The organism is Flagellimonas hymeniacidonis (genome assembly GCF_008040165.1).
GTDB classification, from domain to species: domain Bacteria; phylum Bacteroidota; class Bacteroidia; order Flavobacteriales; family Flavobacteriaceae; genus Flagellimonas; species Flagellimonas hymeniacidonis.
Genome location: NZ_VRUR01000001.1, coordinates 932,035 through 989,522 on the forward strand (window position 1 = coordinate 932,035; position 57,488 = coordinate 989,522).

The 57,488-nt window shown below is 38.2% G+C and carries 59 protein-coding genes (1 of these 59 running past the window's edge); 30 read left to right on the top strand and 29 right to left on the bottom strand.

Annotated elements, in window-relative coordinates; genetic code table 11:
• The first annotated feature begins 27 nt into the window (after positions 1-27).
• The 9 genes from FVB32_RS04130 (at position 28) to FVB32_RS04170 (ending at position 7,256) form a co-directional block, all read left to right on the top strand.
• Positions 28-468, top strand: coding sequence for a YybH family protein (locus FVB32_RS04130; RefSeq protein WP_147741448.1), 441 nt, complete (start codon positions 28-30; stop codon positions 466-468).
• 100 nt (positions 469-568) lie between these two features.
• Complete coding sequence (locus FVB32_RS04135) at positions 569-1,684, top strand: SPFH domain-containing protein (protein WP_147741450.1); 1,116 nt, start codon at positions 569-571, stop codon at positions 1,682-1,684.
• A 111-nt stretch (positions 1,685-1,795) separates the two neighbouring features.
• Positions 1,796-2,893: a DNA helicase PriA gene (locus FVB32_RS04140; RefSeq protein WP_147741452.1), complete on the top strand. Its 1,098-nt coding sequence runs from the start codon at positions 1,796-1,798 to the stop codon at positions 2,891-2,893.
• 15 nt (positions 2,894-2,908) lie between these two features.
• Positions 2,909-3,415 (top strand): hypothetical protein, encoded by a 507-nt coding sequence (locus tag FVB32_RS04145; protein ID WP_147741454.1) that lies wholly within the window; start codon positions 2,909-2,911, stop codon positions 3,413-3,415.
• A 40-nt stretch (positions 3,416-3,455) separates the two neighbouring features.
• Positions 3,456-4,220 carry a LytR/AlgR family response regulator transcription factor gene (locus FVB32_RS04150; protein WP_147741456.1) on the top strand — a complete coding sequence of 255 codons (765 nt, stop codon included), beginning with the start codon at positions 3,456-3,458 and terminating at the stop codon, positions 4,218-4,220.
• 95 nt (positions 4,221-4,315) lie between these two features.
• Positions 4,316-4,780, top strand: coding sequence for a nuclear transport factor 2 family protein (locus tag FVB32_RS04155; protein WP_147741458.1), 465 nt, complete (start codon positions 4,316-4,318; stop codon positions 4,778-4,780).
• 134 nt (positions 4,781-4,914) lie between these two features.
• Entirely contained in the window at positions 4,915-5,862 is a 948-nt protein-coding gene (locus tag FVB32_RS04160) for an SMP-30/gluconolactonase/LRE family protein (protein ID WP_147741460.1), read from the top strand.
• A 16-nt stretch (positions 5,863-5,878) separates the two neighbouring features.
• The gene (locus tag FVB32_RS04165; RefSeq protein WP_147741462.1) at positions 5,879-6,298 is read left to right on the top strand and encodes a hypothetical protein; all 420 of its coding nucleotides are present in this window, start codon (positions 5,879-5,881) and stop codon (positions 6,296-6,298) included.
• A complete protein-coding gene (locus FVB32_RS04170; protein ID WP_187269492.1) occupies positions 6,291-7,256 on the top strand; it encodes a TolB-like translocation protein in 966 nt (321 codons plus the stop codon). Before FVB32_RS04165 ends, FVB32_RS04170 begins: the two co-directional genes overlap by 8 nt.
• A 2-nt stretch (positions 7,257-7,258) precedes the next feature.
• Here FVB32_RS04170 and FVB32_RS04175 read toward each other — a convergent pair whose 3' ends face one another.
• The gene (locus FVB32_RS04175) at positions 7,259-8,293 is read right to left on the bottom strand and encodes a lactonase family protein (RefSeq protein WP_246139825.1); all 1,035 of its coding nucleotides are present in this window, start codon (positions 8,291-8,293) and stop codon (positions 7,259-7,261) included.
• A gap of 148 nt (positions 8,294-8,441) precedes the next feature.
• On the opposite strand from FVB32_RS04175, the gene FVB32_RS04180 reads away from it, so the two are divergent.
• The 3 genes from FVB32_RS04180 to FVB32_RS04190 all read left to right on the top strand — a co-directional run bounded on the left by FVB32_RS04180 (position 8,442) and on the right by FVB32_RS04190 (position 11,134).
• Positions 8,442-9,455 (top strand): helix-turn-helix domain-containing protein, encoded by a 1,014-nt coding sequence (locus FVB32_RS04180; RefSeq protein WP_147741468.1) that lies wholly within the window; start codon positions 8,442-8,444, stop codon positions 9,453-9,455.
• A 77-nt stretch (positions 9,456-9,532) separates the two neighbouring features.
• Positions 9,533-10,681, top strand: coding sequence for a PQQ-dependent sugar dehydrogenase (locus FVB32_RS04185; RefSeq protein ID WP_147741470.1), 1,149 nt, complete (start codon positions 9,533-9,535; stop codon positions 10,679-10,681).
• 27 nt (positions 10,682-10,708) lie between these two features.
• Positions 10,709-11,134: a nuclear transport factor 2 family protein gene (locus FVB32_RS04190; protein WP_147741472.1), complete on the top strand. Its 426-nt coding sequence runs from the start codon at positions 10,709-10,711 to the stop codon at positions 11,132-11,134.
• Positions 11,135-11,140: 6 nt separating this feature from the next.
• Here the strand turns inward: FVB32_RS04190 and FVB32_RS04195 are convergent, their stop codons facing one another.
• Together FVB32_RS04195 and hemH are read right to left on the bottom strand one after the other, a co-directional pair.
• Positions 11,141-12,526, bottom strand: a complete 1,386-nt coding sequence (locus FVB32_RS04195) for an MATE family efflux transporter (protein WP_147741474.1) — start codon at positions 12,524-12,526, stop codon at positions 11,141-11,143.
• The gene (gene hemH, locus FVB32_RS04200; RefSeq protein WP_147741476.1) at positions 12,527-13,558 is read right to left on the bottom strand and encodes a ferrochelatase; all 1,032 of its coding nucleotides are present in this window, start codon (positions 13,556-13,558) and stop codon (positions 12,527-12,529) included. It abuts the gene before it with no gap.
• Between the two features lie 134 nt (positions 13,559-13,692).
• Here hemH and FVB32_RS04205 point away from each other — a divergent pair, with 134 nt between their 5' ends.
• Complete coding sequence (locus FVB32_RS04205) at positions 13,693-14,541, top strand: N-acetylmuramoyl-L-alanine amidase-like domain-containing protein (protein WP_147741478.1); 849 nt, start codon at positions 13,693-13,695, stop codon at positions 14,539-14,541.
• Here the strand turns inward: FVB32_RS04205 and FVB32_RS04210 are convergent.
• Both FVB32_RS04210 and FVB32_RS04215 read right to left on the bottom strand, forming a co-directional pair.
• Entirely contained in the window at positions 14,527-15,282 is a 756-nt protein-coding gene (locus tag FVB32_RS04210; protein WP_147741480.1) for a ThuA domain-containing protein, read from the bottom strand. The two genes, FVB32_RS04205 and FVB32_RS04210, sit on opposite strands and share 15 nt — an antisense overlap.
• Before the next feature lie 12 nt (positions 15,283-15,294).
• Positions 15,295-16,173 (bottom strand): helix-turn-helix transcriptional regulator, encoded by an 879-nt coding sequence (locus tag FVB32_RS04215; protein WP_147741482.1) that lies wholly within the window; start codon positions 16,171-16,173, stop codon positions 15,295-15,297.
• Between the two features lie 210 nt (positions 16,174-16,383).
• On the opposite strand from FVB32_RS04215, the gene hemA reads away from it, so the two are divergent.
• From hemA to FVB32_RS04280, 13 genes are read left to right on the top strand one after another with little or no spacing between them, the layout of a single operon-like run.
• The gene (hemA, locus tag FVB32_RS04220; RefSeq protein WP_147741484.1) at positions 16,384-17,640 is read left to right on the top strand and encodes a glutamyl-tRNA reductase; all 1,257 of its coding nucleotides are present in this window, start codon (positions 16,384-16,386) and stop codon (positions 17,638-17,640) included.
• On the top strand, positions 17,637-18,563 hold the full coding sequence (gene hemC / locus FVB32_RS04225) for a hydroxymethylbilane synthase (protein WP_147741486.1): 927 nt from the start codon (positions 17,637-17,639) through the stop codon (positions 18,561-18,563). The genes hemA and hemC overlap by 4 nt, the downstream gene beginning before the upstream one ends.
• Positions 18,541-19,206: a uroporphyrinogen-III synthase gene (locus tag FVB32_RS04230; protein WP_147741488.1), complete on the top strand. Its 666-nt coding sequence runs from the start codon at positions 18,541-18,543 to the stop codon at positions 19,204-19,206. Before hemC ends, FVB32_RS04230 begins: the two co-directional genes overlap by 23 nt.
• Positions 19,199-20,224: a uroporphyrinogen decarboxylase gene (gene hemE / locus FVB32_RS04235; RefSeq protein ID WP_147741490.1), complete on the top strand. Its 1,026-nt coding sequence runs from the start codon at positions 19,199-19,201 to the stop codon at positions 20,222-20,224. Before FVB32_RS04230 ends, hemE begins: the two co-directional genes overlap by 8 nt.
• An 18-nt stretch (positions 20,225-20,242) precedes the next feature.
• The gene (locus FVB32_RS04240; protein ID WP_147741492.1) at positions 20,243-20,785 is read left to right on the top strand and encodes a GNAT family N-acetyltransferase; all 543 of its coding nucleotides are present in this window, start codon (positions 20,243-20,245) and stop codon (positions 20,783-20,785) included.
• An 11-nt stretch (positions 20,786-20,796) separates the two neighbouring features.
• Positions 20,797-21,291 (top strand): DUF6973 domain-containing protein, encoded by a 495-nt coding sequence (locus FVB32_RS04245; protein WP_394348881.1) that lies wholly within the window; start codon positions 20,797-20,799, stop codon positions 21,289-21,291.
• Positions 21,288-22,190, top strand: a complete 903-nt coding sequence (hemF, locus tag FVB32_RS04250) for an oxygen-dependent coproporphyrinogen oxidase (protein WP_147741496.1) — start codon at positions 21,288-21,290, stop codon at positions 22,188-22,190. Before FVB32_RS04245 ends, hemF begins: the two co-directional genes overlap by 4 nt.
• 27 nt (positions 22,191-22,217) lie before the next feature.
• Complete coding sequence (locus FVB32_RS04255; RefSeq protein ID WP_147741498.1) at positions 22,218-23,006, top strand: PhzF family phenazine biosynthesis protein; 789 nt, start codon at positions 22,218-22,220, stop codon at positions 23,004-23,006.
• Between the two features lie 4 nt (positions 23,007-23,010).
• Positions 23,011-24,000, top strand: a complete 990-nt coding sequence (gene hemB, locus FVB32_RS04260; protein WP_147741500.1) for a porphobilinogen synthase — start codon at positions 23,011-23,013, stop codon at positions 23,998-24,000.
• A gap of 21 nt (positions 24,001-24,021) precedes the next feature.
• Entirely contained in the window at positions 24,022-25,326 is a 1,305-nt protein-coding gene (locus FVB32_RS04265) for a serine hydrolase domain-containing protein (protein ID WP_222707945.1), read from the top strand.
• A 53-nt stretch (positions 25,327-25,379) separates the two neighbouring features.
• Positions 25,380-26,501, top strand: a complete 1,122-nt coding sequence (locus FVB32_RS04270) for a CNNM domain-containing protein (RefSeq protein ID WP_147741502.1) — start codon at positions 25,380-25,382, stop codon at positions 26,499-26,501.
• Positions 26,501-26,971 (top strand): methylated-DNA--[protein]-cysteine S-methyltransferase, encoded by a 471-nt coding sequence (locus tag FVB32_RS04275; RefSeq protein WP_147741504.1) that lies wholly within the window; start codon positions 26,501-26,503, stop codon positions 26,969-26,971. Before FVB32_RS04270 ends, FVB32_RS04275 begins: the two co-directional genes overlap by 1 nt.
• Positions 26,972-26,980: 9 nt before the next feature.
• A complete protein-coding gene (locus FVB32_RS04280) occupies positions 26,981-27,694 on the top strand; it encodes a 3'-5' exonuclease (RefSeq protein WP_147741505.1) in 714 nt (237 codons plus the stop codon).
• A gap of 23 nt (positions 27,695-27,717) precedes the next feature.
• On the opposite strand, the gene FVB32_RS04285 is transcribed toward FVB32_RS04280, so the two are convergent.
• Together FVB32_RS04285 and FVB32_RS04290 are read right to left on the bottom strand one after the other, a co-directional pair.
• Complete coding sequence (locus FVB32_RS04285) at positions 27,718-29,910, bottom strand: S8 family serine peptidase (RefSeq protein ID WP_147741507.1); 2,193 nt, start codon at positions 29,908-29,910, stop codon at positions 27,718-27,720.
• A 158-nt stretch (positions 29,911-30,068) separates the two neighbouring features.
• Positions 30,069-31,016 carry an endonuclease/exonuclease/phosphatase family protein gene (locus tag FVB32_RS04290; protein ID WP_317132196.1) on the bottom strand — a complete coding sequence of 316 codons (948 nt, stop codon included), beginning with the start codon at positions 31,014-31,016 and terminating at the stop codon, positions 30,069-30,071.
• Positions 31,017-31,111: 95 nt separating this feature from the next.
• On the opposite strand from FVB32_RS04290, the gene hflX reads away from it, so the two are divergent.
• Positions 31,112-32,323 (top strand): GTPase HflX, encoded by a 1,212-nt coding sequence (gene hflX, locus FVB32_RS04295; protein ID WP_147741511.1) that lies wholly within the window; start codon positions 31,112-31,114, stop codon positions 32,321-32,323.
• A 5-nt stretch (positions 32,324-32,328) separates the two neighbouring features.
• On the opposite strand, the gene FVB32_RS04300 is transcribed toward hflX, so the two are convergent.
• The 3 genes from FVB32_RS04300 to FVB32_RS04310 all read right to left on the bottom strand — a co-directional run bounded on the left by FVB32_RS04300 (position 32,329) and on the right by FVB32_RS04310 (position 37,431).
• Complete coding sequence (locus tag FVB32_RS04300) at positions 32,329-32,856, bottom strand: hypothetical protein (protein ID WP_147741513.1); 528 nt, start codon at positions 32,854-32,856, stop codon at positions 32,329-32,331.
• A gap of 151 nt (positions 32,857-33,007) precedes the next feature.
• Complete coding sequence (locus FVB32_RS04305) at positions 33,008-35,944, bottom strand: hybrid sensor histidine kinase/response regulator transcription factor (RefSeq protein ID WP_147741515.1); 2,937 nt, start codon at positions 35,942-35,944, stop codon at positions 33,008-33,010.
• A gap of 554 nt (positions 35,945-36,498) precedes the next feature.
• Complete coding sequence (locus FVB32_RS04310) at positions 36,499-37,431, bottom strand: DUF3078 domain-containing protein (protein WP_147741517.1); 933 nt, start codon at positions 37,429-37,431, stop codon at positions 36,499-36,501.
• Between the two features lie 148 nt (positions 37,432-37,579).
• Here FVB32_RS04310 and FVB32_RS04315 point away from each other — a divergent pair, with 148 nt between their 5' ends.
• Entirely contained in the window at positions 37,580-39,088 is a 1,509-nt protein-coding gene (locus FVB32_RS04315) for an IPT/TIG domain-containing protein (protein WP_147741518.1), read from the top strand.
• A gap of 25 nt (positions 39,089-39,113) precedes the next feature.
• On the opposite strand, the gene FVB32_RS04320 is transcribed toward FVB32_RS04315, so the two are convergent.
• The 12 genes from FVB32_RS04320 to FVB32_RS04375 form a co-directional block, all read right to left on the bottom strand.
• On the bottom strand, positions 39,114-39,617 hold the full coding sequence (locus FVB32_RS04320; protein WP_147741520.1) for a DUF2480 family protein: 504 nt from the start codon (positions 39,615-39,617) through the stop codon (positions 39,114-39,116).
• A 72-nt stretch (positions 39,618-39,689) separates the two neighbouring features.
• Complete coding sequence (locus tag FVB32_RS04325; protein WP_147741522.1) at positions 39,690-40,052, bottom strand: four helix bundle protein; 363 nt, start codon at positions 40,050-40,052, stop codon at positions 39,690-39,692.
• A gap of 43 nt (positions 40,053-40,095) precedes the next feature.
• Complete coding sequence (locus tag FVB32_RS04330; RefSeq protein WP_147741524.1) at positions 40,096-40,425, bottom strand: SUF system Fe-S cluster assembly protein; 330 nt, start codon at positions 40,423-40,425, stop codon at positions 40,096-40,098.
• 5 nt (positions 40,426-40,430) lie between these two features.
• Positions 40,431-40,853 carry a SufE family protein gene (locus FVB32_RS04335; RefSeq protein ID WP_147741526.1) on the bottom strand — a complete coding sequence of 141 codons (423 nt, stop codon included), beginning with the start codon at positions 40,851-40,853 and terminating at the stop codon, positions 40,431-40,433.
• A gap of 72 nt (positions 40,854-40,925) precedes the next feature.
• On the bottom strand, positions 40,926-42,152 hold the full coding sequence (locus FVB32_RS04340; RefSeq protein WP_147741528.1) for an aminotransferase class V-fold PLP-dependent enzyme: 1,227 nt from the start codon (positions 42,150-42,152) through the stop codon (positions 40,926-40,928).
• A 37-nt stretch (positions 42,153-42,189) separates the two neighbouring features.
• A complete protein-coding gene (gene sufD, locus FVB32_RS04345; protein ID WP_147741530.1) occupies positions 42,190-43,506 on the bottom strand; it encodes a Fe-S cluster assembly protein SufD in 1,317 nt (438 codons plus the stop codon).
• A gap of 72 nt (positions 43,507-43,578) precedes the next feature.
• On the bottom strand, positions 43,579-44,331 hold the full coding sequence (gene sufC, locus FVB32_RS04350) for a Fe-S cluster assembly ATPase SufC (protein ID WP_055395521.1): 753 nt from the start codon (positions 44,329-44,331) through the stop codon (positions 43,579-43,581).
• A 17-nt stretch (positions 44,332-44,348) separates the two neighbouring features.
• Positions 44,349-45,224, bottom strand: a complete 876-nt coding sequence (locus FVB32_RS04355) for an N-acyl homoserine lactonase family protein (protein ID WP_147741532.1) — start codon at positions 45,222-45,224, stop codon at positions 44,349-44,351.
• 11 nt (positions 45,225-45,235) lie between these two features.
• Complete coding sequence (gene sufB / locus FVB32_RS04360; RefSeq protein ID WP_147741534.1) at positions 45,236-46,681, bottom strand: Fe-S cluster assembly protein SufB; 1,446 nt, start codon at positions 46,679-46,681, stop codon at positions 45,236-45,238.
• Between the two features lie 38 nt (positions 46,682-46,719).
• Complete coding sequence (locus tag FVB32_RS04365; RefSeq protein ID WP_147741536.1) at positions 46,720-47,049, bottom strand: HesB/IscA family protein; 330 nt, start codon at positions 47,047-47,049, stop codon at positions 46,720-46,722.
• Between the two features lie 119 nt (positions 47,050-47,168).
• Positions 47,169-48,518 carry a hypothetical protein gene (locus tag FVB32_RS04370; RefSeq protein ID WP_147741538.1) on the bottom strand — a complete coding sequence of 450 codons (1,350 nt, stop codon included), beginning with the start codon at positions 48,516-48,518 and terminating at the stop codon, positions 47,169-47,171.
• 1 nt (position 48,519) lies between these two features.
• Entirely contained in the window at positions 48,520-49,776 is a 1,257-nt protein-coding gene (locus tag FVB32_RS04375; protein WP_147741540.1) for a choice-of-anchor B family protein, read from the bottom strand.
• Positions 49,777-49,840: 64 nt separating this feature from the next.
• On the opposite strand from FVB32_RS04375, the gene thiL reads away from it, so the two are divergent.
• Positions 49,841-50,887 (top strand): thiamine-phosphate kinase, encoded by a 1,047-nt coding sequence (gene thiL / locus FVB32_RS04380; RefSeq protein WP_147741541.1) that lies wholly within the window; start codon positions 49,841-49,843, stop codon positions 50,885-50,887.
• A 126-nt stretch (positions 50,888-51,013) separates the two neighbouring features.
• On the opposite strand, the gene FVB32_RS04385 is transcribed toward thiL, so the two are convergent.
• The gene (locus FVB32_RS04385) at positions 51,014-51,268 is read right to left on the bottom strand and encodes a hypothetical protein (RefSeq protein WP_147741543.1); all 255 of its coding nucleotides are present in this window, start codon (positions 51,266-51,268) and stop codon (positions 51,014-51,016) included.
• Positions 51,269-51,544: 276 nt separating this feature from the next.
• On the opposite strand from FVB32_RS04385, the gene brnQ reads away from it, so the two are divergent.
• Positions 51,545-52,822: a branched-chain amino acid transport system II carrier protein gene (gene brnQ / locus FVB32_RS04390; protein ID WP_147741545.1), complete on the top strand. Its 1,278-nt coding sequence runs from the start codon at positions 51,545-51,547 to the stop codon at positions 52,820-52,822.
• Between the two features lie 206 nt (positions 52,823-53,028).
• Here the strand turns inward: brnQ and FVB32_RS04395 are convergent, their stop codons facing one another.
• From FVB32_RS04395 to FVB32_RS04420, 6 genes are all read right to left on the bottom strand, one after another.
• Entirely contained in the window at positions 53,029-53,379 is a 351-nt protein-coding gene (locus tag FVB32_RS04395; protein WP_147741547.1) for a DUF3784 domain-containing protein, read from the bottom strand.
• An 85-nt stretch (positions 53,380-53,464) separates the two neighbouring features.
• A complete protein-coding gene (locus FVB32_RS04400) occupies positions 53,465-53,995 on the bottom strand; it encodes a DUF5025 domain-containing protein (RefSeq protein ID WP_147741549.1) in 531 nt (176 codons plus the stop codon).
• Positions 53,996-54,664: 669 nt separating this feature from the next.
• Positions 54,665-54,967: an RDD family protein gene (locus FVB32_RS04405; protein ID WP_147741551.1), complete on the bottom strand. Its 303-nt coding sequence runs from the start codon at positions 54,965-54,967 to the stop codon at positions 54,665-54,667.
• A gap of 132 nt (positions 54,968-55,099) precedes the next feature.
• Positions 55,100-55,465, bottom strand: coding sequence for a hypothetical protein (locus FVB32_RS04410; RefSeq protein WP_147741553.1), 366 nt, complete (start codon positions 55,463-55,465; stop codon positions 55,100-55,102).
• Positions 55,466-55,634: 169 nt separating this feature from the next.
• Positions 55,635-57,353 (bottom strand): serine hydrolase domain-containing protein, encoded by a 1,719-nt coding sequence (locus FVB32_RS04415; protein WP_147741555.1) that lies wholly within the window; start codon positions 57,351-57,353, stop codon positions 55,635-55,637.
• 69 nt (positions 57,354-57,422) lie between these two features.
• On the bottom strand, positions 57,423-57,488 hold the 3' portion of the coding sequence (locus FVB32_RS04420) for a helix-turn-helix domain-containing protein (protein WP_147741557.1). 744 nt of this gene lie beyond the right edge of the window; only the last 66 of its 810 coding nucleotides appear in the window; the start codon falls outside the window, past its right edge; its stop codon occupies positions 57,423-57,425.

The window sequence follows — 57,488 nt, forward strand, 5'->3', positions numbered from 1 at the left end:
AGCTTTAGTGAATTAAACCACGTTATTATGAAAGGACTGTTCTACTTATTTTTTCTTGCCTCATTTTTCTCATTCTCGCAATCATCAACTACGGTTGATGATAAAGCTTCCATTCTTGAAGTATTGGCAATCCAAGAAAAAGCTTGGAACAATTTTGATATTGAACTTTTTATGGAGACTTATTGGAAATCTGATGACCTCATTTTTTATGGGAGCTCTGGTGTAACTAAAGGATGGCAAAATACTTTGGAGCGATATAAAAAAAGCTATCCGACTAAGGAACATTTTGGTCAACTCCGTTTGACTAGTAATGAAATTTCAAAAATTAATGCCGGGGTGTATTCCGTCTTTGGGGAATACCACCTTACCCGAACTGTAGGCGACACCCAAGGCATTTTCATGCTTGTACTTAAAAACATTGATGGGGCTTGGAAGATAATTGCCGATACCTCTTGTAAAACTGACTAGCGATACCCTTTGTAACATTCCACATAATTTTAATACCAATAAAGCGGTAAAGGAATCTTCCTTTTTATTAGTTTTAGAACATTAACAAAAACACATTACCATGGATATTTTTAGCAAAATCAAAGAAAAGCTCACCCATGAGTTTATTGATATTATTGAATGGCTTGACTTTACCGATGACACTATCGCACATCGGTTTGAGCGTTACCAAAATGAGATTAAAAATGGCGCCAAGCTCATTGTAAGAGAAGGACAAACCGCAGTCTTTGTAAATGAAGGCCAGTTGGCTGACGTCTTCACTCCAGGCACTTACGATTTAACTACACAAAACCTACCTATTCTTAGTACCCTAAAAGGTTGGAAATATGGGTTTAATTCTCCTTTTAAAGCTGAGGTATATTTTGTGAATACCTACCTCTTTACTGATGAGAAATGGGGAACAAAAAGCCCTATCACTTTAAGTGATGACCGTTTTGGACTGGTTGAAATTAGAGCCTTTGGCACTTACGCCTTTAAAATTTCCGATGCGGGTAAATTCATTGTTGACATTGTTGGGACAGATAACAACTTCACCAATTTTGAAATTAATGAACACTTAAAAAGCTTAATCGCAACTCGCTTTACCGATACCGTTGGTGAGGCAAATCTACCCATTGAACTTTACGCAGCAAATACCTCAGAACTTTCTGAAACCTGTCAAGAAGTGATGAAACCCGAATTTCTTTCGGTGGGGATTTCATTAGAGAAATTCTACATTGAAAATGTCTCCATGCCGGAAGATCTCAAAAAAGAAATCTTCGAATACAGCCGTATTGATAAATTGGATTTGGACAAGTTGACAAAATTCAAAACGGCAAAAGCCATTGAAGCCGCTGCCAAGAATGAAGGCGGAACCGCTGGAGCAGGCATGGGAATGGGAATGGGCTTTGTCCTCGCGCAACAAATGGGCGGAATGATGAGTCCGCAAATGCAACAAGCAGGTGCCGCAGTTCCTCCTCCAATGCCCGTGGCAGTGCAATATTTTTATGCCGTAAACGGAGCGCAACAAGGCCCAGTTTCTTTTGAGCAATTGCAAGCACTTTTTGCAGGACGTACCATAAACAGGGATAGCCTAGTTTGGAAACAAGGTATGGCTGCTTGGACAGCGTTAAAAGATGTGGAAGAATTGAAATCATTTTTAGGTGGAAATACCCCTCCTCCTTTACCAACAAATTAATATTATCTCATTGTCATTTCGAAATGAGAGTAAAACGATGATTGGGAAATCCCAAGAATGTAACAGCACTGAGATTTCTCACTTTACTCGAAATGACACTTTACTGGATTGATGCCTGTAGAACCTAATATCCAAAAAACAGAACTTAAAAAGCCCTGCGCCAATTGTGGCGCAGAGCTCAAATACAAACCTGGCACAACAAATATAAGTTGCGAGTATTGTGGGCATGAGGAATCCATCAATATAGATGAAAATGGCTTTACAGAGTTAGAGCTATATCCTTATCTCAAAGAAATGGGTGCCCAAAAGCACAGTGAGGAAATTTCAATGCTCCATTGCAAAAACTGTGGTGCAAATCAACATGTAGAAGAAAATTACAAATCATTGCACTGCGTTTATTGTAGTATGCCTTTGGTGATAGAAGATGCATACAAAGAGGATTGGATTCTTCCTGGTGCAGTGCTACCTTTTCAAATTGAAAAACAACAATCCTTTCTCATTTTTCAAAAATGGGTGAACAAGTTATGGTGGGCTCCCAACAAACTCAAAAAGGCATCTTTGGACCCTCAATTTACCAAGGGGTTATATTTGCCATATTGGACTTTTGATGCACTACTTTCTGCCTCCTATACTGGGCAACGTGGGGAATATTATTATGAAACACAGCGCTATAGGGACAGTAATGGTAAAACACAAACAAGGCGTGTTCGTAAAACGCGATGGTATCCAGCTTCTGGAAAGGTTTCGGGCTTTGTAGACGACACCTTAATCAAGGCTTCCAAACAACGTTCTGGGAGAATTCCAAGCCAGATTGCACACTGGAATTTGAAAAAACTTCAGCCTTTTGATAGCGGTTTTCTTTCAGGTTTTGTGACGGAAAAATATACCATCCCGCTACAACAAGGACATCTCTCTGCAAAAGGAGAGGCAAAACAAATTGCCGAGCGTTGGTGCAGACAAGATATTGGTGGCGACACACAACGCGTGAACAGCATGAATATGAGTTTAGCTGAAGAAACTTTTAAGCATATTCTACTTCCGGTTTATGTAAGTGCATATAGGTACAAAGGCAAAGAATATAATTTCTACATCAATGGGGAGAATGGTCAAATCTCTGGAACAAGGCCTTATAGTTTTTGGAAAATCTTCTTAACTATTGTTTTTGCGCTTATATTGATTTCTCTTTTTGTATATTTTGTCAAAGGTTAATCAAAATTCTTAGTCATGAAAAAAACACTTCTGCTTTTACTAATCATCGTTTTTACCTCATGTGTAAAACAACAACCTCCTTCAAATGATTGGCAAGTTGTTTTAAAAACAGATAGAGATGGTAGTATCCTTAAAGGATCAAAACAAGATTTAATGAATGCCATTAGAAATGGGCAGGATTTGAAAATTGGGTGGGGAAGCAAGAGAACGGATTTATCTATCGAGCATCTTTCCGTTCCAATCTGGTTAGCGATTCTAAGTGAAAAAGAAGTTATGGCCCATTTGGACCCTCAAGTATTATCAAATATTGATTGGGATAGCCTTAACGTGAATTATATGGACTCGGATAAATTGCAACAGGAATGGCGTGTGGTGCTAAGCACAAAAAGTAATTTTGACGCAGTCTGGTATGACAAAAAAGCGGATACCCTAATTAGAAGGTGGCCCCAAAAACACATTATGACCTGGTTTGTTAAAGGTCCCGTGGACAAAAACGCCCCTCCTTTGTTTAACAAATCTTAAAGTCTTGGTATCCTTCTATTAGAATTATTACTTTTAGAAGGTGTCAAAACGTATCTCATTAATATCTCTTTTTGTACTACTGAACATGGGCATTGGCCGTATGTTTCAGGAAAGTTTGGGCATGGCCTGTTTTTCGGAGCTTTCTATTCTTGCCATCACCAGCTTCATTTTTTGGAATACTTCTGTAAAACAAATAAAAAAATGGGGCAAAAAATGGGCAATATCCTCATCAGGGAATAATGTATTGATTCAAGGAGGGTTGGGTTTATCCGCCTCGGCTTTAAATATTATTGTTGGTCAGGTTCTCGTTGTGTTTTTAATGACCACGGTTTACCAATGTACTTCTCCTAGTTTTAATATGTTAAATGCAAGTCTTACCAACAACATAGCGGTAAACTTACTTTGTTATTTTTTAATACTTTTTTTCTTGGTCGACCCCAAAAAAGAGGAAGCTACCTCCCTTTCCCAAAATGAAGCTATTGAAAACGATTCCCGTGTTTCCGTTTCCAAAAAAGGATTTCAATTTTTGCTCAGCCCCAAAGAGATCATCTATGTGGAAACCAGCAATAATTGCATTGTCTTGCATACAGAAAAAGGGAAATTTGTAAAGTACCAAAGCCTAAAATCATTTTCTGAAGGACTCTGTCCAAAAACCTTTAAACGTGTTCACCGCTCCTATCTTGTGAATTCAGATTTAATAGCGCATATTCAAAAAAACCATAATGGAGATGGGGTGCTTCATTTAAAAACTGGAGATGGTATCAAGTTTAGCAGAACATACCTCAATACTATTGCCAATATATAAGAATCTTTTCGACTCACCCCCTTTTTACCGCGACTCACATAGTTATTTTATACTTTCTTCAAGCAAGTAACCATCTTTGCAAAAATCAATTAAAGATGAGAATATCCCTCCCTCTTTTTGTTTTGTTAATTGCCTTTGGCTGCCAAACAAATCCAAAAGAAGATACCACTGAAAGTATCATTACATCGAATGACCAAAAAATTCTAAGGAACCTAAAAGAAATTCAATGGCCCAAAGCATATCGAGAACAGGATACTGTTTTGCTTGATAATATTTTAGGGGATGATTTTCAAATGGTAGATGCCGATGGCAATTGGTCCAACAAAAACAAGGAGCTCGAGTGGATCAAAGAACATGCCATGCAACATGATTCTTTCTATTATGAAATTAAGCGTCTGGACATTTTGGATAATGGTACGGCTATGATTTGTGGTACTGGGCACATTTTAAACGATTCCACGGAGACTATATATCAGTCCAGCAACGTGCTGATCAAACGCAATGGAGCATGGAAAGCCATTGCCTCTCATGTATCAGGAATCAAGAAATTAGATGAGTAAGCTTTTATGAATATTTAGGCTGAAGAAAAGCATAAAGGAAACCATCAAAGGCACCAAAAGTGAAGCCTTGTTTTAACAAAAGTTTAAAATTTAAGCTTAAATTATATAGTAATTTGGGAGAAACAATCAATCAAATGAAAACAATCAAATGGGTTTTGTTTTTATTATCGTTTTCGCTTCTAGCCCAAGTTCCAGATAGTCCCGTAAAGCTCACTTTTGAAAAAGACCTTATTCCAGAGGGGATTGCTGTAGATCTGCGTTCAGGAAAACTCTTCATCAACAGCCTTAAACATAATAAAATCGTTCAAAGCAACATAGATGGCAGTAATGCAAAAGATTTTATTCAAAGTAATGAGCATGGTTATTTGGCTGGCTTTGGAATGACCATAAAAGGCAATATTTTATATGCCCTCGGCAACAGCCTTCCAAAAGAAAATAACAAGTCCATCCTTCTTTTATTGGATATCACTTCAGGAGATTTAATCAAATCTTATCCTTTGAACGATGCCGAATTTATCTATCTAAATGATATTGCCGTAGGTACTCAAGGGAAAGTATTTATAACAGATTCCGAGACCAACAATATTTATACGATTAATAAATCGATTGACAATTTAGAAGTGTTTTATTCAAACGATGAAATCAAACACTCCAATGGAATTGCCATATCAAATGACGATAGGTATCTCTATTTTGCTTCCTATACCAGTGGAATTCGCATATTGGATATTGCCGCCAAAAAGTTGGTCAATCAACCCAACAACCATAAGGGAATTGATGGGATGAAATTCCATGACAACAGTTTGATTACTATCGTCAACTCAAGAAGAGATGTGTCTGAAAATGGGGTTTATAAATTTCATTTAGACAAAAAAAAGACCAATATTGTTCAACAGCAAAAATTGATGGCCTTTAGGCGCCCTTCGGACATTCCCACCACTTTTGACTTAGTTAATAACAGCATCTATTTTATAGCCGATTCTCAAATGGATATGCTCAATCAGCAAACCAATGAGATTATTGATGTCTCAAATTTGGAAAATTACCAATTGATCATTCGAAAACTTGAATCAGCAGATTGAATTTAAATTCTTCTCCATGAAATCGAAAACCATTTTTTATAGCGTATTCCTTTTGATACTGTCCATACAATTTTCAATAGCACAAAACCAGAAAAAAAACACGGTCATATCAAAAAATTACTGTACTGAAATAGGGCGTTTTGATTTGCTTATTGATAATGACGAAGTGGCCGGGTCTTACCTATTGATTCATAAAAATGCGCTAGGAGGAGTATGGGGTAGATTAAAAGATAATGTTATGACTGGCAGATGGCATGATGCCGATGGAAAGGGAGATATCATCATCACTTTCAACAACAACTTTTCCTTTTTTACCGCAGATTACCGCAGCGATGATGTCCCAGAAAAATGGTACAAAGACTCCTGGCATGGGTCCTTGAGACCTAACGAAAATGCTTCTTTTGAATTCAACAATAAAACCTATACCTGTGAATAGTTTAAAAGTTATCTCGATTCTTTTCATCATTCTAATTTTAGGGTGCAAGAAGCAGGCAGAACCTGTGGAGAAAATGCAAAATCAGAAATACTCAGGTCCTTTTTTTGGTATTGAACCGACTACAACACCTCAACTTCTGGCACCAGAACTTTTGGCATCACCCTCAACAGAGTACAACGGCACCTTCTCGCCCGACGGAACTGAATTTTATTATACTACGGATATGCCCACCAATGCCTATATCACATTTACTAAAATGATGGAAGATAGCACTTGGAGTCAGCCAAGAATAGCATCTTTCTCTGGTGAATTTTCGGATTACGACCCACTTTTTTCTCCTGATGGAAATCGTATTTATTTTAGTTCAAGCAGACCTAAGGGGGACAATGAAAACAGCAAAATCTGGTATGTGAAACGGACAGATGCTGGGTGGGGCAATCCCATCCGTATAATCTTAACTGGTGAAGAGGATAATGAATATTATAGCTCGTTGACCCACTCTGGAACTTTATATTTTAATATTTGGTCCAAAGGGGATATTTACAAAGCCATTCCCAACAATACTGATTATACTGTTGAGGCTTTATCAGATGTCATCAACTCAGGAGAAAATAAGGGCGATCCTTTTATCGACCCCAATGAAGAATATTTAATTTTTAGAGGTTATGATGACAGCTTGGGCAGAGGGGATCTATATATCAGTTTCAATTTAGATGGCGAGTGGACTACACCCGAAAATTTGGGTGAGCCCATCAATTCGTCAGAACACGAGATGTGCCCTTGGGTAAGTCAAGATGGAAAACTATTTGTTTTTGCGAGCGGAAGATTAGAGGAACCCATTAATGTAAAAGCTTTGGACCCAGTTAAAAGAATAAATGGAACGCATAACAATGGGCAATTGAACTTATACTATATGTCAGCTGATTTTATTCAAAAAATGAAGGAAAAGCACCTTTAAAATCAATTCAAAAATTCCAAGCAAACCGGGCTTGGCAATGCTATTTCATTAAGAAATTCCAAAGTTCCTTGTTCAACATCCCGCTTAAAGACGGTAATGTTATCGCTTCTTTGGTTAGCGACCAATAAAAAATTTCCGGAAGGGTCCATACTAAAATTACGTGGCCAATTGCCTCGAACCCCTTCCCTTCCAACCAACATTAACTCACCTGTATTACGGTCCACAGTAAAAATTACAATAGTATTTTCTCCTCTATTTGATCCATATAAAAACCTTCCATCTTCAGACAGGTGGATGTCTGCACAGGCCCTTTCCCCTTCATAATCTGATGCTAAGGTTTCCACGGTTTGAATATCATGATACTCTCCTCTATAGTCTCGTTCAAGCACTGTAATAGTGGCATTCAATTCATTGATTACGTACAGCATTTTGTCCTCCTTACCAAAAACAAAATGACGCGGCCCTGAACCATTAGGTTGATCAATTGAAGCTTGCGGGGCAGGAACATATTCACCTCCCTGCAATTGATACCTTTTGATAGCGTCCAATCCCAAATCCGAGGTAAAAAGGCCTCCTCTTCTAAATTGGGCCATATGCGCATGGGCAGTTTTAGTGGTATCCAAAACCTTATGATCTAGTATTTGTCTGTTTGTCCCCAATTCCCCATCAGCACCCAAGCTAAATATAGCTAGATTTCCTCCTGTATAATTAGAAACGGCCAATTGCCCGTTATCTGATAAAGATACATGACATGGATGTGCGCCAGCGGTACCCATGCTGTTTTGTAATTCCAATAGTCCATCTTTTAGTTTAAAGGCGGTAACTCCTCCTCCCAAACTATCAAAATCAGCAGTCTCCTGTACTGCATAAATGTTGTTTTTGTCTTTAGAAATTTTTAGGAAAGAAGGGTTTGGCAATGCAGCAGCCAAAGCTTTATCCGTCAAGTTTCCTGTAGCAGCATCAAAGGTGAATTTATAAATGCCTTCGCTAGCACCATCTGTATATGTCCCAACAAATAGGGAATAGGTTTTTGCCATTTCTTTTTTTTCTGAACAACCTAATGTGCATACCAACACACTTAAAATCAAATATAAAAATCTCATTGTCTGGGTGGTCTTTTGCTAAAAATAACAACTTAATATGATATCTGAATTTACTTTCCCACTATCTTTTTAATTTTGAAACATGACAAAAGATTCCATCTTATTGGTTCTGAGTTGTTTGGGCATAGTTCAGGCGCTGTTTCTTGCTGTATATCTTTTTACTTTGAAAAGAGGAGAAAGAAAAGCCAACATTTTTTTGGCCTTTGTAATTTTAGGATTGACCATTAGGGTGGGAAAATCAGTACTCAATGTCTATCTGGATCTAGACCCTTGGCAACGTAATTTGGGGCTTTCTGGGATTTTGCTTACCGGACCTTTCTTATGGCTTTATGGAAGAGTACTGCTTGCAGAACGCAAAGAAATTCTACCCAAAAACTATTGGCATATACTTCCTTTTATATTGATGGCCATTGGCTGTTTTTTTATCCCCAACGATGGCAGCGTACTCGCTTATGGAATCTATATTTTGGTGTTTGTTCATTTAGCCATCTATATTGGTTTATCCTTCCGTATAATTTATATATATGGAGCAAAAGTGCATCCGCAGCGATTAAGTTGGTATAGAAATCTTTCTATAGGGGTGGCGTTAATATGGTCTTTTTACATGGGACATCTTGCGGGAATTTTTTCGTTTTATATTGGAGGTGCCGTTTTCTTTTCACTACTAATTTATATCTTTTCCTTCCTGTTTTTGAAGAAACATGCCTTCAGATTGGGGAAATACAACACTTCAACCCTAGATAAAAATATGTCTGGGCAGCTGATAGCAAGCATAAGAAATCTCTTCGCAAAGGAAGAAGTCTTTCTAGATCACTCCATTTCACTGGAAACTATTGCTGAAAGACTACAAGTTACACCTAGAAATTTGTCCCAGGCCATCAATGAAAATGAACAGAAGAATTTTTCGGATTTTGTAAATGGTTATCGCATTGAAAAAGCCAAGAAAATGCTGTCCAATAAGGAGCAAAGAAAAGAAAAAATAGTAGCCATTGCCTACGATTGTGGTTTTGGCAATGTCACTTCGTTTAATATTGCCTTTAAAGCAAAAACACAATTGACTCCTTCACAATACCGAAAAAAAACTAGTGCTATTTAGGTTTTTCGTTTTAAGAAACATGTTTTTTAAAGGTTTTGTTCTTGGGTTTTTCATCATTTGTTCTAAAGTTTCAAACGATGAAAAAAGTCACTCTTGGTTTATTGATCCTTTTTATAGGATGTGGGCAGCATAAAACCAATACCTCTGTAATCAATTTACCTAGTAAGCATGTTATAATGGATGGCTTAAACCATCCGTGGAGTATTTCATTCTTGTCCAATACTGAGGCCTTGGTCTCAGAAAAAGATGGTAATCTGCTGCGCATCAATCTAGATACTAAAGAAAAGTATATCATCAAGGGATTTCCATCTGATCTTACAGATAGTATTAGAGCTGTTCATTTTGGTGATAACTCTGGGATTTTTGAGGTCTTGATTGACCAAGATGAAAAGGAAAAACCATGGGTCTATCTTTCCTATGCTGCCAAAAAAGCGGGACTGGGCACCACCACAAAAGTTATACGGGCTAGGCTGGAAAATGATTCGCTTTACGATCATGAAACGCTTTTGGTTGCAGAGCCTTTTACTAAGGAATATTTTCATTATGGTGGAGGGATGACTTTTGGCCCAGACGGGAAACTGTATATTACCATAGGGGAACGCCTATTTTGGGAAAAAGATGAACCTGAGATTCCCATCGCTCAAGATGTATCTGATAAACGTGGGAAAATATATAGAATCAATCCCGATGGAACAATTCCTTTGGACAATCCTGATTTTGGAGTTGATGCAGTGCCTGGATTGTATGCTTTAGGCATCAGAGCCGCCCAAGGAATCACGGTGCAACCGGAAACGGGAAAAATATGGTTTAGTGAGCACGGAACCCTACAAGGTGATGAATTAAACATTTTAAAAGCAGGTGCAAATTACGGATGGCCCAATGTTACTTCTGGAAAACTTAGAAGCTCCGATTATACTCCGCCAAAAATTGATGGCGCAACCTTCACCCCTCCTACATGGTTTTGGCACCATACGGTAGCTCCCACTGGACTCACTTTTTATACAGGGGATGAATTCCCAGGGTGGAAAAACAATCTCCTTGTTCCCGGCTTATCTCGGGGAAGTCTTTGGCGGTTTCACATTGAAGTTGAAACCATAAAGAGTGCCGAAGAGCTTTTTTTGGATGACCGCGTACGCATCCGTAAAGTTAGACAAGGACCAAAGGGAAGGTTATTCATCCTTACGGATGAAGACAACGGAAAATTAATTCAAATCAAGAATCAATAACTCATCAATTTTAAAAATTCAACAAGCATGAAAAGACACTTCTCTACTTTCTTATTTTTGTTATGCACTCTTTTTATTACTGCACAAGAGGAAGAAGACGCCATCAGGAAAACGTTGCAGAATTATATAGATGGATCTTCCTATAACAACCCAGAACTTATACAGTCCGCTTTTTATGAAGAGGCTGATTTGTTTTTATCTAAAAAAGACCAAGAATTATGGATTTTATCACCGGAAGAATACGGTAAATTGTTTGAAAATAGAAAAAAAGGGGAGTTCAATGGCAGAATAGGTAACATCTTAATGATTGATTTTGAAAATAATATTGCTTGTGCCAAAGCGGAGATTCTTATCCCAAGTAGGGATTTGAAGTTTATAGATATCTTTCTTTTGAAAAAAATAGGGGATACATGGAAAATCATCAGTAAAGCTGCCACTGCAATATCAGATTAAATGATTCTACATGGCTTGGTTCAACCGTGTCTTTATTTCTTTTCTAAGGTAAAATCCAGTTACAATAGTAGCCAGGATATCCGCAATAGGAAATGAAAGCCAAACGCCAAGTTCTCCTAAAAAAGTAGGCAAAATCAAAACAAGTGGGATAAAGAAAAACCCTTGCCTTGTTAGTGTTAATAATAAAGCAGGGATTGCTTTTCCTACCGCCTGAAAATAAGCTGCACCAATTAATTGCAGCGCAATAATGGGTGTTGCTGCAAAAACCAATCGCATGGCCATGGGTGCATGATCTAGTACAAAAGCATTGGTGACCAGTTCCTCAGACGGTAAATCGGATCTATTACTTAAAAACAAGGAAGTTATGGCCTCGGGAAAAACCATTAATCCAATAAATACGATTGTGGCGACCAAGGCTGCATATTTAATGGCAGTGTAAATGGATGCCTTAACCCGATCATATTTAAGTGCTCCGTAGTTGAAGCCTGCAATGGGCAAAAATCCTTGGGTGACTCCAAAAACAGGGAAAAGTGCAAACATCAACATCCTACCGATGATGGCATATACGGCAACCATGGCCTCCCCTCCTAAATTGAATAAAATATTATTCATCAATAGATAAGTAATACTGGTTACGGCTTGTCTGGCCAAGGTTACAAATCCCAAGGAGCCAATTTCATTTAGGATTTCCCGATTCAGTGAAAAATCGGAAAGTCTGATTTTCAATTCTGAGTTTTTGGATAAAAAGAAGTAGAAAATATAACTGAAACATAAAAGATATCCTGCGGTTGTGGCCCAAGCTGCTCCATGCATCCCCCAATCAAACACATAAATAAAAAGGTAGTCCATTAAGAGGTTTCCAACGGAAGGGATTATCATAGCTATCATGGCAAATTTTGGCTTGCCTTCTGCTCTGATTACGGTATTGCCCATCATGCAAAGCGCCAAAAAAGGAACTCCATAAAGCACAATGGTATAGTAAATTTTAGCTGGAGTAAAGATGCTCCCTTTTCCTCCAAATGCCGGAATTAAATCGTTGACAAAATAAAGCCCCAAAGCCACCATGGATATGGTTACCAGTAGTGTAAGTGTAATTTGATTGCCAAATGTTTTAAGTGCCTTGTCTTTATCCCCTGAGCCCAATGCTCTAGAAATAATGCTAGACCCCCCAATACCAATTGCCATTCCAAGGGCAGCAATAAAAAAGGAAACGGGCAGCACTACGTTAATAGCGGCTATAGCGATAGATCCAATCCAATTTCCTACGAAAATGGAATCCACCAAAACATTCAGGGACATCACCAGAATACCAATGGATGCAGGTACGGCTTGTTTGATCAGCAATTTGCCAATAGGTTCTACGCCTAATTGTCCTGATGATACTTTTGCCATTTAGGTTGGCAAAATTTCCTTGGTTTGCCAATCATTGACCCATTTGCCCATAAGCTCAACCCAGGCATCGTCGTCATTTAAGCAGGGGACATGAATGTAAGATTCTCCACCAGCTTCCATAAATTGATGTTTTCCTTCCATCGCTATTTCTTCCAAAGTCTCTAAACAATCTGAAACAAATGCAGGCGTAATTACCGCTAATTTTGTTTTTCCCTCTTTGGCCAATCGTTCAAATTCGAAGTCGGTAAATGGTTTTAACCATGGGTCGTTGGGGAGTCTGGATTGAAAGGAAATGCTGGTTTTCTCTTCGGGCAATTTTAAAAAGGCTTTTACTTTTTCAGTTGTGTCAAAGCATTGGTGACGATAGCAGGTATGATGTGCCACCGAATTTGTTTGACAACAGCTTCCATCTATTTTGCAATGGAATTTTGTTGGGTCCGATTTTCTAATATGACGTTCCGGTATCCCGTGATACGAAAACAAAACATGGTCATAATCAAATCCTTCGAGTCCTTTTTCAATACTTTTTGAAAGTACCTCGATATAATCAGGATTATTGTAAAAAGCAGGTAAGGTGGTAATATGTATTTCAGGAAAATGAGCCTTCTGAACCTCCATAGTTTTCACCACAACGGTTTCAAAAGAGCTCATGGCATATTGCGGATATAAAGGCACCAAAAGCACCTCATCCACTCCCTTATCCTTTAATTCTTGCAACGCATTTTTAATGGTCATGGAACCATATCGCATGCCAAGAGTAATAGGCATATCCGTTTGCTTCTTCACTTTTTCAGCAAAGCGTTCAGAAATCACAATTAACGGGGAGCCTTCTTCCCACCAAATCTTGGAATAGGCTTCTGCAGATTTTTTGGGTCTGGTCTGTAGAATGATGCCTCTAACAATTATATTTCGTAACCAATTTGGAACATCGATTACCCTTTCATCCATTAAAAACTCATCCAGATAAGGTTTTACGTCTTTCGCGGTAGGGCTATCGGGGGATCCCAGATTAACCAATAATACTCCTTTCATAGCAATGAAGATGGTTTGTTGTTCAATGCGATAAAAATACTACTTGAAGCTGATTTAACATTTGATTCCACCAATTTGTTTCCTTATAATTTCATAGATAATCCTAATTTAGTTTGGTAAATGTGAAACTCCTTATGATTATAAGAGCACTTATCGTATTTTTTGTTGTTTGTGCCTCTACCTTAAATGCACAAATTAGTTGTTCTCCAAAGGACTCAACTCTATTTTATTCAAAATTGGAAGCGTTCAAAGGAATTGAAGGAGGTTCGTATGGCGATTCCGTTGTGGATATCGGCAAAACCTTTTTAGATACTCCCTATGTTGAAAAAACTCTGGAAATTGGAGAGAAAGAAAACTTAGTGGTGAACTTAAGAGGATTCGACTGCACCACCTATGTGGAGAATGTTTTAGCCTTTGGTTTACTGGTCCGAAATAAGCAGACCGATTTTGACAGCTTTATTAAAAATTTAGAAACCATTCGGTATAGAAATGGAATTTTGGATGGTTATCCCTCTCGATTACATTATTTTACAGATTGGATTAGAAATAATGAAAGTAAGGGGTTGGTTAAGGATATTACCAATGATTTGGGTGGAACTGAGGTGAAAAAACCCATCAATTTTATGGGAACGCACCGTTCTCTTTATCCTTTTTTAAAAGATGACGAGAACTTTGAGAATATGTTGAAAGTTGAAAAAGAACTAGCAAAACAAAGCTTATGTATCTTACCCCAAGAGCAGATTGAAAGTTGTGAAAGTCGTATTCAATCTGGAGACATTATTGCCTTGGCCACTTCTATAAAAGGTTTAGATGTCACCCATACTGGATTTGCTATTCGCCAACCAAATGGAAGAATCCATTTACTACATGCTTCCAGTTCTGGATCTGTTAGAATAACAAAAGAACCATTAGTGGACTATTTGAGGAAAATTAAAAGCAATATCGGAATTATAGTGGCTAGGCCCGTCTTAGTTTCTCCTTAAACACCATTCGATTGCACCCAACAAATGTTGCTTAAAATCTGGCTCATCAAAAGAAGATTCGGTGTGCCCCCCACCAGTATAATAAGCTCTTCCTCCATCAAATTCGTGATACCATGCAATGGGGTGGCTGTCTCCATTGGTACCCCCTTCATAGCTCTTTTCATCCAGATCCATCAGCACGGTAACCTTGGGGTTTAAATTTTTGTAGTTATACCATTCATCACTTCGCAACCAAGTATCTTTTAAGTGTGCAGTTGAAGCGTGTTCCTTGTTTAAAACATCAATTTTAGCATCCCGGACGTTGGGGTCGTTAGGGTGACTATCAAAGTATCCACCAACCAATTTACCATACCATGCCCAATCATATTCCGTATCTGCTGCTGCATGAATTCCCATAAAACTTCCTCCATTTTTAATATAGGATTCAAATGCTTTTTGTTGCGATGGATTCAGTACATCCATAGTCGTACTCAAAAAGATAACCAGTTTATAGTTTCGTAAATTCTGATGGTTAAAATCCTCGGCTGTTTCACTTTGTAATGCAATAAATCCATTGGTTCTCCCCAGTTGCCTTAAAGTAAGTGCTCCTTTTTCAATAGATTGATGTCTATATCCATCCGTTTTGGTAAACACAAGTACCAAATCTGGCATTTTGGAATTACTGGCATTATCTTCAGCTTCTTGTGCATTGATGGTAAACACAACACACAGCGCTATAAGGGAAATTTTTATCGCGTTCATTGCAGGTTATTTTTAAACGTTTGAAGTTAAATATTTTTTAGGTGTTGTGCCATATTTCTTTTTAAAAGAAGCTATAAAATGGCTCGCAGTGCTGTAGCCGACCTTTAGTCCAACTTCATTCACATTATGACTACCTGTTTCTAGCATTTTTCGAGCATACTCCATCTTATAATCAAATAGAAAACCAAATACTGAATCTCCATATATTTGCTTAAACCCTTCCTTTAGTTTCTTAAGGCTCAATCCAATTTCCTTGGACAACTCGGCCAAGGTAGGAGGTTCGGCCATACGTGAAATCATAATCTCCTTGGCCATTTTTATTCTTCTCACGTTGTCTTCATCAGCAAGAAATGGGCATTGTTCCAAATCTGCATCTTTTGTTTTATTGAAATACAACGAAATAAGCTCATACACTTTTCCTTTTATATAGAGTTCCTTAATGGAGGGGTGAAGATTATAACTCATCAATTGACTTAATACCACAGCAATTGCAGGGGAGACGACTTCTTGAGAATAGTATTTTTTCTCCTTATTGTCCTCACTTAAAAAAGGAATATAGTCGGCCTCGCTGGAAAACAAAGAATGAAATCTTCTAATGGTCATCACTACAGACAACAACCAAGTATTGGGAAAAACACTTAGGTTTAGCGGTAGGTTTTTTTGGGTATTGTATAACAAAAGGGAGTTTTCTTCAGATACATCCAATTGATAGTGCCCCTGATTAAAATTGAATTTACTACCCCCTTTTAAACAGAAGTGAAACTGGATATAGGAGCTATCTACTTCTCGTTCCACAATCCTTGTTTCCTCTGTATCGTTCTGAATTTTAAGGATATAAAACCCTTCATCTATTAAAATTTCCTCGAATGAACCTTTGGCGACATTTTCCATAGCTAACCGTACTTCTTTTATTGGTAAATTTCTATTTAGAATGACTCTAAATTGAATATTGCTTTGTCAAATTTATCAATAAAAACAGTGTTTTTAAAGGTTTTTAGCGAAAAGTCCCTCTAAATATATATCGACTGACACTTATTGTTCCGCTAGCGTTATTTTTTATTTAATAGTACACTTACTTTTGTGTGGCGATTTTAATCCTTTATGAGGAGTTACAATATTTCAAAACATAGTTCTTTTTACGCCATAGGCCTAAGCTATAAAAAAGCGGACGCCGAGGTTCGAGGAAAATTTAGCTTGGATGTTCCTGCCATAGACAACATTATGGTCCAGGCCAAAGAACAAGGTATTGATGGTCTCTTGGTTATATCAACCTGTAATCGAACAGAACTCTACGGTTTTGCGCAACATCCTTTTCAGCTTATTAAAATGCTCTGCGACCAAACCCAAGGTAGCGTTGAGGAATTTCAAGAAGTGGCCTATGTGTACAAAAATCATGATGCCATTTCTCATATGTTTAAAGTTGGAACAGGATTGGACAGTCAGATTTTAGGTGATTTTGAAATCATAAGTCAGATAAAACAAGGATTTTATCGCTCCAAAAAGCACGAAATGGCCAATCCGTTTTTAGAACGTTTGTGCAATGCGGTAATACAGTCCAGCAAACGTATTAAAAATGAAACGGAATTATCCTCTGGTGCTACATCGGTGGCTTTCGCCTCGGTAAAGTATATTCTCAATACTGTTCCTGATATATCAGAAAAGAATATTTTACTTTTTGGTACTGGAAAAATAGGAAGAAATACTTGTGAAAATCTTATAAAACACTCCAACAATTCCCATATCACTCTAATTAATAGAACCCGAGAAAAAGCTGAGGCCATAGCCGGGAAATTTGAACTTACCGTTAAGGATTATGGGGATTTGCAAACCGAAATCAGAAAGACGGATATCTTGGTTGTGGCTACAGGTGCACAATTGCCAACAGTTTCCAAGGCATTGATATACTCCAAAAAGCCATTGCTCATTTTAGACCTTTCGGTTCCAAAAAATGTATCTGATGATGTGCTAGATCTAGAAAATGTTTCTTTGGTACACTTAGATCAGCTTTCCCAAATTACGGATGATACCCTGACCAAAAGAAAAGAATTTGTTCCAAAAGCGGAACAGATTATTGATCAAGTAAAGAAAGATTTCTTGAAATGGTTAGAGACACGGAAATTTGCTCCAGTTATTAATGCGCTCAAGGAGAAGCTAAAAACCATGAAAGCTGAGGAAATTGATTTTCATTCCAAAAAAATATCCGATTTTAATCAGGACCAGGCTGAAATCATTTCCGAGCGCATCATTCAAAAAATCACCAAGCAATTTGCCAATCATTTAAAAAGCGCTGAGGTAGACACTCAAGATAGCTTGGAACTTATTCAAAAAGTGTTTCAGTTAGAAATCGATTCAAAATGAGCAAAATCATAAGAATCGGAACTCGGAATAGTGAATTGGCCCTGTGGCAAGCGACTACGGTGCAGCAAAAGCTGGAGGCGCTTGGGCATGACACTACTTTAATTCCCATCAAGGCTACTGGAGACCAGGTTTTGGACAAACCCCTTTATGAATTGGGCATCACCGGGATTTTTACGAAAACTTTGGATGTCGCCATGCTAAAAGGGCAAATTGATATTGCAGTACATTCCATGAAAGACGTTCCAACACAATTGCCTGACGGAATTGTTCAAGTGGCTGTTTTAGAACGAGCTGTCACCCATGATATTTTGGTTCACAAAGGAGCAGACTTCTTAGAAAGTGATGCATCGTCAACCATTGCTACCGGCAGTTTGCGTAGAAAAGCACAATGGTTGAACAAATACCCCCATCACAAGGTCGTTGACTTAAGAGGAAATGTGAACACACGACTTTTAAAACTTATCGAAAACGATTGGCAAGGTGCCATTTTTGCCAAAGCTGGATTGGAACGAATCAAATTGCTGCCAAAAGATGCCTTATCTCTAGATTGGATGATTCCTGCTCCAGCGCAAGGTGCAATGCTTGTGGTTGCCATGGAAAAAGATGGTTTTTCTAAAGAAACACTTCAAAAACTGAATCACAAACCCTCGGAAATTGCAACTGGCATTGAACGTAATTTTCTGAGAACATTGGAAGGCGGTTGTACCGCTCCGATTGGTGCCTTAGCTGAAATAAAAGACCAAACAGTTTATTTTGATGGTGTGGTTTTTTCCTTGGATGGAAGTCAAAAAATAGAAGTAAAAAAGAGTATCCCTTTATCCAAAGCCCAAGGTTTTGGACAAGCATGTGCCAAGGAGGTGCTGGCAAATGGCGGTGACAAACTCATGGAAAGTATTAGAAATGAAAACAGTGCTCTCCACTAAAATACTAACCCCTTCTCAAAAGGAATTGTTTTTAAATTCTGGAATTGGTCTTGTCCACTATGATGCTATTTCCATCGAATTCACTAAAGTTGATATTCCACAAGATTATAAAAATTATATTTTCACTAGTAAAAATTCGGTAAAAGCATTTCTTAATTACGCTCCAAATAAGAAAATAGCCAATTACAAGGCTTTTTGTGTAGGAGAAAAGACCAGTGCTCTTTTAAGAAAAAATGCCATAAAAATCGAAAAAGCTGCTGAAAATGCTTCAGATTTGGCCAATTTCATCGTAAAAAACTATAAAAATCAAGAATTTTTGTTTTTGTCGGGAAACTTAAGAAGAGATGAATTACCTACTATTTTATTAAAAAATAACATTCGGTATAAAGAAGTAGAGGCCTACCGCACGTATTTCAATACAAGAGGATTTGATAGGACATTTGATGGCATCTTGTTTTTTAGTCCCAGCGGCATAAAGAGTTATCTAGAAGAAAATTCTATCTCAAACAGTTTTACTTTTTGTATTGGAAATACCACCGCTAACGAAGTAAAAAAACATACCAACAATATCATAATCGCCAACAAACCAACAGTAGAAAATGTGTTGGTTAAGGCAATCAATTACTTTAAAAAAAATGATTAAAAACGACTTGTTCCTTAGAGCATTGAAGGGTGAAACCGTGGATAGGCCTCCTGTATGGATGATGCGCCAAGCGGGGCGCTATCTTCCCGAGTTTATGGAGCTCAAAGCAAAATATGATTTCTTTACCCGTTGCCAAACCCCTGAGTTGGCTTCCGAAATCACGGTTCAGCCTATCAGACGTTATGGAATGGATGCTGCTATCCTGTTCAGTGATATTTTGGTGATTCCACAAGCTATGAACATTGAGGTACAAATGAAACCCAACTTTGGTCCATATCTGCCAAATCCTATAAGGACAGTTGAAGATTTAGACAGGGTTGTCGTTCCCAATATTGAAGAATCTTTGGGGTATGTTTTGGATGCTATAAACATGACCAAGGAAAAATTGCAAGACGAGATTCCACTTATTGGTTTTGCCGGATCCCCCTGGACTATCCTTTGTTATTGTGTTGAAGGTCAAGGAAGCAAAAGCTTTGATAAAGCTCGTGGATTTTGTTTTACTCAGCCCGAAGCAGCACATCAACTTCTACAAAAAATAACGGACACGACTATTGCCTATTTAAAGGCCAAAGTAAAAGCGGGTGTAAATGCTGTTCAGGTTTTCGATTCATGGGGTGGAATGCTTTCACCAGTTGATTACCAAGAATTCTCATGGAAATACATTCAACAAATCGTGGATGCCCTAAAAGAAGAAGCACCGGTAATTGTTTTTGGAAAAGGGTGCTGGTTTGCCTTAAAAGAAATGTCCCAGTCAGGAGCTTCGGCCTTAGGTGTGGATTGGACTTGCTCGGCTAGAAATGCTCGATATCTTACGGGGGGCGATATCACTTTACAAGGTAACTTTGATCCTGCACGATTGCTATCTCCGCCTGCAACAATCAAACAAATGGTTACCCAAATGATTCGTGAATTTGGAAAAGACAAATACGTAGTGAATTTAGGGCACGGTATTCTTCCGCATATTCCATTGGAAAATGCCAAAGCATTTATTGATGCTGTAAAAGAATACTCAGAGTAACTTTAGTTGGATTTAAGCATGCAAATTGATTTTGAAAACTATAGCATAAGTCACATCCAAGAAAAAGACGCTTGGAGGCTTTGCGATTTTATGGTTTCAAATTCGGAACGATTTAAAGCTTTTTTTTCTCAAACGCTACAACAAACCCTCACGCCTACTTTGGCAGAATTATTCGTTGCTAAAAAGATTAAACAATATATGGCTCAAGAGGAGTTTCTCTTTACCATAAAAGAGAATACAAATAGAACCATAATTGGATTAATCTATGTAAAAGAGCTTCACAAAGTTACGTATCAAGGAGAATTGGCGTATTGCATAGGCTATCAATATGAAGGCAAGGGTATCATCACACGCAGTATTAAAAAATTGATTCCATGGTGTTTTGATGAAGCCGGATTACGCACATTGCAGATCATTGTTCACCATAGCAATTTGGCAAGCAAAAAGATTGCAGAGAACAACGGATTCATTTGGAAACAAACCTTGCCTAAAGAATATACTAGAAGTAATGGAGAAGTCTTGGATATGGAATTGTACGAACTTGAAAAACCTAAAAATTAAAGTCAAAAATCATGAATCCGATCAAAACCTTAAGAAGGTTAGATTCAAAGCGCATTTGGATTTTGATAAAACACTGTGTTACATCACCATGGTTTATTTTGCCAACCTTGTCCGCAACAAAACGATGCATGCGAATTTCAACACAACTTTATGGTAGATTGCATTACAAAAATGGTCCGGCAAATGCGTTTAGACACGCTTTTTGGAATTACTTGATTGCCAAAAGGTGTCTCAAATGGCAAAAAAATAACGAAGCAGTCCTCAGTTGGACTAAAAAAATTACGGATTGGCATGAAGGGGCTTTCCCAAATAGGGAATTGGCAAAAAAGATGGACCTACATAATAATGAAGTAGGGCGATTTCTATTTCAAAATCAGCCATCACAAACTGAAAATCAAATCACAGACACTTTAAAGCAAATGGCCTTGGCTTCTGTAAAAGTTGATGCCATTTCAGATTTACAAAGTTTACAAAATAGATTGATTCATATAATTGATGAAGCATGAAGGATAAATTTTACGCATACATTCAGCAACTCCAAGATACGATTACTTCAAAGCTCGAAGAGGTTGATGGAAAAGCAACTTTTCAAGAAGATTTATGGAAACGACCTGAAGGTGGTGGTGGCAAAACACGGGTCATTGAAAACGGGGCCGTTTTTGAAAAGGGAGGGGTAAACATCTCAGCAGTGCATGGAGAGCTTCCCAAGAGTATGCAACAATATTTTAGTGTGGAAGACTCAGATTTTTTTGCCTGTGGACTCAGTTTGGTATTACATCCAAAAAGTCCAATGGTCCCAACGGTCCATGCCAATTGGCGCTATTTTGAAATGTACAACAAGGAAGGGGAAATTGTAGACCAGTGGTTTGGAGGAGGACAAGATCTAACTCCCTATTACTTATTTGAAGAAGATGGCGTACACTTCCATAGCATCTGTAAAAAAGCATGTGATGTCCATAACCCTCAGTTTTATAGTACCTACAAAAAAAGATGCGATGAGTATTTTTGGAATGCACACCGTAACGAAGCTCGTGGATTGGGCGGTCTGTTTTTTGATTATTGCAAAGCAAGTGATGCCATGCAAATGCAGGATTGGTATAATTTTGTAACCGGAGTCGGGAATAGCTTTTTAGAAGCGTATATACCAATTGTTTTAAAACGAAAAGAGCTCGAATACTCCCAAAAACAAAGAGATTGGCAAGAAATCAGACGTGGTAGATATGTGGAGTTTAATCTCGTTCATGATAAAGGCACCCTTTTCGGTTTGCGCACAAATGGTCGTATTGAAAGTATTTTAATGAGTCTTCCTCCACATGTGCAATGGCGATATGACCATCATCCTGAAAAAGGAAGCGAGGAAGAAAAATTGATTCAGGTATTGCAAAACCCAAAAGATTGGGTTTAATCTGTAGTTTTGCTTAAAATTGAAACCATGAAACAAAAGGTTTATCAAATTGATGCTTTTACTGACACAGTTTTTGGAGGTAATCCAGCTGCTGTCTGTATTCTTGATTCATGGTTAGATTCAAAACTGATGCAGAACATTGCTGCAGAAAACAACTTGTCTGAAACGGCATTTGTGGTTCAAAAAAACAGTGTTTTTGAATTGCGTTGGTTCACTCCAGAAACGGAGGTTGACCTTTGCGGTCACGCAACGCTTGCAACGGCCTATGTGCTCTTTAATTATCATGGCTACAACGAAAATACCATTCAGTTTTATTCGCCGCGAAGTGGCAATCTTTTTGTAGAGAAAATGTCTAATGGATTTATGACTATGGACTTTCCTACGGATGATACCGCTTCCTTAAGAAGTGTTGCCGAAATTAATGAAGCTATTGGATTAACCCCTATAAAAACAATTAAAGGAAAGACAGATTATTTGCTTATATATAATTCCCAGCATGAAATTGAGGCCATAGCACCCAACTTTTATTTATTGGATAAGTTAGATTGTAGGGGAGTTATTGTTTCTGCTCCCGGTGATCAGGTAGATTTTGTGTCCAGAGCTTTCTTTCCGCAGTGTGGCATTCCAGAAGATCCGGTTACGGGTTCTGCGCATACCACGCTAACACCCTATTGGGCCAAAGTACTAGGTAAAACTAAAATGACCGCAAAACAACTTTCTGCTAGAGGTGGTGATCTCATCTGCGAATATTTGGGAGAACGGGTAAAAATATCAGGAAAGGCGGTGCCCTACCTTATTGGAGAAATTGAAATATAAAACTATGTATCCACTAATACGAAATAGAAGACTTCGCGCATCAGAATCCATCAGAAGGTTGGTGCGGGAAACCACAATTACCCCAGATGATTTTTTGGTCCCACTATTTGTGGTTGAAGGGAAAGGTGTTAAAGAAGAAATTCCTTCCATGCCCAACTATTATCGTATGAGTTTAGACCATCTTGAGAAGGAAGTAAAAGAACTTTGGCAAATGGGTCTTTGCGCAGTGCTCCTATTTGTAAAAGTGCCTGATAATCTAAAAGATAATAAGGGAACGGAAGCCCTCAATCCAGATGGATTGATGCAACGCGCTATAAAAACTGTGAAAAGTGCCTGTCCAGAAATGTTGGTTATGACTGACGTTGCCCTAGATCCTTTTTCATCCTACGGGCATGATGGTATTGTAGCTGAGGGACAAATTCTGAATGACGAAACTTCCGAAATATTGGCCGAGATGAGTGTCTCTCATGCCCAAGCAGGTGCAGATTTTGTAGCGCCCAGCGATATGATGGACGGTAGAATCCTAACCATTCGTGAAGCCCTGGAAGATGAAGGATTCCAAAATACCGGAATCATGAGTTACTCTGCCAAATATGCAAGTGCCTTTTACGGTCCTTTTAGAGATGCACTGGATTCTGCTCCCGTGGATATTGCAAACATTCCCAAAGACAAAAAGACCTATCAAATGGACTATGCAAATCGGTTTGAGGCCATTCGAGAAACCCAAATGGACATTGATGAAGGAGCCGATATTGTGATGGTAAAACCTGGCTTGGCGTATTTGGATATTGTCCGGGAAATTAAAAACGAAGTGGATGTTCCCGTTGCGGTCTATCAAGTTTCAGGAGAATATGCCATGGTAAAAGCAGCGGCAGAAAAAGGATGGTTAGATCATGATGCTGTGATGATGGAACAGTTATTGGCCATAAAAAGAGCAGGAGCCAATATTATTGCCAGTTACTTTGCCAAGGATGCTGTTACTCTTTTGGGTTAACCTATCATCAATCCAAATACTATGAAAAGTCATTATATGAAGGGGGTTGTTTTAGCAATGTGCTATATGCTTCTTTTCATAAACAGCAATGCTCAAAGTAACCCTAGCAACGCTTTGGAAGTCCATCAAAACTTGGATATCGACCCTATTACCCATCAAATAGATTCTATAATGTCCCATGGCATACAGAATCATGCCTTCCCAGGAGCACAATTGTTGGTCGCTAAAGACAATGAAATCATTTTTCATAAAGCTTATGGATTCCATACGTATGACAGCATACAAAGTGTACGTCTAAATGACATCTATGATTTGGCTTCGGTTACAAAAATCGCTGGGCCTTTGCCTGTCATCATGAAACTGGTTGATGAAAAAAAATTTGAGCTGGATGTTCCTTTTAGCACCTATTGGAAACCTTGGAGAAAAAGGAAAGACAAGAAAGAGCTTACGTTAAGACAAATCCTAAGTCATCAGGCAGGATTGACCCCATACATTGTTTTTCTAAGCAAAGTGATGAAAAATGGGAAACTGAAAAGAAAGTTCATAAAAACATCTTCAAGCAAAAAGTTTCAAAGACAGGGCTACCCTAACATTTTTGTGAAGAACAGTTTCCAGCGAAAAATGCATCGAATCATTAACCGGTCCAAAGTTTCAGATGATAAAACATATAAATATTCAGGACTCACATTTCTTATATTTCCAGAACTTATTTCTCAATTGACTCAAACCGACTACGCAACCTATCTCCAAAATCAATTTTACAAACCGCTAGGTGCTCAAACTTTAGGTTTTAATCCTTCCACCAAAAAATTTACCAATGCTATAGTTCCCACAGAAAATGATACCCTATTCCGAAAGGATTTGGTAAAAGGATGGGTGCATGATGAAAATGCTTCACTTTTGGGAGGGGTTTCTGGCAATGCAGGTTTGTTCGGGACAGCTGAGGATTTAGCTAAAATTATGCAGCTCTATCAAAATTATGGCTCCTATAAAGGAAGGCAATTGCTCTCTGAGCAAACTGTGAAGGAATTTACTCGAATTCAGTTTCCAGAAAACGAAAACAGACGTGGATTAGGTTTTGATAAGCCTTTAATTGGGAACGATACATTATCATTAAAAGATGCTTATCCTTCGCCACTAGCGAGTTCATCAAGTTTTGGGCATTCCGGATTTACGGGGACCTTTGTTTGGGCTGACCCAGAGAACCAATTGGTATTTATTTTTCTTTCTAACCGTGTTTATCCCACCAGAACACATCGAAAACTATACGAACTAAATATAAGAACAGCACTTCAGGATGTTTTTTATAAAGCCTTCCTCAAATAAGGCTCAAAAGAATTAATTGTTAATCATTACCTTAGTGCAACTAGATAACACGCATGAGTCTTCTCTTTTTTTACGCTTTTGTATCCATCTTCTTTTCATTTCTATGTTCCATTTTGGAAGCCGTGCTTTTAAGCATTACTCCAACTTTTGTTAATGTAAAAAAACAAGAGGGAAAGGAATATGCTGGAGAATTGGAAGCACTTAAAAAGGATGTGGATAAACCGTTGATTGCAATTTTAACCCTTAATACCATAGCTCATACCGTTGGGGCCATTTTGGTGGGTGTTCAGGCGAAAATTGCCTATACCGAGCTTTATGGGACCACCACAAGAAATTTTCTAGGGTTTGAATTTACCGAAGATCTCATGGTCGGCGTGGTTTCTACCATAATGACGATATTGATTCTGGTAGCTTCCGAAATTATACCCAAAACCATTGGTGCGACCTATTGGAAACAGCTGGCAAACTTTACCGCCAAGGCGTTAAAAATTATGGTGTTTCTCCTTAAATGGACAGGCCTACTGTGGATATTGCAGTTATTTACCAAACTAATTGGAAAAAAGGGACATCATGGGAGCGTGTTGAGCAGGGAAGATTTTACGGCAATGACAGAGATTGCCCATGAAGAGGGGGTTTTTCAGGAATCAGAATCTAAGGTGATAAAAAACCTATTGAAATTTGATGAAATTCTGGCCAAAGATGTGATGACACCAAGAACCGTCATGAAAATTGCTTCAGAAGATACTACCATCCAAACCTTTTTTGAAGCCAATAGGCCGCTTCGCTTCTCCAGAATCCCATTGTACAAGGACCGTATGGATAACATTACCGGGTTTTTCCTTAAAGACGAACTCTTGGAAGCCATTATCAATAAAAAAGGTGGTGAAAACCTTTCAACCATAAAACGGGAAATTTTAGTCACCAATAGGGCAAAGCCTATTCCAGAGCTATTTGAGAAGTTCGTAAAACAAAGAGAGCATGTATCTTTAGTTGTAGATGAATATGGATCCGTAAGTGGCTTGGTCACTATGGAAGATGTGATAGAAACATTGCTTGGATTAGAGATTATGGATGAGAGTGATAACGTAGAAGACCTTCAAGTACTTGCCAGAAAGAACTGGAAGAGCCGAGCGCAACGTTTAGGAATTATTGAAGATAAAAATGAAGTAGACTAATGGAAGTTGCTTATTTGCAAACACCTATAGGTTTAACGGAGTTTAAGGGTGATGAAAAAGGGCTGATTTCCATCTCCGTTTTAAATGATGAAAAACCTTCCGGTATAATTCCAGAGGTTTTAGAAGATGCTGTTTACCAATTCAAAGAATATTTTGAGGGAACCCGCGAGCATTTCGACTTAAAACTAAATCCTGAAGGCACCGATTTTCAGAAAAAAGTATGGGAAGCACTATTGAACATTCCCTATGGGAAAACAGTTTCGTATCTTGAGCTTTCCAAAAGATTGGGAGACCCCAAAGCCATCCGCGCAGTAGCCGCTGCCAATGGTAAAAACCCACTCTGGATTATAGTTCCTTGCCATCGTGTAATTGGAAGCAATGGCGACCTTGTTGGGTATGCCGGAGGATTGCACCGCAAGAAATGGCTTTTAGAACACGAGAGTCCTGCAAAGCAGATGACGCTCTTTTAATACAGTAATATGCTTTATAAACTTAACCTAGAACATATCCTCTTTTTGGATATAGAAACCGTACCCCAAAAACCGAGTTTTTCAGAATTAGATCAAGACGTCCAAATTCTTTGGGAGCAAAAATCCCAGTATCAGCGTAAAGATGAAATTACAGCGGAAGATTTTTATGACCGCGCAGGGATTTGGGCAGAATTTGGTAAAATTATCTGTATTTCCGTCGGTTATTTTGTTGCAAAGGGAGCCACAAGAAACTTTAGGGTAACCTCTTTTTCAGGAGATGAAAAATCCTTATTAAAACAATTTAAACAATTGCTTCAAGAGCATTTTAACCAAGCCAAGCATCTGCTTTGTGCTCACAACGGTAAAGAGTTCGACTTTCCCTATATCGCGCGCCGAATGGTAATACATGGGATGAACCTTCCCTATAAACTAGACTTATTCGGTAAAAAACCATGGGAGGTGCCACATTTAGATACTATGGAACTTTGGAAGTTTGGGGATTACAAACATTATACCTCATTAAAACTATTGGCACATATTCTTGGGATTCCTTCGCCTAAGGAAGATATGGATGGAAGTATGGTAAAAGATGTTTTTTATAAGGAAAACGATTTGGACCGCATTGTTGACTATTGCGAATTAGATGTAATCACCACCGCACAGGTTTTTTTACGGCTACGGAATGAGGAATTGCTATCGGAAGAAGAAATCAAAAAAGTTTGAGTGCTAAATTGAGTTCCAACTTTTTAGCTTTTATAAAATTTGGTGCTTTTCATTCCCGCATAGTCCTGCACTACCAAAACATATAAGCCAGACGCCAAACATGAAACATCTATAGGTCCTCTGGCTTGACCGCTTTTAATAATGTTTCCAGATGAAGTAACAATGGAATATACTGCATCATTGGACATCTCTGCCTCTACCGTTAGCCATTCCACAGCTGGGTTCGGATATACCATAATCTGAAAATCCTCGTCGTACCCAAAGGCTTCATATTCATAAAGGGATGTTTCCAATCCGTTAAATTCAAATTGAATTTCCTCTGAATATTCGGACTCAATATTCTCTGTACAAATGGCACGAATTCGTGCTTCATAGGAAATCCCTATTTCCAGATTAGAAAGCTCAAAGACATTTTCCCATAACAACTGACTTGTCCAATCATCAGCGCCATATGCTCTGTACTGCACTTCAAAAAGGGTTTCTTCCGCCTCTACCCATGTAAGGGTGGTACTATTTTCTGAAGAGCTAAGTATCTCCAAACCTGATGGGGCCTCAGCCCTGCAGTTTGAAATTTGAGCTCCTGATACGATAATTGAAAAATCCTGAGCGCCCGTTTTTAAACTTCCTTTATGTGTAACGGTTATGGTATACTCACTTCTAGCGGCATCAATTTCAATTCGTTCATAAGGGTCAACCAAATTATCCCCCTTAATCGCAGCAGAAGTAGCTTTTGCAGGATTCAATTTCCATGGAAAATAGGTTTCACCGTCTTTCGTAATTCTTATATCCAAATCATTGGTCAATGCTGGGGTGGTAGCATTCAATTCTCCACGATTTATGTATTCTCCTTCTGGATCCGTCCATGAAATGGACGCCATTAAATCTTCAATACCGTTAGCAACAATCGTTAGGGAAAATGCTTCTCCTTCGTTTAAGGTTTCTTCTTTAACAAGGCTGTTGTATTCTATTTGCTGCAACACCTCAGCGGCAGATTTTGCATTCATTACTCCCCATCCCATTTTGTAATCTGGCCCTTGGGCATCTACATCATCTGCGGTGTGCAATGCAAGGCCCTTAAGAGTAGCTGCTTTCATATACGTTCCATAAAGCTGTTCATGATATTGCTGCAATAGCAATAGAGATCCCGTGACCCCTGGTGCCGCCATTGAGGTTCCTGTAGAAGAGTCATAGCTTGTATTGGTTTGGGAACTTGTGGAAAGTATGGTAGATCCATCTCCTGCTAAATCTGGTTTTACACGGCCATCATCAACTGGACCTAGACTACTATAAGCCGCAATGCGGGCTTCCTCCAATTCGCCCTTACTTCCTATTTTAGTATTGGCACCTGCAATGGTAAGTCCGTTTTTAGAAGTCGCGAAGCCCAGCAATAAATCAAATCCATCTGCATTGGTGCCATAAATTGGCACATCATTATCAAAAGACTTTTGGGAATTTCCAGCTGCCGTCACCATTAAATAGTAGGGAGCATTATACATGATTTTATCCCAATCTTGAGATACACGGATGTAAGATCCAAAATACCAGTCCGGAACTCTATCAGACTTTATTCCATAAGAATGATTGCTTAAAAGCAATCCGTTTGCTGCAGCCTCTGCAACCTCAATCTTATCTCGCGTCCAATTATGGGATATGGCTTTGGCTCCATAAGCTACTCCTTTTGCATTGGGCTTTATTCCTGAAGAAATAAGATTCCCGGTCACCAAGGTAGCATGCAATCCTACTTCCGAAGATCCATCTCCGTTTGTAGCCCTACCATCGAATTCTTGATGCGTTGTAAGGACTACACCCGCATCCCAAACACCTACATCAAGTCCGGTTCCATCCAATCCTAAATCCAAAAGGCCATCTGTGTAAAGCGTATGTGCCCTAGAAACCTGTCTAGATGGATCATTAAGGGTGGTATAGAAAAGAGGCGTTCCATCTGTGCCAATATCTTTAAGTTGAATTACGGTTCCATCTTGAAACTTTTCCATAGTCCTCCAACCTTTGGATTGAAACTGTTGTAGCTTGGACACTTTTGTTTTTTGTTCAGCTTCCAGTTCTGAAATTAAATCGGTTATTGCATTTTGATTGTAAGAAGAACGAATCAATTCTTTTTGACTTTCGGATTGTCCATAAATCAAAATAGTGGCAAAAAAGAAAAAAGTAAGGGATGTAAAAGTGCCTGTTGCCCAAGTAGGTATTTTGCAATCCATGATTATTGGTTAAGTAAGATTTGGACTACAAAACTAGAACTGATTCAATATTTGTCGACAAAAAACCCTTTTATTTCGATGAATTACACGCTCTTTGAAGATGAGCTGTTGTGAAACCACAATTTTATGTGGTGTAGTATTTTTCTTTCTTTAATAATTTAGTGATTCTCCTTTAAAATAACGTAGACCGGAAAGTGATCACTGTAACCACCAAGGTATTTTTTTCCAACAAAAGTCCTAAAAGGGTTCCCTTTGTACTTGCCCTTCCATTCTTTTAGAAATTTGGGCGCGAACACCTTCGCCTTTTTAAAGCTATGCGTATCTGGTTCATAGTTTAAAAAACTATGGGACATTAGGATTTGATCAAATAGACTCCACTCTCCTTTATAATTGGCGCTTCCAGAGTCTGGAGACAACAAACTTTGCATGGGATTAATAAATCGACCAGAATTCATAAGCGTTTGAATACTTTCTGAATTTGGGTCGTCGTTAAAATCTCCCATGATAATACAATTAGGATTGTCCTCTTCTAGACTTTCAATTTTCTGTAATACCGTCTCTGCCGCTTTAATGCGTTTGTAGTTGGTTTCATCCGCTCCACTTCTGCGGGATGGCCAATGATTCACAAATACATGCATCTCCTCTTGGTGCAGTTGGCCGTGCACATATAAAATATCCCTGGTATAATCCCTTCCTCCATTGCCATCCGAAATCAAAAGCGGTATCGTTTCGGAATTCAAGACTTTAAAATGTTCGTTATGATATATAAGCGCTGTATCAATTCCGCGTTCGTCTGGCGAATTAAAATGCACATACGCATAATCTTCCCCTTCTAAGGACTTGGATTCTAATAGCGTATTAAGTGCTTTCTTATTTTCAATTTCTGCCAATCCCACCAAGATTGGGCGTAGTGTGCTATCATCTTGCCCAATAAGCGATATGGTCCGCGCCAGTTTTTTAGCCTTCTTACGAAACTTGGATTCGGTCCACTCCTTTCTTCCATCTGGAGTAAAATCGTCATCCAAGGTGTGCGGATCATTTTGGGTATCGAAAAAGTTTTCAAGATTATAAAAGGCAACGGTAAACTGATTTTCCAAACTTTTCACGATAACTGCGTTTTCTTTCAAATTAAAATTCAAAAACCCAAAGTACAAAAAACAGCTTCCAAAACATTGATTAGATTTGCACTTTAATAGATTCAATGCTAGAAAAGAAGACTACAGAATATGAAAGGGCAGTTCTTATTGGGGTAATCAATAAGGATCAGAATGAGGCCAAGGTCACTGAATATTTGGATGAATTGGAATTTTTGACCTTTACTGCAGGTGGTGAGGTCACCCAAAGGTTTACACAACGTATGGAGGTTCCCAACCCCAAAACCTTGATTGGTAGCGGAAAAATGGAAGAGGTGGAACAGTATGTAAAGGAAAATGATATTGGTTCTGTTATTTTTGATGATGAGCTTTCCCCTGCACAACAACGAAATATTGAAAAGCAGCTTCGCTGTAAAATCATAGATCGTACAAGCCTTATTTTGGACATTTTTGCCCAAAGGGCGCAAACCAGTTACGCTAGAACTCAGGTAGAGCTTGCTCAGTACGAATACTTGTTACCAAGACTGACCGGATTATGGACACACTTGGAGCGACAAAAAGGGGGTATTGGTATGCGTGGTCCTGGAGAAACCGAAATTGAAACGGATAGACGTATTGTGCGTGACCGCATCACACTTTTAAAAAAGAAGCTCACCAAAATAGATCGGCAAATGGAGACCCAACGGGGTAATCGCGGCGCTTTAGTTAGAGTAGCTCTAGTTGGATATACCAATGTGGGCAAGTCTACTTTAATGAACGTGGTTAGTAAAAGTGAGGTTTTTGCCGAAAACAAATTGTTCGCCACCTTAGACACCACGGTTAGGAAAGTGGTCATAGGCAATCTTCCTTTTTTATTAAGTGATACAGTAGGTTTTATTAGAAAACTCCCTACTCAATTAGTGGAAAGTTTTAAAAGCACTCTGGACGAAGTTCGGGAAGCGGACCTTTTATTGCATGTGGTGGATATTTCGCATCCCCAGTTTGAAGAACATATAGCTTCTGTAAATAAAATATTGGATGAGATAAAAAGTGCCGATAAAAAAACCATCATGGTCTTTAACAAAATAGACCAATATAAACCAGAAACTATTGATGAAGATGATTTGGTTACTGAACGTACCGCTGCGCATTTTACCATTGAAGATTGGAAAAAAACATGGTTTAGTAAAATAGGGGATAGAGCACTTTTTATATCTGCTTTGAACAAAGAAAATCTAGATGAGTTTAGAAAACGGGTATACGATGAAGTGCGAGACATTCATGTAACCCGTTTCCCTTACAACAACTTTTTGTATCCCGAGCATTTGGATTTTCAATAGTTCATTTATTGTTTTACCGCCCTAAATGTTCCTTGAACGCTAACCACTGGTTCACTCCCTGTATTGCCGGTGACCAATTCTCTCAAAGATATGCTAAAGGTTCCGCTGACCACCGAGCCATTTACGGAGCTTATGGTCACCGAACCTCCATTGCTGGCATTAGAACTAAAGCTCCTTCTGTCATTGGCCAATGTGCTTCCGACCCCTAAATCGGCAAAAGAATCTCCTGCTGTAATAGGTATTGGCGGTTCACTAACTGAAACAAAAACTGGATTTATTTCATAGCTATTTGGGTTTAGTGGATCTATCAATATTCGAATCACAAGTTCGTCAGTCCCAGAGGTAAGTCGTACAAAAAACTCTCCATTTGTGGTTCCAAAATTGGTGTCGTTCCCTTTGACTTCTTTAGATAAGGCTCCTGAAATCACATATTCAAAATTTCCCTCTTGCAATTCTTCTTCATTGTCAGTTGAGTCGCTTGAACATGAAAAAAGCAGTACGAAGATACAGATACCTTTAATTAAGTTTTTCATCTCTTTTACATACATAGCCCATACTTTGAATTATAAAATCTGAGGAACATTTTATAATCCAAAACTAGATGGTACCACTGGGGACTGCTATAAGTGAAGTTCCAAATGATAACACCTGGGTTCCTGTTAGTATAAAATAACTTTTGATGCTCTAATACGCTGAGGGAGGCACTCCGAAGAGTTCCTTAAAACACTTGGCAAAATAGGAAAGGTTGTTAAAGCCAACCATATAGGCTATTTGGGTAACAGTGTCTGCTTTTTTTGAAAGGAGTTGAGCGGCTCTTTTTAATCTAAAATTACGTAGTAGTTCTCCAGGGGATTCGCCCGTAAGTGCTTTTAACTTGCGATGTAATTGTGTTTTACTTTGGGCGAGATGCTCCTGCATTTCCCTCACCCCAAAATTGGAATTTGAAAATTCTTGTTCCAAAAGTCCTAGTAGTTCCTCTAAAAATTTCTGATCTAATGATGTTACGGCAATCTCTTTGGGATCAATGAAAACTTCTCTTTGTGAAAATCGATTTCGGAGTTTTTTACGTTGCTCAATAAGGTTTTTTACCCTCGCTAATAATTCTTTAGGCTCAAATGGTTTGGTCAGATAATCATCCGCTCCCATTTCCAATCCTTCAATCTTATTTTCAATTCCCGCCTTGGCCGTAAGCATGATCACCGGCACATGACTTGTATCTAAATTGGATTTTACTGCTTTGCATAATTCCACCCCATCCATTTCTGGCATCATCACATCCGTAATAATCAGGTCTGGCGGATTTTGCTTGGCTGCTTCTAATCCATGTTTTCCATTTTTAGCTTCTTGAACATGATATAACTCCTGAAGGTGCTCTTTGATGAAGTATGACATATCTGGATTGTCTTCGACCAACAATAGTCTTGGTAAAATGTTATTCACTTTTCGCTCCAGTTCAAAGGGCTTTTTTACGGCATCCGCATTTGGGTTAGGTGGAAAAGTGGGTTCGCTTGCTAAAGTTCCTGTCTTTATTTTTTGAATGGGTAAGGCTACTGTGAAAATTGTTCCTTTATCAATTTCGCTAGAGGCCGTGATGGTTCCATCCATAAGTGCCACTAACTCCTTTGATAGGGAAAGTCCTATTCCAGAGCCTTCATGTTCTCTTGTTGTTCCCTGTTGCACTTGATAAAATCTATCAAAAATAAAAGGAAGTTTTTCTTCTGGTATCCCCTTTCCGGTATCTGAAACAACGATTCGTAATTCATTATCCAAATAGCTTGCAGAAAACGAAATTGTTTCCCCATCATCACTAAACTTAAAGGCATTGCCTAAAAGATTATATAAAATTTTCTCCAATTTGTCCCGGTCAAAAGAGGCCCAAAAAAGTTCATGTGGAATCTGCACCTTATAGTCGATTCCACGTTGTGCAGCATGAGAGCTAAAAGAAGAGGCTGCTCCTCTTAAACATTTGAACACTTCGCCTTCGGTCTGTTCTAGTTGAAGACTCCCTTTATCTATTTTGGATAGGTCCAACAGTTGATTGACCAGCTGCAATACCCTATTGGTATTTCGCCGTATCATTTTAATACTTTCTATTTTAAGCCCTTCAGCAGGGTTTTGTTCCAACTGTTCAATAGGGCCTTTGATAAGGGTCAGAGGCGTTCTAAATTCATGCGAGATATTAGCGAAAAAATTCGATTTCAATTCATCTAATTCCCTAAGCTCCTTATTGGTTTTTTGTTTGATTCGATATTGGTTATAAAGTAACCCTGCCAACAATAACAAAATTATGGTCAAGGCAATAATGGCATTTCGCTCATTTACACGTTTGGCAAGTTGAAGGGTTTGCAGTTTTTTATCGGACTCAAGCAATGCAATTTCCTTCGTTTTCTCCTCATTCTGATATTTTGCTTCGATTTCAGCGGCCAAACCTCTTTTCTCTTTTACATAAAAACTATCCTTCACTTTAATGAACATGTTTTTATATTTCAGTGCTTCACCATAGTTTTTTTCACTTTCATAAATGGAAGCAAGTGATTCGCATGCATCCATCTCTATTAAGTTTAGCTGAATAGCTTTGCTTACATCCAATGCCCTTAATAAATTCTCCTTTGCCTCTTTATTATTGTTCAGTTTATGGTGCGCGTCTCCAATAGCCTTAAGGCAATAACCTACATTGACAGAGTCCTTAATAGCAAGGGAAAGATCATGTGCTTTTTTGTAATCTACCAGTGCCCCCTCATAGTTTTTTTGCTCCCAATTAATGCTTCCCATCGTATATTGGGCATATGCCTGTCTCTTTATATTGCCTAATAGTTCATAACTCTTAAGTGCTTTCCTATTATATTTTAAAGCCTCCTTCAACTTACCACTGTTCTTATATACCACTGCCAGACTGTACTCCACAAAGGCCTTACCAGGTAGATAATCAACTAGATTGAAAATACTATCACTTTGCTCAAGATATACTATGGCCTTTGGGTAATCCTCAAGCCTTCTTTGAATTAATGCAATATTTCCTAAAATGATACCATAATCTTTTATATTTCCTTTTGCCTTATGCTCCTCCGCAGCTTTGGTATATAATTCCATTGCTTTAACATATTCACCTGTCTCAACATAAATATTTGCCATGTTGTTATAATAGTGGACTACATCTTCTTGGCCCTTGGATTTTTTGGCTTTTTCGAAACTTTTCTCATGAAACTCTTTGGCCTTTTCAAAATTTCCTTTTCTCCAAAATAAGTTTCCAAGTCCTGAGAGGGATTCAAAGAGACCACTGTTGAAGTTTATTTTTTCAGATAATCGAAGTGCTTTGTGATATTCGATGCTTGCAGAGTCATAACTTGATCTGGAACCTAAAAAATCAGCATATTTATTTAGGCTTTCAATCTGCAAACGAATATTTCCTGTTTCTTCTGAAAGCGCAATAGAACTTAAAATTGTGGCCTTTGCTTTTGTTATGGAATCGTATTTATATTCTCCAAATAGTTCTTGAAGAATCTTTACTCTGACCGTATCATGGACTGCATTGGTGTACGCTTGTTGCAGGCTATCTATTTTCGATTGCGAAAATAACAGCATGGTGCAAAAAAATAAAAGGGGGAGAGATAATCGTTTCATCTCCAAAACATTAAGTTACTAAAGATACCTTTTTTACGGTAGCTTTCTACAAACTAAGTTGATGGAAAAATTACTGGGCCACTAATACAAGAGTTTCAAATAATAACAAAGATTGTTATAGTTCATAAAACCTAGTTTGTATGAACAAGAATCAACAGCTGTTAGATTTTAAATAAAAACTTAGCGAATTTTAGGAGGCAAGTCTACTATAAAATAGAGCTATGCTGCTAAGGCACCCTCCAATGAAACAGTTTTATGCATTTAGCACATTAGGGCTGATAGAAAAGGGACTGTGGACAAGCTGCAGAGTTTACCGACGAAATACAAGCGTTAACATTTTCTACCACATCTTTTGAGTTGTTCACAACAAAAGTTTAAGCACAAACCACAGAAAAGTTACTTTCATACTGTTTTTAAGTGTTACTGTTACGACCTGGTCTTCCATAAGCTTAACCTACTTAGACCTTGGTTTAATTAACACCCACAAATCGAATTTAACCCCACAAAAAAGCCCTCAAATTTGAGGGCTTTTTTGTTTCATATTCTGTCTTCTATTAAAAAGAATAGCTTAACCCTAGAGTCCAGTAGGTTTGCAGCTCATTATCGATAGTATCAAATGTCGCAGTTGGATCAGGAATTGGTGCATTGTTCACAATATAGTTAAGCGTTTCTTGCTTGTTGTTGCGTAGACCAAAATCAAAGCCTACACCTATTACTTTCCATAGGGTATAGGCGAAAGAATTGGTCCAGGTCCAATTGCTCAAGTCTCCGCTTTCATAGCTTTGAAACATGGATAGGTTTGTTTTAAAACTTACCGCACCAATCTGTTTGGTATAATCCGCTACGATTTTTGCGCCCAAGGACGAGTTGAAAATTGTATCCTCATCGCTGAATACAAAATTGTAGTTCAAGGGATGAATGACCACGACTAAATCTGGTATTGGAGTCCATGTAGCACCTACCCCAAGATCTAAATAACCAGGGTCATTAAAGTTGCTCAAAATTGTAGTGCGGTATTCTCCCAAAGTGGATATAGCAAACTTATCACTCAATTTATACCCATAAAGTGACGAGATATTGAATACATCTGTGGATTCTCGAAAACCATCGTCATCGGTTGGATCATCTTTATCATCCAGTTTTACCCAGTTTAAGTTAACATTTGCAGCATTTCTCCAAAAGAACTTTTCTTCTTGTTGATTTGCAAACGCGTTTACGGTAAACCCTATTGTTCCTGAATTGTTGTTTGGAATACCTTGCGAAAACCAATTGTTGAATCCTGAGAGGCTTCCACCAATCGTTCCAAAAGCGCCTATTTTCCAGCCAGGCAAAGCATCCAATTGTGACTGAAGGGCATTTACCCTTCCTTGAATGTTCGCAATGGAATCTTTTTTAGGACCAATTTGAGCTTTTAATTCTTCTTCTGTTTGTGCGTAGGTTGCAGCAAGCGCAAAAAATGCTACTGCCACATAAAGCAGTTTTTTCATAGTATGGAGTTTTGTGTTTAGAACCCCAAAAGTAAGAAAAGTCACATTTAAAAAAAGACATTCATCAATCCAAACAGGACTTATACAAATTCCATTTACCTACCAAACTTTATTTCACCTTTCTTGAAAGTTGTTAAATCCACTTATCATGAAAAAAATTGCAATTACGCGTTTGTCAATCTTATTTTTCGGTTTACTCCTTCTCTCCTGTACAAAAAAAGATGATTCCCCAACAACCCCAGAAGAAGGTGGTCCGGACATCTCAAGTTTTAGCCCAACCTCTGGGCCCGTGGGTACAGAAATCTTTATAACCGGGAAAAACTTTGGAAGTACTGTAGCAGCCAATACCGTAAAAATTGGGAACACTACTGCCACAGTCGGCAGCGCTTCTACAACAGAGCTTTTTATTACCGTTCCCAACGGGGCCGCAACAGGTAAGGTAAGTGTCACCGTTGGAGGAAAAACCGATACCGGAGGTACTTTTACTGTAACTCAAGATGAAGAATCCAATAACGTAGCTCTCAACAAAACTGATATTGAACTCTTTACTTTAGATTCAGAGACTTTGTCTTTTGCTTCTGGTGTTGATGCGAATACTCATGTAGACTGGAGCTCTAACGATGAAAGTGTGGCAATAGTGGATGATAATGGGAAAATTACTGGAGTAGCAGCTGGGTCCACAATTATCACGGCTATCGTTGGTGATAACGAAGTTGAGGCAACGGTAACCATAAAACCGAATGTTTATGTAGTTGGTTTTGAGAGTGATGGCGATACAGATGTAGTAAAGTTATGGACAAACGGCATAGCCGAAGAACTCCCGAATGCAGGAGATGCCAGTTCTGTGTTCGTAAATGGCGCAGACGTTTATGTTGCTGGACAAAGTAGTGATGACCAAGCAGCTATTTGGAAGAATGGGGCAATCTCTCAACTTACCAATGGAGCTAACTATGCAGAAGCGAGATCGGTATTTGTGGTTGGTTCTGATGTGTATGTCGCAGGAAATGATGATGATGGAGACAGTGATGTTGCTTTAGTTTGGAAGAATGGTGAACTGCTTCATGAATTGACAGATGGTACAACTTCTGCAAGAGCATATTCCATATTTGTTGTTGGATCGGATACTTATGTCTCAGGAAATGAAAGTAATGAAGCTCTTAAAAATGTGGCCAAGATTTGGAAAAATGATGTATTACTTCATACGCTTTCAGATGAAGCTAACAATGGTGATGCAAGATCAGTGTTTGTAGATGGCTCTAATGTTTATGCCGTTGGACAGGAGGAAATTGTAAACGAGTATGCTGCTAAAATATGGAAGAATGGTGTGGCCACTAATCTAACCGATGGCACTAACTATGCCGATGCTCGGTCAGTATTTGTTGTAGATTCCGACGTATATGTGGTAGGGCTTGAAAACACAATAAATGGCGACACTCTAATAGTTTGGAAGAATGAACAAATTCTTTATACCCTAACTGATGGATCTGCCTTAGCAGATGCCCATGGTATATTTGTTGTTGGTTCTGATGTGTATGTTGCAGGCCATGTGGATGAAGGTGATAACACAGTAGCTAAGGTATGGAAAAACGAAGAAGTTCTTTATGAACTAAACAATGGGTCTGATTTGGCCCGGGCATACTCCATATTCCTAAAGTAATCTCTTGTCCAAACAAGAAATAACTCTATTTTTTCTTGAACAACGGTACTGAAGAACAGGCTTCGCCATACATGACGCTTTTTGCAACTTGCTGAATTTTAGAAATTGCCAAGATGTAGGCATTTTCAGGTACTGGTTTATTAGAGCATCCTTTAATGATGACAGGTTTATCCCTAAATTCTGAAACATCCAAAGCTTCCAAAAGTGTTTGATACAAGGATAGTTCTAAATCTTCCAAACTACCGATTACAACTTTTTTAGAATAGGGATTCAATTTGGATGCCACTAACATATACGCCCATCCTGGAATTACAGCATCCGTGGAACAAGTCAATGCAACATAAGCATCTTTATACATTGTCCAATCATGTTCTTCCAAATGTTTTCTGAATTCTTTCTCCCTTAAAATAATCCCTTCATAAAGCCAGTCTTTTATATCCAATATTACCCTCTCCCCTTTTGGATATAAATCCTCAAGATCAAAAGTGATTAACTTACTTTGAGCTACTCTGTTTACTATTTCAGACATAGGTTTTCAGATATATCAGAAGTCAGTGTTCAGTTATCAGATTTCTGACATCTGCGTTCCAATACCTTAAAGTTACTTTTTGTTTTCCAAATGTTTTATTAAGCCGTGAATAGTTTTGGAAATTTCATCACAAACACCATAAGTCTTATCGAATATGTTTTTATTGATATAATTTACATCTAAAGCTAAATATAATTGGGATTTTACTTCATAACATGATGCTTTAGCAACATTTAAAAAGTAAATGAATTCTTTGTTCGTTTTTCTTCCATAACCTTCTGCAATGTTAGAAGAAATTGAAATAGATGCTCTTCTTATCTGATCACGTAGTGCAAAATCTTTTGAAAAAACCTTCTCATCCGTAATCTGATATATTTCTTTGTTGAGCTCTCTAGCCTTTCTCCATGAAACTATTTGTTCAAACCCCTTATCCATTTTATTTAATTTCTGATATCCGAGGTCTGATATCTTATTTTACTTAAAGCATTCCCAACTCCAATTTGGCTTCCTCGCTCATCAATTCTTGGGTCCAAGGAGGGTCAAAAGTAATTTCAACTTCAACATCTTTTAAGGCATCTAAGGATTTTACCTTTTCCTCCACTTCAACAGGTAATGTTTCCGCTACGGGACAATTGGGCGATGTCAATGTCATTAAAATTTTTACATCGTTATCCTCATTTACAAAAACATCATAAATAAGGCCTAACTCATATATATCAACCGGAATTTCAGGATCATAAATGGTCTTAAGGACCTTTACGATTTTCTCTCCCAGTTCTTGTGTATCTATTACGACTTCTTCACTCATTTCTCTCAATTTAATTGGGTTTGATAGGCGATGGCATACAATTTTAATTGCTTTACCATACTTACCAATCCGTTTGCCCTTGTTGGCGAAAGATGCTCCTTAAGACCTATTTCATCAATAAAATCTGTATTGGCATCAATAATATCTTGCGGTTTCTGATTGCTAAATGCCCTAATCAAAATGGCAATAATTCCCTTGGTAATTATTGCATCGCTATCCGCTGTAAAGACCAATTTGTCATTATCCAATTCTGCATGAACCCACACTTTACTTTGACAGCCTTTGATGATGTTATCATCTGTTTTGTATTGCCCATCAATCAGGGGAAGTGATTTGCCCAGTTCAATCATGTATTCATAACGTTGCATCCAATCATCAAACATGGAAAACTCATCTACAATTTCTTCCTGAATACTTTCTATGGTCATGTGTCAGTTTTGTTCAAAAATACAATTAGGATGGTTGTTAATCAAACCTTTAAGATAAAGATAACTTCTGTGTTACAGCAACATATTTCTGGCTCGTTTCACTCCTTCAACCAAAACATCCACTTCTTCTTTTGTATTATAAAAACTGAAGCTAGCTCTAACGGTGCCTGGGATTTTATAAAAATCCATAATGGGCTGTGCGCAGTGATGACCAGTGCGGACCGCTATGCCTAATTTATCTAAAATAGTTCCGATATCATACGGATGAATCCCATCAATATTAAAGGAAATAACTGAGGTTTTGTTTTTGGCGGTTCCATAGATTTTTAAACCATCAATCGCAAGCAGTTGTGCTGTGGCATATTGAAGCAGTTCTTCTTCATACTGGGCAATCGCATCAAAACCAATACTGTTCATATAATCCAAAGCCGCGCCAAAAGCTATTCCGCCACAAATATTGGGAGTTCCTGCTTCAAACTTATGTGGCAAATCGGCATATGTGGTCTTTTCAAAAGTAACCTCGGCAATCATTTCTCCACCTCCTTGATAGGGCGGTAATTTATTCAACCATTCCTCTTTACCATAAAGCATTCCTACTCCGGTTGGCCCACAAACCTTGTGCGCAGAAACGGTATAAAAATCCACATCCAAAGCTTGCATATCTGCCTTTATATGAGGGGCAGCTTGTGCACCATCAACTAAAACCGCTGCTCCCACTTTGTGGGACGCTTCAATAATTTCTTTTATCGGGTTAACTGTTCCCAAAGCATTGGATACGTGGTTGCAAAACACCATCTTGGTTTTGTCCGAAAGTAAATCATGAAACGCCTCCATAACCAACTCCCCATTCTGGTTCATTGGTATTACTTTTAAAATAGCTCCGGTACGTTCGCAAAGCATTTGCCATGGCACTATATTGGAATGGTGTTCCATGGCCGAAACCAAAATCTCGTCGCCTTTTTTTACAAAAGATGTAAATCCGTTTGCTACCAAATTAATACTATGCGTAGTCCCTGAAGTTAAAATTACTTCATGAGTCTTAGCGATGTTATAGTGTTTCTGAATTTTAATTCGTGCGGCCTCATAAGCATCCGTGGCCTCTTGTGAAAGACTATGCACGCCACGATGAATGTTGGCATTGTAATTTTGGTAATAGTCAACGATAACATCAATAACCTGCTGGGGTGTTTGTGATGTAGCGGCATTATCCAAATACACTAATGGCTTTCCATTGACTTTCCTATTTAGAATAGGGAAGTCTTTGCGTATGGTTTCAATATCTAAAGCTGTCTGTATCATTGCTCGGATTTCCCTTTAGTGGGAAAACAATATCTCATTACAATTCAAATCCTACACGAACGCCAAGTTTGTTGGCAATGATCTTATTGATTCTAGTCTTAAGCTCAGGGATACGAACACTTTCCAAAACATTATTGGCAAAGGCATACATTAACAAAGCCGTTGCCTCTTTCTTGGGAATTCCTCTGGACTGCAGATAAAACAAGGCATCCTCATCCAACTGTCCAATAGTACATCCATGGGAACATTTTACATCATCTGCAAAAATTTCCAATTGTGGTTTTGTGTTGATCGTAGCCTTGTCGCTAATCAATATATTATTGTTCTGCTGAAAGGCATTGGTTTTTTGGGCTATCTTATCAACAATGATTTTCCCATTGAAAACTCCCGTAGACTTCTCCCCAAAAATACCTTTGTAATCTTGATGGCTTTCACAATTAGGTTGCGCATGGTGTACCAATGTATGGTGATCTACATGTTGCTTTTCACCCAAAATGGTAACTCCTTTAAGCACAGAGTCCATATATTCTCCATTTTGATAGAAGTTCAAATTGTTCCGAGTAAGTTTCCCGCCAAACGAAAAGGTGTGCACGCGAACAACACTTTTATCCTTTTGAGAAATATAAGTATTATCGATCAGCGATGCTGTGTTCTCATCATTCTGCACTTTGTAGTAATCCACATTGGCATCCTTGGCTGCAAAAATTTCGGTCACGGAATTGGTAAGGACCTCATTCCCCGTCAAACTTTGGTGACGTTCTATAATTTGAACCTCAGCATTTTCTTCAACAATTACCAAGTTTCGAGGCTGCAGCATTAAAGCAGCTTCATTACCCGTTGCCAAATGCACTATTTGAATAGGCTTCTTAGGTACTTTGTTCTTTGGAATATAGATATAGGCGCCCTCTTTGCTAAAGGCCGTATTCAAAGTAGTTAAAGACTCATCTTTAGAAGCCACTTTATTAAAATACACATCTATGACCTGCTTGTATTGCGGTTTGGTCAATGCGGCACTCATCAAACATACATCTACACCATCATGGGTGGTTTCCGATAGATACGAGCTGTACACGCCATCAATAAATACAATCTTATAGGTATCTATTTCATGCAAGAAATACTTTTTAATGTCCTTGTATTCAAGTGTGTTTTCCTTTTTTGGGAAAATACTAAAGTCCACTTTTTGAATACCATTCAGGGACGTATATTTCCAAGCTTCTTCTTTTTTGGAAGGAAAGCCTTTTTCTTCAAAATTCTTGATGGCCTCTGAACGAACCTCGTGCACAGGGTGGTCCAAATCCACATTGTTCTCAAATGCTATGAAAGAAGAAAGTAATTTATCTTTTAAATCCATTATATCAGTGTTCAGTTGTCAGTGTTCAGTTGTCAGTTTCCTGAGACCCGATGTCTGAAATCTTATTATCTGTTATACTACCGTTTCCTGCTTTATCCAGTCGTATCCTTTCTCTTCTAATTCCAAAGCCAGCTCTTTGGTGCCTGACTTCACAATTTTTCCATCATGTAAGACATGTACAAAGTCTGGTACAATATATTCCAGCAATCTTTGATAGTGGGTAATCACGATAATAGCATTGTCTTTTCCCCTAAGCTTGTTCACTCCGTTTGCGACAATACGAAGTGCATCAATATCCAATCCTGAATCTGTCTCATCCAAAATAGCCAACTTAGGTTCTAACATTGCCATCTGAAAAATCTCATTTCTTTTCTTCTCTCCTCCGGAAAATCCTTCATTAAGGGAGCGCGATAAAAACTTTCGGTCAATTTCCAACATTTCCGATTTCTCACGAATCAGTTTCAGCATTTGGTTTGCAGGCATATCCTCCAAGCCTCTTGCCTTTCTAGATGCGTTAATTGCCGTTTTCATGAAATTGGTCACAGAAACCCCAGGAATCTCAACTGGATATTGAAATGATAAGAAGATTCCTTTGTGTGCTCTTTCTTCCGGATCTAGTTCTTCTAAATCCTCACCATCCAAAGCAAGACTGCCCTTCTTTATTTCAAACTCTTCTTTTCCGGCAATCACAGATGCCAAGGTGCTCTTCCCTGAACCATTTGGCCCCATAATAGCATGAACTTCTCCTGCGTTCACCTCAAGGTTGATTCCGTTCAAGATTTTTTTATCTTCTATGCTTGCGTGTAAATCCTTAATCTCTAGCATTCTCTTGTAATTCAATATTATTTTAAAAAGTTGGGTGCCTTAGGCAGTTTTTCAAAATCTCCCTTGGCATGTTGTAAATACACTTTTGCTCCCTTTTCTTCTGCAAAAGCTTCAAAAGCAGCCATACTAGCTTTGGTCTGGTCTACATCAAAATTAAAACTTGGTACTCTTTGATGTTCTCTGTTTTCATAAAAATGATACAAATCTCCAGATAGCAAAAGCGGTCCGTGTTCTGGCATGTCTAAATACAATACTTGATGCCCTGGTGTATGTCCTGGCATGGATTTTATGACTACACTACCATCTCCAAAAACATCAAAATCGCCAGTAAACTTTTTGGTGTTTTGAAGTGCTTTTATGGCATTATAATTATCAGCATTGTTTTTTTGAGTCTCTTCGCTTGTAATAAAATCATACTCCGCTTGTTGCACCAGCCAAGTGGATCCAGCAAACACATTGGCATGCCCAGTGTGATCAAAATGTGTATGGGAAAGAGCAATGAAATCAATATCATCTACTTTCATTCCAATGCTTGCCAACTGATTGGCAACCGAATCTTTTCTTGATACTGTAAAAGCACCGTCAGGTGATGTAAAAGGCTCAGGTAGACCGACCAATCCTTCAGGTAGTCCAGCATCCCACATTAAGTTTCCTTTGGGATGGCTTATCACATAGAAAGCATCTGCAAATTCTTTGGATTGGCCAGTGTATGTTGTATCCTGCGAGAAGAGTTCCAACATATTAGCTCGTACATTACCCCCACTAAAGGTGTAAAGCTTAACTTCTGGTTTTACAGCTTCAACTATATTCTCTTCAGTCTTGTCAGCATCTTTTTTCGCCTGCTTACAAGAAAACGTGCCAATAATTAAAAGTGATACAAGTATTTTTTTCATGGCTTTTTTGATTATCCAACGGAGCCTTCAAGGCTTATTTCCAATAATTTTTGAGCTTCCACAGCAAACTCCATGGGGAGCTTGTTCAATACTTCTTTGCTAAAACCATTTACAATTAAAGCAATGGCTTTTTCAGTATCGATACCACGCTGATTACAATAGAAAATTTGATCTTCACCGATCTTACTGGTGGTAGCTTCGTGTTCTATCTGAGCTGTTTTGTTTTTTGCTTCGATGTACGGGAAGGTATGCGCACCACATTCATTTCCCATCAACAATGAATCACATTGTGAAAAGTTTCGTGCGTTCTCTGCTCTTGAACCAATTTGAACCAATCCTCTATAACTATTTTGAGATTTTCCTGCAGAAATTCCTTTGGAAATGATGGTACTCTTTGTGTTTTTACCCAAGTGAATCATCTTGGTTCCCGTATCTGCTTGCTGAAAATTATTGGTCACAGCAATTGAGTAGAACTCGCCCACAGAGTTGTTTCCTTTTAAAATACAAGAAGGGTATTTCCAAGTTACTGCTGAGCCCGTCTCTACCTGGGTCCAAGAAATCTTGGAATTTGTTTCGCACAACCCTCGTTTTGTCACAAAATTGTACACTCCTCCTTTTCCTTCTTTGTTTCCAGGAAACCAATTTTGAACGGTGGAGTATTTAATTTCAGCGTCATCTAAAGCAATAAGCTCCACAACAGCTGCATGTAATTGATTTTCATCACGTGATGGAGCAGTACAGCCTTCCAAATAACTTACATAACTACCTTCATCTGCAATCACCAAAGTCCGTTCAAACTGGCCTGTACCTCCTTCATTAATTCTAAAATATGTTGATAATTCCATTGGGCATTTTACCCCTTTTGGAATGTAACAGAAAGAACCATCTGTAAATACAGCCGAATTTAGGGCCGCATAGAAGTTATCCGTTTTTGGAACAACAGTACCCATGTATTTTTTTACCAATTCTGGGTGTTCCTGTATTGCTTCGGAAATGGGCATAAAGATGATTCCCTTTTCTGCCAATGTCTTTTTAAAAGTAGTTGCTACAGAAACTGAATCCACGACTATGTCAACAGCAACATTTTGCAATCTCTTTTGCTCATCAACAGAAATTCCTAATTTTCGGTACATCTCCAGCAAATCCGGGTCTACATCCTCTAAGGATTTATTGGGGTCTGCTGATTTAGGGGCGGAATAGTAACTGATTGCCTGAAAGTCGGGTTTTTCATAATGGACATTTGCCCACTCTGGCTCTTCCATTTTCTCCCAAACACGAAAAGCATCCAGACGCCACTCGGTCATCCACTCAGGTTCGTTCTTTTTCTTGGAAATTGCACGAACAATATCTTCGTTCAATCCCTTTGGAAAAGTATCCGACTCAATATCTGTATAGAAACCATATTCGTATTCTTTGGTTTCCAGTTCTTTTTTTAATTCTTCTTCTGTATATGCCATGTGTTCTCAGTTAGTGTATTGGCAATTGACAATCGCGGTTATAATGAAAAACTTTCCCCGCATCCACAGGTGCGCTGGGCATTTGGATTATTGAAGACAAAGCCTTTTCCATTCAACCCACCTGAATATTCCAAGGTTGTCCCCACTAAGTATAAAAAGCTCTTTTTATCAACGATAATACGTACTGCATTATCCTCAAAAACTTTATCGGTATCTGTTGAAGATGTATCGAATTTTAATTCATAAGATAATCCACTGCAACCTCCACTTTTTACACCCACACGTACAAAATCAGTAGTAGCATCAAAGCCTTCCTCTGACATCATCGCAACCACTTTCTGCTTGGCTGTTTCTGAAACTTTAATCATTCTTAATTGGATTTAATCTAAATAGCTAACAAATATAGGTCATAAGTAGGATTTTATCACGTTTCCTAACATTATAATAACGAATAATCCAATAGGTGTTATCTATGGAAAAGCGGGGTTTATTTTATTTTAATGACCACAAGATCGGTCATCCCCTTTAATTGAAGACCAGGAAAGTCCTCACTGGCTGTCTCACCTACTATAATTAGGCTTCCATCCTCCGTCTCCAAAGCATCAAACCCGTAGTCCAAACCAGAACCTCCAAAGGTACTTTGGTAGGTGAGGTTTCCTGCGGAATCTGTTTTTATGATCCAAAGGTCGTTTTCTCCTTTATTTTCCTGAAGATCGCCGTCTACGCTTTTTGAATTTCCTGCAATAACAAAGCCTCCATCTGCGGTTGTGCTAAGTCCCCTGGCAGCATCAAAAGCAGTGCCCCCAAATGTTTTTTCCCAAACAAGATTGCCGTTGTCATCAATCTTGATCAGCCAAACATCCGATTCGCCATTATTCCTTGAAATATCGGTATCTGTGCTAAAGGTGTTTCCTGTAATAACGTATGCATTGTCATTTGTTTTTACAATGTCATAGGATTTATCAATCCCTGTTCCACCAAAAGAACTTTCCCAAAGCAGTGTTCCAGTGCTGCTTACTTTTACCACCCAAAAATCATAACTGCCTTTGGAATTTGACACATCAAAATCGTTGCTTTCTGATGCTCCGGCCATCAATAGTCCTCCATCATTTGCTTCCAATACCCCAAAAGATCTGTCATTATTGGTGCCTCCAAAATATCTACGCCAAACCAGGTTGCCATCAATATCCAGTTTTGTACCCCAAAACTCTCCAACGCCATGACGCGTCAAATAACTTCCTTTTCCTGTATTACCTTCCCCGCCCGATGAGGTAACATCCAAAAATCCTGCGAAGAACAATCCTCCATCCGAGGTTTGGGTAACGTCATAGGAATGATCATGGCCAGAGAACCCAAAACTCTTTTCCCATAAGATATTCCCATTAGCATCTAAACGTAAAATCCAGTTATCATGAAAGCCTTCATTATTGCTGCCATCGCCATCATCACTCATGGCATAACCCACAATGGCATAACCTCCATCTGAGGTTTGCACAACGGACTGGCCTCTATCGTCCTTAGTTCCGCCATATGTCTTGTTCCACAGTAAATTGCCTTCTGTATCTAATTTTAGCAACCAATAGTCATTTACCGCAGTGGTTTTTCCAACGATATCTCCGTCAGTACTGCTACTATATCCTAAAACGGCAAAGCCCCCATCTGAAGTTTGAATTACCGCTTGTGCAGTATCTTCTCCCGATCCGCCAAAACTCTTAACCCAATCCACTTCCCCTAAAAAAGTAACTTCTTCTATAGGATTTGTTTCGGAATTATCACTAGTGCATGACCCAAAAGCAATAAGCGCAAAAACTACCAATATCTTTTTCACAGCTTCCATTTTAATTGGATTTTTCAAGCACAAATAATCCCGAATTAATATCATTAACAAGAATCTTTCCACTTGCAAAAAAGGGATAAACACTCCAGACCCCATCAAATCTAGCGGTATCATTTGAAGGATACGTATCAAAAAAAGCTATTTCTGTAATGTTTTCATTTTCAATATCGGAGATATCCAAAACACGCATTCCTGCTGTGTAATTCGCCAAGAAAAATTCATCTCCCAACACATATCCATTATGATCTATGGCGCCGGTTGGGCCAAGATAGGTGGTATGTAAGGTTGGGTTATCCAAATCCGTTAAATCAAAAACAAGGGTTCTGGAATTGAAACCAAAATCTGTTTCGTCCAGCTCATCACCCAAAATGAAGTAGCGTTGATCTTCTGTAAACCATCCTTGATGTGTATAGCCAATATTACTGTAGACCAATGTTCCAATCTCAACCGGATTGGCCTTATCCGTAATATCTGCTATTGCGATTTGGTTCTCATTAGCTCCAATAAATATTTCCCGTCCAGTATAATCAGTATCAGGTCCATTGTATGTTATTACCTGTGCGTCATGGGTGTAGCCATTTGTTCCATAGCCTCCAATACCATTGGGACTTGTTGGGTTTTGAATGTCTATAAAATGAACCCCTCCGTTAAAAGCATCATTACGGGCTGTTCCTACCGGATAGGCAAACCCCATTTCTTCATTGATCACAATGTTATGTGCATTTCCTATTTCCGTATATCTAGCATCTGCAGTAAACTGTTGCGGTGGGTTTTCAACATTCCGTAATTTAGTCAGATCAAAAACCTGCATACCATGATTGGCTGCCTCGGCTACAATAAAAGCGTGGTTTCCAAATACCTTGACATCTCTCCAAGTGCTTGATGACGTAGCGGTTAAAAGTTTTCCAAGATAAACAGGGTTTTGGGTATCTGTAATATCGACAAAGGCAGTTCCATTGTCCAATCCAATGATAGCATACTCTTTGTTATTGGAGGTGTCTGTCCAACCCCAAATGTCATTCCCAGAAGATGCCGCAAATGCGCTTAGGTCCATTTGAAATAACAAATCGTACCCATTACAGGAGTAAATCGAAGCGGTGCCTCCTTGACATGGAGTGGCGCTTGTAGCTACCAGACCAGTACCTAGATTGGTACCATTCATATTATCACCATCCGAACCGGAGCCACTTCCATCATCACTTGAACATCCGAAAAGTACGAGCACCGCAAGAAGCGCCAATAAAGTAGGTCTCAACATTCTATAGCAATTTTAAGTTTCTACTAAAGATACAATTTATAATTATCCTGTTTATTTTTGCCGAATGATAGAAGATAAGAATCAGCAGCGAACAGCGTTGGAGAATTTAGGAGAATTTGGACTGATAAAACATTTGACCAAAAATTTTGGGCTGAACCAGAGTTCCTCCATTGTAGGAATTGGTGACGACGCCGCTGTTTTGGATTTTAAAGACAAGAAAACAATTGTCACTACAGACATGCTTGTGGAAGGGGTTCATTTCGACCTCAGCTATATGCCATTAAAACATTTGGGCTATAAAGCAGTGATCGTAAATCTATCCGATATCTATGCCATGAACGCAATGGCGACTCAAATTACAGTTTCCATTGCAGTCTCCAACAGATTTCCCATAGAGGCACTTGAAGAGTTTTATGAGGGTGTGGCTATGGCTTGTCAAATGTACAAGGTGGATTTAGTTGGTGGCGACACTACCTCATCTACAAAAGGCATGCTCATTAGCATTACGGCTTTAGGAATTGCTGAAGAAAATGAAATTGTATATCGAAAAGGCACAAAGCCAAACGACTTGTTGGTGGTTACGGGTGACTTGGGTGGCGCGTATCTTGGGCTTCAAGTTTTGGAGCGAGAAAAGGAAGTCTTTAAAGTGAATCCCAACAATCAGCCCGACCTTGAGCCTTATTCTTACGTTGTGGAGCGTCAATTAAAGCCTGAAGCTAGAATGGATATTGTTGAACTTTTAGAAAAACTTGAGGTAAAACCAACTGCAATGATTGACATAAGTGATGGGCTTTCTTCTGAAATTTTACACCTGTGTGAACAAAGCGGAGTGGGCTGTAATCTTTTTGAAGATAAAATTCCTTTGGACCCTACGGTCATTTCCGCAGCAGAAGAATTTAAAATGGATTCTACTATGATTGCCCTGAGCGGCGGTGAGGATTATGAATTGTTGTTGACTATTGACCAGTCCGATTTTCCAAAAATAAAGGGCAATCCCAACTTAACTGTTATTGGGCATATGGCAATGAAAGAAGAAGGGGCACATTTAATTACTAGGGGAGATACCAAAATTCCATTATCAGCACAGGGATGGAATTCATTTTCTTCATAAAAAAATCCCGAAAACCAAGAGCATTTCTTGCTATACGGTCATGGGGCACAGGACTGAATAGACAAAGCGCTTTCTTAATTTCCGGGAATAAACCTTGAAATTATCCTTTAGAAAGTAAAACTCAAATTATGCTACTTGAGGAACCTGTCTATTATGTCTTTTACGGTACATGTCTTCCAAAGTACTATTGATGTCCTGCATTTGTGGGGTCAACGCAGATAGTTTACCGCTTACATCTGTGGTAACTTCTTTTTGACAATGTAAACACTTGTACTCTTTAATGTGTTGTGTAACTCTTTTGGACACTACGTAGTGATGCCCGAATAAGTTACAGAAGAAAGAAGAGAATTTGTTGCCATGTTGGGTAGTAGATGTTTTCATAAGTTAGGTTTTGTTTGGGAAGCGTATTAGTACGATTTGGGGATCGAAAAAACGCAAAAACTATTTACTGTAATTTTATTTTATATGATATTGAATTTTAATTAATCATTTATATAAGCAACGCCTGTTAATAACTTTTTATTTTGTCAACTTATTTGTAAAGGTCTTTTTTCGATGAAATGCACTCTTATCGATAAAAAGTTATTTTCAACCGTTAAACTACATTGTCTAAATATAGTATTTTGATTTATTTTAACAAAAAATTATTAACAATACATGAGCAAGAAAACCATCGCCATTACAGCATTTGCACTTTTCTCTCTTTTCTTTGGAGCAGGAAACCTAATACTTCCACCTCAATTAGGGTTTAAGTCTGGAAATTTATGGTGGCTGGTCGCCATTGGTTTTTGTATTTCTGCAGTTTTAATTCCCATTTTGGGCATTCTGGCGCATGCCAAGCTGCAAGGCACGATGTTCGATTTTGCCAAGAAAGTATCCCCTACTTTCAGTTTAGTGTATTGTTATCTTGTATATGCCATTTCCATTTCATTGCCTTCACCGAGAACCGCTTCGGTTACACATGAAATGGCCATTCAACCTTTATGGGATTCCTCTTCATTGATTACCAGTATTATTTATTTTGCCCTGGTTTACATTTTTGTGGTGAACCGCTCAAAGATTTTAGATGTGGTAGGCAAGTTTCTCACCCCTGGCATATTACTAATTCTACTCCTTATTATAGGAACCGCCATCTTTACTTTGGATTTTGACTTTGGAATAACAGCATTTAAAAGTCCATTTACCCACGGAATTTTAGAAGGGTATCAAACCTTTGATGCCATAGGTGCCGTTGTGGTAGGTGGGGTGATTATTATTTCCATCAATCTTAAAGATAGTGCCGCTTCTTATGAAGTTAAAAAAAGCTTGATCCGAAAAGCGGGTTGGTTGGCAGGACTTGGTCTTTTTTTAATCTACACTGGACTTATTATCACCGGGGCATTGTTTCATGATGCTTTTGATCCCGAAATCTCGAGAACTGCCCTTTTAAGCGGTATTAGCTTAAAAACATTGGGTAGCACTGCAAATCTGATGCTGAGTATTTTGGTGAGTCTTGCTTGTTTTACCACTGCGGTCGGTATTGTAACGGGAACGGCCGACTTTATAAAAGGCCGATTTAACGATTCTAGACAGGCCTATGTTATCACCGCCATTATTGGCTGTATTCTTGGAGTATTGATGGGGCAATTTAATGTAGGGTACATTATTGCAGTGGCTTTGCCTGCATTGATGTTTATCTATCCTATTACTATTGTCCTGATTCTATTAAATGTGGTCCCTGATAAATTTGCTTCGCCCAAAGTCTTTAGGTGGGTGGTTGCGACTACGGTGCTGTTTAGCATCCCTGACTTTTTAGGAAGCATTGGTTTTGGAGATGCTATAACTTCTTTTACCCAATGGATTCCCTTAGGGGAAAATCATATGGGATGGGTGTTACCTGCTTTGGTGGTTTTTGTTTTGGCCAATTTTATGGGCAAAAATCAGGATAGGCTTTAAGGGCAACTTGACTTTCAAGATATCGTCAGATTCAATTGACGATATCATCCGTTACGTAAAGTTCTATGGTTATTGTTAAGAATCAAATAAAGATTAATGGCTTGAACTTGTAAAAAGACAAAACTCCATTTACTTTTCACAAAGAACTCCCATTTAGCTAATAGCAAGGAAAAATCCAATTACTATCTATCGCATTTTAAAATTACCTAGTTGATTTTTCCAAAAGGGAATATATTAATATTCTGGTCTTTTGAATATTTTGAACCCATACCAATAAAATATACATAACAACAACCAGGACAAAACATTAAAAAAAAAGCACCAGCATCTTCATTAATCCAATAAGTCAAAATTATCCCACATATCAAAAATAAAACCCCAAAGAAAATATGAAACTTTCGGAAAAAAGAAATATACTTTTTAATATCTACCTTGTGCTTATCGATTTCACTTAACGTGTTGTACCCCGATAGCAGATGCTCCGCATTATCCCAGGTTATCACATATCCAATTACAACAAAAAATAAACTCATTCCAATTATTAATTCGTAAATCATTTTTCAAACTTTAGTTATTACAGCCTGTAAATGAATTTTTGGGTTTGTGCTATTAACCCTATACTAAAATAGATTTAGCAATAGCTCAATAAATATTTTCCAGACTGGAATCGGCTCTTTTTACCTTAAATTTTCCATTGCTGATGATTACGCTATCTGGGACAGCAGAACCATTGAATATACTGCCATATAAAACACCACTAAAAGTTCCCGTTACCAAGCCACCTTCATCCTTGCTAAATTCCCCCACGGTAATTGAAAAACTTGAATTCGCCTCCAATTCGGTATAGTGATAAGAATTATCCCCTTCGTCCCTATACTCAATATCGTAATTACTTGCTAAAACGGACTGTGTATCATCAATGTCATCTTGGGTAAATGTCCCATTTGTATTGTTCAAAAACATAATGGTTATGGACTCATCTGACCCTTCTGTTGTTCCCGTTACAACCAGCTCATCAAAAATATTCAGCCCTGCATTAGGATTTGAATAGAAAACATTTCTTCCGTTTACAGCAAAAGATAGTTCCTCAATAATTTGTTCTTCATCTACACTACAAGAAGTTAGGTTAACAATACTCACCAAACATAATACGGCTAGAATATTTTTTCTCATGATATTTAATAGTTAAGACAGTTTGGTTCTATGATTTCCAATATTATTAAGCGAAGTTCCGGGAATTCCGTTCTAAAATTCCTGCTCGATTGATGGTTTGGCAGTATGGAGTGATTTATGCCTATTTATAGTTGACATATGGTGAAGAAAAGAGTTACAATTTCAATATAATTTCCCTTAAGGGAAAATCATATGGGATGGGTGTTGCCTGACTTAGCGGTTTTTGTCGGGGCCAATCTCCTAAAGGTAAAACAGAGTAAGGACTTTGGGAATGGAACTTATCGTTATGGCTATAGTGCGTTGCTCGGCCCTATGATAGGGAAAGTGCGCGAAATAAGTTCAGCCGCCATGACGTTTCCGATAGTAAAGATCAGAAACAATGAACTTATAGTCAGTGCTAGCCACATTTTTATTTCTAAGAAGCCAAAATCTATATAGATTTTATCCCCATTGTCATAATGTAATTTGGTTTTTTTTATGACAAAGTGTTTTCTTAAGTTATCTAAGCTCTTATCTGTTACTAATGAATATATTTTTTTACCAAATAGTAAAAACTCAAATACTACTTTGTTAATCGAGTTGTTGTCTTGATTAATTTTTTCATTTAATTCACCAACAGTTGAGTTATGAAAGTCAGATTTTTTATCATTGAAAGAGATAATTTTTAGCTCACCTAAATTTAGTTCTATCTGTTTTAGAATTGGATTTGAGTTTAACAAATTCTGCGGCCTGTTTTTCTTCCCCTTTTTTTTGGTTTTTATCCAGTTTTCTGTTAGGCCAACAGAAATAAATAAAAAATGGGATTAGGATTATTACTCCAACTATTGCCATAGGGAAATTTGGTTCAGCAGTAGCTGTATAAAATCTTCCCACATGGCCTAAACCTATAAGAATAAGTGCAAACCCTATGAGTATAGTCCATAATATAAAAGTATCAAGTATTCTATTAAAAATTCTTTTTATTTTATCCATACACAACTTTGTTGATTTATCAGGTTTAATTCCTCAGCCTTCTGACCAAAACTGGTTAAGCGATAAGAAACATCCATAGTATTGACCTTGACTTGATCCAAAGTAAAGGTCACCCCCGACATATCCACCACTTTATTGTGACACTGCCCAACCTAGGTTATAAGAGAATTCACTTATTAAGGAAGAAAATGTTATAACATTTTCTTCCCGGGTAAATTTTCCGCTGTCATAATACCCATATGCCTGACCTATGTATTCGAATTTATAGATCGAATGGGCATAGAGTATACTATTAGAATATGTTGAACCCATTATATTGTTGGTATATTGACCCAGCATAGACTTATCGACCTGCTGAATATTTTGCGAGGAAGTATTCTTTGTATACTTTTCTGCCAATTTCAGCTTTAGTTGTAGGTGTTCATCAAAATTTTGTGAGTTACAATCCATAATACTCATTAAGATAAAAAGGCCTATTGCAATTTCTTTAATGGCCATTATTCTGTCTATTAGCCATATCGGATGATCAATGAAGGTCGAGGATTTTACGCCAAGACTTTTAGCGAATTTGACAGACCTACCCTATAAATGGATAAATCTCTCTTTATAATTGATGGGGCCCCTTAAGGGAAAATCATATGGGGGGGTATTGCCTGCTTTTTGGGTTTTAATTTTGCATTGCCGGAAGTATATATTCTCTCAAAATTTCTCTGGATTGATTTCCCTTTCTATTTCGGAAATTTCCAGAGGTTATCACAACCACCGATTCCAGCTCAGGAATTATAAAAATAAATTGCCCTCCTGCACCTCTTGCTTCAATAGATTTAATGGCTCTTCCCTTTATAACATAAGTGTCATGCCACCATAGGTATCCGTACTCATTTTTATCTCTTACATCTTGTAATCGTGCATGTTTTTTGAACGATTCTTCTACCCATTTTTCTGAAATAACTTGTTTTCCTTTCCAGTTGCCCTTGTCAAGATACAGCTGCCCAAACTTGAGCAAATCTCTGGGTGTTAGCAGCATACCTCCTCCAAAATAGGGTATTGTTTCTGTATCATCTGTTTGATTGATATAATTTGTAATCCCTAAGGGTGCAAAAAGCTTTTCATCCATATAAATTTCAAGTGGTATGTTCAACCGTTCGTTTAAACATACCCCCAATAAAAAAGGATTTGCGGAGCCATAATCAGCGTAGGTGCCCGGCTCTTTTACCATAGGGGCTTCCAAAACTGTAGTTAGCCAACTTTTAGAATTGTTTGGATCTTGATAATAGTTCTCGGATGCTAGATCATTCACATCCAATCCGGAGCTCATGGTCAATAAATCTTTAATGCTGATTTTGGATTTCAATGAGTCCTTTGTGTACTGATATGCTTCAGGAATAAAGTCATATAACTTTTGGTCAACACTTTCTATGATGTTATCATCCATAGCAATACCTATCATGGCAGATGAAATACTCTTTGAAGCCGAACGTAAATCATGAGGGATATTGGCATTAAAGCCATCGAAATAATTTTCAAACACCAGTTTGTTTTCCTTCGCGATTAGCACACTATGCGTGTTCACCAATTTTTTGGAATGAATATCATCGATTAACCCAACCAACTCAGTTTTACTGATACCATGGTCATTGATGTTAGCTGTAGTCCAACCATCATTTAATTGCTCCGGTGTATTGGCGTTTTGGGATTGTTTCAGTGAATCTGTCTTGTATTCCCAACCATCTTTAGAATACGTTAGGCTTGTCTTTGTTATTAAAGCATTGGTTAATAAAATCTCAAGCTCGATTTTACTTCCCAATAACTTCGCGCGAAAATTCAATCCCGAATTTTGGTCTCGAAATAGCAGTACGTTTCCTTCCTTTTTAAAAGCGCTCGTCCAAATCCCCCTAGATCTTTGGTCTCCCAAAAAGGGATAGGCGACTAGTTTATCATCTTCTGTGTTTTCTACATAAAGATTAATATCATTGGACTGCAACCCATTATCTAATAGAAATGGGTTCCAAGCTCCCACGAACTTGGTATCGTCCATCTTTTGTAAACTAACATGGTAAAAAAACCTTCCGGATTTAATAAACCCCACAAGTATTTGTCCGTTCCAATCATAATTCAAATTAAAAAATAGCTGTTGATCTATATTAAATACAATATCATCTTTGCTGGTTGACACTATATTTTCATTGATGAGAATTTCATCGTTTGATATGGTCAAGTGGTAGTTGTTACTTTCTAATTTTGTTAATGATACCTGAAAATTGAAACTACTTTTATTTGGCAAAAAGCCTATCCACTCTCCATGATAGTTTTGCTTGTTGTTCTGTGCACAACTTATTAATGTGGAAATGGATAGAACTACTAAAATCGATACTCTTTTTAACATGTGTTAAGTTTTTATAAAGAGCTAAAGTAGGTTTCAGGAATTTTTAAAAATTGTATGAGCTTAACATGATCAAAAATTCTTCAATGATTTTCGATATGCACTGGGGGTCATGTTAAAATAAGATTTGAATACACG

What these genes read in the sequence shown, in the direction of transcription:
- FVB32_RS04130 (WP_147741448.1), top strand. Translation starts at nt 28, where the DNA reads ATGAAAGGACTGTTCTACTTATTTTTTCTTGCCTCATTTTTCTCATTC.
- FVB32_RS04135 (WP_147741450.1), top strand. Translation starts at nt 569, where the DNA reads ATGGATATTTTTAGCAAAATCAAAGAAAAGCTCACCCATGAGTTTATT.
- FVB32_RS04140 (WP_147741452.1), top strand. Translation starts at nt 1,796, where the DNA reads ATGCCTGTAGAACCTAATATCCAAAAAACAGAACTTAAAAAGCCCTGC.
- FVB32_RS04145 (WP_147741454.1), top strand. Translation starts at nt 2,909, where the DNA reads ATGAAAAAAACACTTCTGCTTTTACTAATCATCGTTTTTACCTCATGT.
- FVB32_RS04155 (WP_147741458.1), top strand. Translation starts at nt 4,316, where the DNA reads ATGAGAATATCCCTCCCTCTTTTTGTTTTGTTAATTGCCTTTGGCTGC.
- FVB32_RS04160 (WP_147741460.1), top strand. Translation starts at nt 4,915, where the DNA reads ATGAAAACAATCAAATGGGTTTTGTTTTTATTATCGTTTTCGCTTCTA.
- FVB32_RS04165 (WP_147741462.1), top strand. Translation starts at nt 5,879, where the DNA reads ATGAAATCGAAAACCATTTTTTATAGCGTATTCCTTTTGATACTGTCC.
- FVB32_RS04175 (WP_246139825.1), bottom strand. Translation starts at nt 8,293, where the DNA reads ATGGCAAAAACCTATTCCCTATTTGTTGGGACATATACAGATGGTGCT.
- FVB32_RS04180 (WP_147741468.1), top strand. Translation starts at nt 8,442, where the DNA reads ATGACAAAAGATTCCATCTTATTGGTTCTGAGTTGTTTGGGCATAGTT.
- FVB32_RS04185 (WP_147741470.1), top strand. Translation starts at nt 9,533, where the DNA reads ATGAAAAAAGTCACTCTTGGTTTATTGATCCTTTTTATAGGATGTGGG.
- FVB32_RS04190 (WP_147741472.1), top strand. Translation starts at nt 10,709, where the DNA reads ATGAAAAGACACTTCTCTACTTTCTTATTTTTGTTATGCACTCTTTTT.
- FVB32_RS04195 (WP_147741474.1), bottom strand. Translation starts at nt 12,526, where the DNA reads ATGGCAAAAGTATCATCAGGACAATTAGGCGTAGAACCTATTGGCAAA.
- hemH (WP_147741476.1), bottom strand. Translation starts at nt 13,558, where the DNA reads ATGAAAGGAGTATTATTGGTTAATCTGGGATCCCCCGATAGCCCTACC.
- FVB32_RS04205 (WP_147741478.1), top strand. Translation starts at nt 13,693, where the DNA reads ATGATTATAAGAGCACTTATCGTATTTTTTGTTGTTTGTGCCTCTACC.
- FVB32_RS04210 (WP_147741480.1), bottom strand. Translation starts at nt 15,282, where the DNA reads ATGAACGCGATAAAAATTTCCCTTATAGCGCTGTGTGTTGTGTTTACC.
- FVB32_RS04215 (WP_147741482.1), bottom strand. Translation starts at nt 16,173, where the DNA reads ATGGAAAATGTCGCCAAAGGTTCATTCGAGGAAATTTTAATAGATGAA.
- hemA (WP_147741484.1), top strand. Translation starts at nt 16,384, where the DNA reads ATGAGGAGTTACAATATTTCAAAACATAGTTCTTTTTACGCCATAGGC.
- hemC (WP_147741486.1), top strand. Translation starts at nt 17,637, where the DNA reads ATGAGCAAAATCATAAGAATCGGAACTCGGAATAGTGAATTGGCCCTG.
- FVB32_RS04230 (WP_147741488.1), top strand. Translation starts at nt 18,541, where the DNA reads ATGAAAACAGTGCTCTCCACTAAAATACTAACCCCTTCTCAAAAGGAA.
- hemE (WP_147741490.1), top strand. Translation starts at nt 19,199, where the DNA reads ATGATTAAAAACGACTTGTTCCTTAGAGCATTGAAGGGTGAAACCGTG.
- FVB32_RS04240 (WP_147741492.1), top strand. Translation starts at nt 20,243, where the DNA reads ATGCAAATTGATTTTGAAAACTATAGCATAAGTCACATCCAAGAAAAA.
- FVB32_RS04245 (WP_394348881.1), top strand. Translation starts at nt 20,797, where the DNA reads ATGAATCCGATCAAAACCTTAAGAAGGTTAGATTCAAAGCGCATTTGG.
- hemF (WP_147741496.1), top strand. Translation starts at nt 21,288, where the DNA reads ATGAAGGATAAATTTTACGCATACATTCAGCAACTCCAAGATACGATT.
- FVB32_RS04255 (WP_147741498.1), top strand. Translation starts at nt 22,218, where the DNA reads ATGAAACAAAAGGTTTATCAAATTGATGCTTTTACTGACACAGTTTTT.
- hemB (WP_147741500.1), top strand. Translation starts at nt 23,011, where the DNA reads ATGTATCCACTAATACGAAATAGAAGACTTCGCGCATCAGAATCCATC.
- FVB32_RS04265 (WP_222707945.1), top strand. Translation starts at nt 24,022, where the DNA reads ATGAAAAGTCATTATATGAAGGGGGTTGTTTTAGCAATGTGCTATATG.
- FVB32_RS04270 (WP_147741502.1), top strand. Translation starts at nt 25,380, where the DNA reads ATGAGTCTTCTCTTTTTTTACGCTTTTGTATCCATCTTCTTTTCATTT.
- FVB32_RS04275 (WP_147741504.1), top strand. Translation starts at nt 26,501, where the DNA reads ATGGAAGTTGCTTATTTGCAAACACCTATAGGTTTAACGGAGTTTAAG.
- FVB32_RS04280 (WP_147741505.1), top strand. Translation starts at nt 26,981, where the DNA reads ATGCTTTATAAACTTAACCTAGAACATATCCTCTTTTTGGATATAGAA.
- FVB32_RS04285 (WP_147741507.1), bottom strand. Translation starts at nt 29,910, where the DNA reads ATGGATTGCAAAATACCTACTTGGGCAACAGGCACTTTTACATCCCTT.
- hflX (WP_147741511.1), top strand. Translation starts at nt 31,112, where the DNA reads ATGCTAGAAAAGAAGACTACAGAATATGAAAGGGCAGTTCTTATTGGG.
- FVB32_RS04300 (WP_147741513.1), bottom strand. Translation starts at nt 32,856, where the DNA reads ATGAAAAACTTAATTAAAGGTATCTGTATCTTCGTACTGCTTTTTTCA.
- FVB32_RS04305 (WP_147741515.1), bottom strand. Translation starts at nt 35,944, where the DNA reads ATGAAACGATTATCTCTCCCCCTTTTATTTTTTTGCACCATGCTGTTA.
- FVB32_RS04310 (WP_147741517.1), bottom strand. Translation starts at nt 37,431, where the DNA reads ATGAAAAAACTGCTTTATGTGGCAGTAGCATTTTTTGCGCTTGCTGCA.
- FVB32_RS04315 (WP_147741518.1), top strand. Translation starts at nt 37,580, where the DNA reads ATGAAAAAAATTGCAATTACGCGTTTGTCAATCTTATTTTTCGGTTTA.
- FVB32_RS04320 (WP_147741520.1), bottom strand. Translation starts at nt 39,617, where the DNA reads ATGTCTGAAATAGTAAACAGAGTAGCTCAAAGTAAGTTAATCACTTTT.
- FVB32_RS04325 (WP_147741522.1), bottom strand. Translation starts at nt 40,052, where the DNA reads ATGGATAAGGGGTTTGAACAAATAGTTTCATGGAGAAAGGCTAGAGAG.
- FVB32_RS04330 (WP_147741524.1), bottom strand. Translation starts at nt 40,425, where the DNA reads ATGAGTGAAGAAGTCGTAATAGATACACAAGAACTGGGAGAGAAAATC.
- FVB32_RS04335 (WP_147741526.1), bottom strand. Translation starts at nt 40,853, where the DNA reads ATGACCATAGAAAGTATTCAGGAAGAAATTGTAGATGAGTTTTCCATG.
- FVB32_RS04340 (WP_147741528.1), bottom strand. Translation starts at nt 42,152, where the DNA reads ATGATACAGACAGCTTTAGATATTGAAACCATACGCAAAGACTTCCCT.
- sufD (WP_147741530.1), bottom strand. Translation starts at nt 43,506, where the DNA reads ATGGATTTAAAAGATAAATTACTTTCTTCTTTCATAGCATTTGAGAAC.
- sufC (WP_055395521.1), bottom strand. Translation starts at nt 44,331, where the DNA reads ATGCTAGAGATTAAGGATTTACACGCAAGCATAGAAGATAAAAAAATC.
- FVB32_RS04355 (WP_147741532.1), bottom strand. Translation starts at nt 45,224, where the DNA reads ATGAAAAAAATACTTGTATCACTTTTAATTATTGGCACGTTTTCTTGT.
- sufB (WP_147741534.1), bottom strand. Translation starts at nt 46,681, where the DNA reads ATGGCATATACAGAAGAAGAATTAAAAAAAGAACTGGAAACCAAAGAA.
- FVB32_RS04365 (WP_147741536.1), bottom strand. Translation starts at nt 47,049, where the DNA reads ATGATTAAAGTTTCAGAAACAGCCAAGCAGAAAGTGGTTGCGATGATG.
- FVB32_RS04370 (WP_147741538.1), bottom strand. Translation starts at nt 48,518, where the DNA reads ATGGAAGCTGTGAAAAAGATATTGGTAGTTTTTGCGCTTATTGCTTTT.
- FVB32_RS04375 (WP_147741540.1), bottom strand. Translation starts at nt 49,776, where the DNA reads ATGTTGAGACCTACTTTATTGGCGCTTCTTGCGGTGCTCGTACTTTTC.
- thiL (WP_147741541.1), top strand. Translation starts at nt 49,841, where the DNA reads ATGATAGAAGATAAGAATCAGCAGCGAACAGCGTTGGAGAATTTAGGA.
- FVB32_RS04385 (WP_147741543.1), bottom strand. Translation starts at nt 51,268, where the DNA reads ATGAAAACATCTACTACCCAACATGGCAACAAATTCTCTTCTTTCTTC.
- brnQ (WP_147741545.1), top strand. Translation starts at nt 51,545, where the DNA reads ATGAGCAAGAAAACCATCGCCATTACAGCATTTGCACTTTTCTCTCTT.
- FVB32_RS04395 (WP_147741547.1), bottom strand. Translation starts at nt 53,379, where the DNA reads ATGATTTACGAATTAATAATTGGAATGAGTTTATTTTTTGTTGTAATT.
- FVB32_RS04400 (WP_147741549.1), bottom strand. Translation starts at nt 53,995, where the DNA reads ATGAGAAAAAATATTCTAGCCGTATTATGTTTGGTGAGTATTGTTAAC.
- FVB32_RS04405 (WP_147741551.1), bottom strand. Translation starts at nt 54,967, where the DNA reads ATGGATAAAATAAAAAGAATTTTTAATAGAATACTTGATACTTTTATA.
- FVB32_RS04410 (WP_147741553.1), bottom strand. Translation starts at nt 55,465, where the DNA reads ATGGCCATTAAAGAAATTGCAATAGGCCTTTTTATCTTAATGAGTATT.
- FVB32_RS04415 (WP_147741555.1), bottom strand. Translation starts at nt 57,353, where the DNA reads ATGTTAAAAAGAGTATCGATTTTAGTAGTTCTATCCATTTCCACATTA.